Here is a 57,671-nt window from a genome sequence, read left to right as displayed (position 1 = left end):
CGTGTGTCTTTAAAGATTGTTTGTGTCTGTTCGCCGGCAATAATCGATTTTACCCCGGCAATTGTTGCATCTTGCCCAGTGATTGTTGGCAGTGGTTTATCAGAAGATCCGTAACCGACCCCTTTCAGAGAAGAAATAATCCCTAAACTGATTGGATCATATGGAGAAAGCACCGCGTCTAATGTTTTATCTGTATAGTTTGCACTCAGTAGATTATCCATCCGGGCTTGTGCAGTAGAACCATCCCAACGCAGTGTTGCAATTTGATTAAAGCTCGTTTGACCAGAAGGTACCTTTAGCTGACCGCTGTCTAGATAAGGCTGAAAAACTGACATTACCCCATTAAAATTAATTAAGGCATTGTTGTCATCTGGAGAACCGCCGAACAGCTCAATATTGTAAGGACCTTCACCATCCTTCAGACCTAGCTTATCTTCAATATAAGAAGCCTGCAGTACCCCAACACCAAAGTTATCAAAGGTTGCATAATAATCAACGTGCTCTGAATTCATCAACAGTCGGTCATAGGCAATTACCTTGATGCCTTCTTTACTTGCTTTTTCTAGTACATCCGTCAATGCTGAGCCATCAATTGAGGCAATCACCAGAGTATCAATTCCTTTGGTAATCATATTTTCAATTTGAGCGACCTGGTTTTCTACCTTGTCTTCCCCATACTGTAAATCTGTTTTATATCCTAGCTTTTCTAATTCCTTCACCATGTTGTTGCCGTCCGCAATCCAGCGCTCTGCTGATTTTGTCGGCATGGCAATCCCCACGTACCCCTTATCTCCACTGCCTCCGGAAGCCGAACCGCTGCAGGCGGTAAGCACGAAGCTTCCTGCCAATAATAATGCAGCAAATGCCATTGCTTTCTTAAAAGCTGATTTCATCTTGATCCCTCCAAATTTTATAATTGCTTTACACTCCGAAGTATAGCTGTTTCAGATACCGCTTACATTAAATGTTTTTCATGTTTTCTAGAAATTCTTTTTGTTCTTTTTTGCACAAATGTCTTTTTCTGGGAATTTTTTTGATTCTCTTGATTTTTTTTCGTTTACTGTTCTGCAACCCCTGTTAGTCATCATATTTTGGTAGAATAGAGATAACAAAGAATGTCTTGATAGAAAGAGTGAAAACGATGAAGAAAATAGTATTATTTATTTTTCCGTTACTGTTTCTTTTAACTTCCTGCACAGCAGCTGCTGATATAGAGGAAGAAAAAAATCTGGTAATCGGCTTTTCTCAATCAGGAACGGAAAGCAGATGGCGCAAAAAACATACTGATTCCATCAAAACCGAACTTGAAAAAAACAATCAGGTTTTATACCGCAACGGCTACATGAGTCAAGAGCGGCAGATTCAGGATATTCGAACTTTTATTGCCTACAAAGTAGATTTAATTGTATTTACCCCATTACAGGAAGATGGCTGGGAGCTTATATTAACGGAAGCTAAACAGGCGGACATCCCTGTAATTGTCGTTGACCGTCACATTAGCGTTTCTGACCAAAGCCTATATATCACGCATATCGGTCCAAGCTTTAAAGCTGAGGGAAATCGGGGTGGCTTATATGTCACCAATCATTTTGCGGACAGTCAGAAAGAAGAGATTAACATCCTTGAGCTATCCGGATTACCGGAAACTTCTCCGACAACTTTACGAACAGAAGGTTTTCAAGAAACCATTTCCCGTGATTCACGGATGAAGATTGTGGATACTTTATCTGGAGACTACATTCGAATGAAGGGAAAGGAACAGATGGAGCAGTATATTGAAGAACATGATATTTCTTCAATTGATGTCCTTTATAGCCACAACGATGAAATGACCCATGGTGCGTTGGAGGCTTTGGCAAAAACAGATGTTGTTCCAGGTAAAGATATCATTATTGTAACGATTGACGCACAGGAGGATATGATTCGCAAGCTGCGGGCCGGCGATGTCAACTGTGTCGTTGAATGCAACCCGAATGCCGGCTGGTTTGTGGCTAACGCCATTGAACGTTACTTTTCCGGTCATGAACTAGCTCATGAAATTTATATGCCGGAAACCGTTTTTTCTGAATCCAATCTGGATACGATTCCCACTAGAAATTATTGAAGGAGCAGCTTATGAAGAAGAAGGTTCTCAGCATCCAGCAAATATTTTCCCAGGCGAATAAGCTAATGTTTGCACTAGCAGTCATTCCGCTACTCGTTAGTGTAATCCTTTATTCCAGACAGATTTTCATTTATCAGAACACGGTCACTAACATTCAGGAGGCGAATGAAATTGCCGCCAAGGTCGACGACACTGTCTTAGAGGAGATGTGGGATGTGGTGACTGGTCAAATTCAGCTAAATGATTATAAGAAAAACAGCATCGTTGACGAGCTCCGCAAAGATATCTACCACATTCAGGAGAATACCAGCACCAAAGGCGAACGCAGTATTCTCGAGGTTAGTTTAAGAATAATTGATACACTGGAGAACTATCAGGAAGACATCCTTAATAACCTGACCAAGGAAAACTCCTATGAAAAAAACAAAGAGGTTATGGTTCAGGTGGAATCTGTCACGCAGCTGCTTTCAGATATTCTACAGGAATTTGTCCGCATTGAGATTAATCTGGCGAGTCAGAAAAACACCGAGCTAATCCAATCATTGGTTTTTCTCAGTCTAATCGAGCTGCTCATTCTTGTCGGAATCATTTATTTTGTCAGCAAAAACCGCCGCTTTTTAAATGAACGAGTCCAAGAGCCTTTAAACAACCTCATCACTATGTCTAACGAGCTGGCCAAAGGACATCTGGGCTACCGGTTGGCACTTCCTGAAACACCAGAATTCTCTACCTTAACAGAGAGCTTAAATAAGATGGCGGATGACTTAACACAACTACTCGAGGAAAATGCTCTTAAGCAATATCATCTTGCCCAAAGTGAAGTTCGAGTACTACAGGCTCAAATCACCCCTCATTTTGTTTATAACAGCTTGGATGCAATCGTCTCACTGATTGAACAGGAACGCTATGAAGAAGCCAAGGAAATGACCTTTGCTTTATCTGATTTTTTCCGGATATCCCTAAGTAAAGGCAAGGACTGGATTAGTGTGGCAACAGAAATCAGGCATATCAAGGATTATCTAGTAATTTTAAAAATCCGCTACGGTGAGATGCTTAACTTTGAAATCGATGTACCCGATCAGCTGCAGGAATACAAGATTTTAAAAATGATTTTGCAGCCTTTGATTGAAAATGCTGTTTATCATGGTATTAAGTTCATCCGTAGAGCGGGATTAATTCAGGTCGCCGCACAGGAAACAGAAGACAGCCTGATTTTTACTGTAACCGACAATGGTCTGGGTATCACATCAGAACGGCTGCTTGAAATTCAAGAGGAGCTGGCAAAGGGCATTGATTCTGATTTTAGTACGGGTTACGGATTGTATAATGTGAATAAGCGGCTGCTGCTTTATTATGGCAGACAAGCCGGCATTACCGTTGAGAGTCGCTACCGACAAGGAACAATCGTGACTGTGACTGTTCCTAAACAGCAGGAGGGGCAGGAAAATGTATAAGGTGTTTATTGTAGAAGACGAGCATTTAATTCGGGATAGCTTGCGAAAGCAGGTGTTGAGTTTTAGCGAGCATTATCCAATTACCTTTATTGGTGAAGCAGGAGATGGAGAAATGGCACTGGCTTCCATTTTGGATTTACAGCCGGATATCATTTTGACAGATATCAAAATGCCATTCATGGACGGACTAACCTTTGCCAAGGAAGCCCGCAAGCTGCTCCCTTGGACAAGAATTATCTTTATTAGCGGCTTTGATGATTTTGAATATGCCAAAGGCGCCATTCAGGTGCAAGCAGATGAGTATTTGCTGAAGCCAATAAAAAATAAAGAGTTAGAACACACGATTGCCAAAGTCGTTCGCCTTCTGGAACAGCAAAAGCAGGTGCCGGCAACAGCATCTGACTCAGATGTCCTGATTACGGAAATCAAAAAAAACCATTTTCTCAACGGCTTATTCAAAGGAGAGCTGGCAATTTCTACTGCCATTAAAGAGGCCGAGAGCTTTCAGCGATCGATTATTGGTAAAAAGTTCACGGTGCTTCTTGCAACAAATCAGTTTAACAGTGCTTTTGAAGACTATACTCATTTCAGTGAATATTTGAAATTTCTATTTAAAGAAGACGAAAACCTTTTGTTTTCCAGTGTTTCTTCACGCTTTATCAAATTTCTGGTATTTGACTCCCAAAAAGAGGATGTACTGGAGAAAAGCTATCAGGTAGCTCATACCCTTATTCACGAGCTGGAACAGAATTCTCAGGATGACATTGCAGTAGCTATTGGTCCGGTTGTGGAACGACTGAGTGAAATTCCTTCAGCCTTTGAAAAAGCTCGGGAAATGCTGGGAACCTATGGTTATTTTCGAACAGAAAAAATCATTAGCTATGAAGACGATATGAAGGAAGGCGAATTATCTCCAACCCATCCGTTTAAAATGGATTTGGCCAAGGAAATTTTCCTGTTGACAGAAACAAATATGGAAAGCTTGGTTCAAAAGCTCGCACAAGAACAAGGAAATTACGAACGAACACGAATGATTCGATTCTTTATCCTGACTGAGCTGAATGGTTTGGTGAAAAAGAAGCAGAAGTCAGCTGCGGAGGATTTTCCCTTTCAAGAGTCTCTGACCAATTTGATTGATGTTTCCTCCAACAGTGCGCAATATGAAGACTTGCTTAGAAAAATGATTACTTACTTAATTGAAGTTAAAATTCATCCGTCCATGTCAAAATACCACAGCGTGATTACACATGCGATAAACTTTATCAATGAGAATTATACCGACCCTGATATTTCTTTGAACATGGTTGCTGACGAGTTGTCGTTGAGCCCCGCTCATTTTAGTACCATCTTCTCGCAATCTTTAGGGAAAACCTTTATTGAGTATTTAACCGATAAACGAATTAGTCTTGCTAAGAACTTATTAAAAGAAACGAACCAGAAACTATCTGAAATTGCCTTCGAAATTGGCTATAATGACCCTAATTACTTTAGTTTTCTGTTTAAGAAAAAGCAAGGTATTTCGCCAAAGGAGTACCGCCAAAACCATTAGGCTACAATAAAAAACCATTGGAAAGCAACAGTGCTTTTCAATGGTTTTTTGTCAAGTTATGGTTCACTTTTGAGTAAGCTGTCATGGCATCCTCAGTCTTAATCGAACAGCTTTCGATAGTCTCCATATCCTGTTTTTTCCAGTTCAGCTACCGGAATAAATTTCAATGCTGCAGAATTGATACAGTATCTCAACCCGCCTTGATCCGCCGGACCATCTGTAAAGACATGTCCCAGATGGGAGTCAGCCTCTTTGCTTCGAACCTCAACCCGATGCATGCCGTGAGAAAAATCGGCTTTTTCCTGTACGTCCTGCTTTTGGATAGGCTGAGTAAATGCCGGCCAGCCGCAGCCAGCATCATATTTATCCTTTGAACTGAACAATGGCTCGCCGCTCACCACATCAACATAGATGCCGTCCTGATAAAAATCATCATACTCTCCTGTGAACGGACGTTCCGTTGCATTCTCCTGAGTGACAGCAAACTGCATATCCGTTAATTTTTCTTTCAGTTCTTTTTCTGACGGTTTCATAACGAATCACTCCTTCTTTATTTCTTTTATAGTATCATTCCTTTAAAAAAACCAGAAGTAAGACGTCTTATACCTTGTTTAACTGCCTATATTCCTCTCGCAGTTGTTTTCTCATTTTAAAAAGGAGTAGGATAATAATCACTTCCCACTCCCCCCTTATATTTGAATATTTGAATCTTTGTTTTTACTCTGTAGTTCTCTTACCTTTTTTTACTGCCACGGCTGCTTCAAAAACGTCAAACTATTTCCAAGGCATGTCCAGATCAACATGTGCAGCAAGTGAAAGACTTTCTGAACGTTTTTCCTGCCGATTCTCTTTACGACCTTCATAGCCGCTGCAAATAAACTGCTCCTCTTTTGTTACCGGTTCAATCTTCGGCAGCTCGTTGCCCTTTGGTACTACAAAAGTCATAAAGCTCGTTCCAGCTAAATACCGCTCTCCCGTACCTAAATCTTCACCGATTACTTTCGCAAAGACCTCCATCGAACGCTTACCGGTTCCTGAAACAAAAGCTTCGATACAAGCGGAATGACCAGCCTTCAAGGGCGCCAAAAAATCTAAATGATCTACTGAAGCTGTGACAATAGGTTCTCTGGACAAACGCATTGCAGAGATACCGGCTGTTTCATCTAGCCATGCCATCAGCTGTCCGCCGAATAATGTTTTATGATAATTCAAGTATGGAAAGGTAATAATATGAGTCTGTACAGACCTTGTTTCAGAGCACTTCATTTTCTTTCACCTCTATAATTGTTCATAATCGCCAGCCAACAGTCGGGATAAGCTGGCAATCGGTAAGCCCATAATGGTATAGTAATCGCCTTTTATTTCCTTCACAAAAAGAGCACCCTGCTCCTGTATGCCATAGGCTCCGGCTTTATCCATGTATTCTCCACTGTCCAGATACTGATTAATCTCTTCATCTGTTAACTGATAAAAGGTTACATCTGCTGGAACAAGCATTGAAACGGTTTTGCCCTCTTCCATCACAACAACTGCTGTGTATACCTGATGGGTTTGACCACTCAACTTTTTTAAGATTTCGAAAGCGTGCTCACGTGACGTTGGTTTACCAATAATTTCATTCTCTACTGCCACAATCGTATCACAGCCAATCACTTTAGCTTCTGGATGCTTTTTAAAAATACACTGAGCTTTATCCATCGCCATCTTTTGAACATAGTTCTCCGGCAGCATATTTGGCGGCACTGCTTCATTGATGGCAGCCGCTTCGACTTCAAAGTTTGGAAGCAGACGCTTTAGCAGCTGCTGTCTTCGTGGCGATTGTGAAGCTAAAATAACTTTCATTTTCCTGCCTCTTTCATTTTCTTTAGTGGGGATCTTGAATACGTTTAAACATTTTTTCCATATCAGAATTTGTAAAGTGAATCAGCACCGGACGTCCATGAGGACAATTAAACGGATTCGCGCAAGTAGCTAAATCAGCCAATAATATCCGAGCCTGCTGCTCATTCAGGTAATGATTTGCTTTAATTGAACGTTTACAGCTCATCATAATCGCTGTCGCTTCTCTAAATTTCTTCACACTGACCTGACCGGTGATTAAAAGCATGTCAATCATTTCCCGAATAATCGCTTCTTCTTCCCCAGATGGATACCAGGTTGGATGTGCTCTAATAATAAAGCTGTTTTGACCGAAGCCTTCCAGATAGATGCCCACACTTTCCAGCTTTTCTTTCTGTTCATTGATCTTTATTGCATCGCTGTTCGGATAGTCCAGAACAATCGGTACCAGCAGTTCCTGCAAATCACTGCTTACTTCACCAATCTTTTCACGGAAATATTCATACTTAATCCGCTCCTGCGCCGCATGCTGATCAACGATATACAAGCCATTTTTGCTTTGCGCAAAAAGATACGTACCGTGCATTTGTCCAAAATATTCCAATTCCGGAAAGCGCTCGGTCTTTCGTTCCTGCTCCAGCCGATCCACCGTTCGGTTTAATTCTTTTATTTGGTCTTTGTTCGAAACATCAAAATCCGGGTGTTCCCGTTGAAGCTCTTCCTCGACAACAGTCTCGACCGACTGCTCCACTTCTTCAGGAGTATCCTGCTGCACCTGATACTCAGCCATGCTTTCGACAGAGCCTTTTACGAATGTCGGTTTGGTCTTATAATTATTTGAAAGGTCTTCATTGATAGTACCCGTCGTTACCGGATCCGCTGTATTACTCAGCTGTTGCGCTGGTTCTTCAGCTTCCTGTTCACGTTCATTCTGCTGTTTTTTGTCCTCTACAAAGAAACGGCCGCTTGTCGAATCAAAGCTGAGGCTGCCTGGTTTACGCACTTCCTCCGTCTGCCTCATTTCACCTGACTGGTCTTCAGTCAAAGGAATTTCCAGCTGTTCAACCTTTTTTTGATTCTCGACTTTTGTCTTGAATTTAAGATTTGCAGCGGCATTTGGAATCAGCTGTTCCTGGCTTAACGCTTCTTCAATCGCCTGACTAATAAGCGTCATCAGCTCTTTTTCTTTACTCAAACGTACTTCCTGCTTTGTCGGATGAACATTCACATCCACTAATAGCGGATCCATAGTGATTTCCAAAACGGCAATTGGAAAACGGCCTACCATCAGCTTAGAGCCATAGCCATTAATAACTGCTTTATTTAACATAAAATTTTTGATATATCGGCCGTTGATAATCGTCGAAAGATAATTTCTACTGGCTCTAGTTACTTCCGGCAGTGAAACAAAACCGTAAAGCTCGAAATCTAAATCCTGTCCACGAATTTCCAGCATCTTTTTCGCTGTACTTATCCCGTAAATTCCGGCAATCGTCTGTTTTAAATCTCCAGTGCCGGCGGTGCTCATCATCTTATTGCCATCGTGTACCAGCCGAAAAGCTATAGCCGGATGACTCAAGGCCAGCCGATTGACAATATCGCCAATGGTTGCCAACTCAGTCTGAATGGTTTTTACATACTTCAAACGGGCCGGTGTATTGAAAAAGAGATTTTCTACGGTAATTTTTGTTCCTTTACGTAGAGCTCCTGGTTTATTTTCCGCTACTTTACCACCAGTTAATCGGGCAAAACTGCCTTCAGACTGGTCAGCTACGGCTGTTTCAATCGTCATTTCAGATACTGAAGCGATACTGGGCAGAGCCTCGCCGCGGAAGCCAAGACTTCTTATCCGGAATAAATCATCACGCGTATGAATCTTACTTGTCGCATGCCGTTTGAAGGCATTCAAAACATCATCCTGAGCGATGCCGTCGCCATTATCAATCACTTGAATTTTTTTCAACCCGGCTTCTTCAATAAAGATATCAATCTGTGTACTTCCCGCATCTATTGCATTTTCAATAAGTTCCTTCACAACTGAAGCCGGGCGCTCAACTACTTCCCCGGCAGCAATCTGGTTGGCAAGCTGCTCTGATAATTCTTTAATCTTTCCCATGGCTTGGACTCCTCTCTTTTATGGAGTGAATCAAATTCTTTTTTGCAATTCGTACAGTGTATTCAACGCATCCATCGGCGTCATCTCCAACAGGTTCAGCTTCTTCAATCGATCGATTACACTGAGTTCGTCTGTTGACACTTCCTTGAACAAGGAAAGCTGTTCGCTCTCTTCCTCAATTACAGCTGGACTTTCTGCTAGTGGAATGGCCGCAGTTTCCTGTGATTCTAAGGAGGAAAGAATAGCTGCTGCCCGTTCCAGTAAATCAAGAGGCATGCCGGCTATTTTTGCAACATGAATACCATAGCTTTTATCTGCTGGTCCTTCCATCATCTTATGGAGAAAGACTACGTCGCCATCTTTTTCAACCGCACCAACGTGAATGTTTTTTAAGCTGCTTAGTGATTCATCCAGCACAGTCAACTCATGGTAATGGGTTGAAAATAAGGTTTTTGCTTTAACTTTTTTATGAATATACTCAATAATCGCCTGTGCCAATGCCATACCATCATATGTGGCAGTTCCCCGTCCAAGCTCATCAAATAGAATCAAGCTGTTGGGCGTTGCATGTCTCAATGCCTGATTAGCTTCCATCATTTCTACCATAAAGGTACTCTGACCAGCAATCAAATCATCTGAGGCACCAATTCGAGTGAATATTTGATCAAAAATCGGCAGTTCAGCCGACTCGGCTGGAATAAAACAGCCGATTTGAGCCATAACTACGGTTAACGCCAACTGACGCATATAGGTACTTTTACCAGACATGTTGGGTCCGGTAATCAGCAGCAGCAAGTCATCCTGAGCAAAGCTGATGCTATTGGGGATATACTCCTGATGTCCCAGCACTTTTTCTACAACGGGGTGGCGGCCATCCTTAATATATAAGCTGCCGTTTCCAGACCGCAGTACTGGCCGAACGTATTGATAGCGTTCGCTGACTACCGCAAATGCCTGTAAAACATCCACTGTACTCAGTGATTTCGCCAATCGCTGCAGACGGTCGATGCTCTTCTTCACTTCTTCCCGAACTTCTAAAAACAGCTGATACTCCAAATCAACAGATTTTTCTTCTGCTTCTAAAATCAGCTTCTCCATCTCCTTCAATTCAGGCGTGATGAAGCGTTCCGCATTTGCCAATGTCTGTTTACGTTCGTATTTGCCTTCTTCCAGATTAACCAGATTGGCCTTTGTTACTTCGATATAGTAGCCGAATACCCGATTAAAGCCTACCTTCAATGTTTTGATGCCCGTTTCTTGACGTTCTTTAGCCTCAAGCTCTGCCAGCCACTGCTTGCCATGACGCATGGCATCCCGATATTCATCCAGCTTTTCATGGTAGCCATCTCGAATGACATTTCCTTCTGTAATCTGTAGAGGGGCGTCCTCTCTAATCGCCTGACCGATTAAATCAACAAGATCCTCTATCGGATTCAGCTCAACTAAAAGCTCATTCCATTCGCCCTGATTAATTCCGACAATCAGCTCCCGAATCATTGGTACTTGCTCAAGAGAGGTTTTCAGCTGAATCAAGTCCCGTCCATTGATGCTTCCAAAAGCCACCCGGCCGGCAAGACGTTCCAGGTCATAAACCTTCGTCAGCGCTGCTTGCAAATCAACACGCTCAAAATAAGCATTGAGTAAGGATTGAACCATCTCCTGCCGACGAAAAATTTGTTTTTCTTGTATTAGCGGACGATCCAGCCACTGCTTCAGAAGACGGCCGCCCATCGCCGTTTTAGTTTCATCCAGCAGCCACAGCAGTGTTCCCTGCTTCTTACCAGAACGAATAGAGCGGGTAAGCTCCAAGTTAAATTTTGAATAATAATCCATTTTTAAAAAATGATTTGGCTGGTATTCCACTGCTTGTTGAATATGATCTAGACTGCGTTTTTGCGTTACCGCAAGATAGGTCAGCAGCTTTTGCGTCACTTCGATTTCCAGCGGTTGAGATAATGTGCTGGTTAAAAAACTAAACTCTGCATTTTCCTGCGTTTCCAATTGTTCTGAAAAAACAATCGTCAGCCTTTCCTGCAGCACATGAGACAAGCTTTCTGGTATCTCGCTGCCTAAAACTACTTCTTTTGTTTGTAGAGCCGCAGCTTCATTAACAACATTTTCTTCTCCAGTCAACAGGGTGCTTTTCAGCTCTCCGGTTGTTAAGTCCACATAAGCCAGACCATATGCTCCGTCAGCTGCTACCAGGGCTGTCAGGTAGTTATTGTCTTTAGCCTCCAAGCCTTTACTGTCCATTACAGTTCCAGGAGTAACGAGCTGAACTACTTCCCGTTTAACCATGCCCTGTGTTGTTTTAGGGTCTTCCACTTGCTCACAGATAGCAACTTTGTAGCCCATTTCAACCAGTGTGTCAATATAACCTTGTGCTGCATGGTGCGGAACACCGCACATTGGTATTGGATCATCAGCATTTCTATTTCTACTTGTCAGCGTCAGCTCTAAAAGCTGTGCTGCTTTTTCTGCATCTTCATAAAACATCTCATAAAAATCGCCTAGACGGTAAAAAAGAAAGGCATCAGGATACTGCCCTTTTATTGTCAAATATTGCTCCATCATAGGGGTGTGTCTGGTTTTTTGCGGCAATTTATAGCCCTTCCTTCTCTAATTGATCATTGACGCCTCGCTGAATCATTGCCGTAATATGCTGCAAAAGGTCATTTGCTTCCTTTAACTGTTCTCTATAGGCAACAACCAGAGGATGATTATCAAATTCAGCTGTCAATTCATCCGCCCGCTTCAATGCTTCCTGCTCAGCAGCCGGTTTGCCGTAATGAGCAAACTGAACAGCATCTTTCTGGGCAGCTTTTATATTCTCTACAAGCTCTGTCAGCTTTTCGTTGTCCTTTACTCTCTGTTCAATCCGCTTATATGCTTGAATTGTCTCATTTTCCTCCAGCAGCTCCAATAGCTTCGTCAGCTCTGCATCTATGTTTTTGTCTCCAATAGGCTGCTCCATGTTTCACACCTTCACTCATTTAATTTTGTAAAAATATGTATGTTTATTTTAACACATTCTGAAATTTTGCCAAACGTCAATTCCGACAGCTAAAAACTACTTTTGGTTATTTTTCCCACCATAGACAGTTTGCAGCGCTCACATCATTCTGTTCTAGCCAAGCTTTTTGAACCGGCACTCAAAAAGCGGAGTAGCTTGACTAAGCAAGCAGTCTTCAGCCCTGCAGCTTTTTCACCGGAAACAGGAATGAGCGAGGCATCATCTCTATCCCCGCTCTTTCCAGCTTTTGCTCTCATATCTTTAACCACCAGCCGCTGTTATTCATGAAATGGACGGTCTTCACTAATCTGAATCAGCTGGATATCCTTAGCCTGACCCGTTTGATCATCAAATTCAATATAGCAAGCGGATAAAATAGTTCGTCCGCTTTCGACCACTTCAAAGCGCTTAGGCAGTGCTGTCCAAAACTTCTCAATGATTGGCTCCCGCTTCATCCCTAATATACCATCATAAGGACCAGTCATCCCAACATCTGTCAGGTACGCCGTTCCCTTTGGTAAAATACGGGCATCATTCGTCTGTACATGAGTATGTGTACCAACAACTGCGCTGACCTTCCCATCTAAGAACCAACCCATTGCCTGCTTTTCACTTGTTGTTTCTCCATGAAAATCAACAAAAATTAAGGGTGTTCGTTTTCTGGCCTCTTCAATCAATTCCTCCGCTTTGCGAAAGGGGTCATCCAAATCAGCCATAAAGGCACGAGCCTGTAGATTAATAACTGCCAGTTCAAGCTGGTTCACTTTCACATAGACAATCCCTTTTCCAGGCGTTCCTTCCGGAAAATTCGCCGGCCGAATCATCTTCTTAGCTTCGCCGATAAAGTCAAAGATATCCCGGTTATCCCATGTATGATTTCCCAGTGTTACTACATCTACACCGTCCTGCAAAAATTTTTTATATATTTTCCCGGTGATTCCCCGCCCAGCAGCAGCGTTCTCCCCATTTGCGATTGTCACCTGCGGCTGATACTTCTTTTTCAGCTTAGGTAAATAATCTGTTATGGTCTCTCTTCCAAGTGAACCTACAACATCTCCAATAAATAGTATACGCAAATATTCTTCCTCTTCTCTTTTATTCTTATTGATTCATTATAGTAGTTTTCCCAGTGAATGAAAAGCTCTGCCAACTGAAAAAAGAGAGGAGAACAACGAGTGTTGTTCTCCTCTCTTATTAATAGTGTCCTTAAAAGTCTATACAGGCTCCTCCATTAGATAGTATTGGATGAGGCTGATTAGTCTTCCATATATGCCCATTTGAAGTCATATTTTGCACCAGTAGAGTGATAGAAGATATCCTTCGCTTTTGGCGTACGTAAGTGCGCTTCTGCTTTTTGATAGATTGGTACAATACCCATGTCGTCCATGATTAATTTTTCTGCATCCAATAAATCTTTCCAGCGTGCAGCAGGATTATTAGCATTTGTTGTTGAAGCACTCTTAATTAGTTCATCGTATTTAGTGTTTGAATAACGTCCGCGGTTGTAAGAGTTTCCTGTTACAAATAAATCAAGGAAGCTGCTTGGGTCCGCATAATCCGCTCCCCATGCACCAAGTGCCACTTCAAAATCACCTTTTTCAGTACGGTCCAGACGTACAGAGAACGGTACTGGACTAACTGTTACCTTCAAGCCTTCCAGGGTTTCGCCAAGAGAGCCCTGCAGATATTCACCTAGCTTCTTACCGCCATCTGAATCATCAACTAGAAAGTCCATATCCAATGAATCAATTCCCAATTCTTTCTTCGCTTTTTCCCAGTATTCTTTTGCTTTATCTACATCGTAAACAATTGGATTTCCTGCTTCTTCAGCAAAATCTTCGTTTGTATCTGGATTATTCGTCAAACCTTTTGGAACTAGACCTTCAGCAGAAGTAGAACCATTTGCTAAAATTTGAGTTACCAGAGATTCACGATCGATTGCATAAGCAAAAGCTTTACGTAAATTGACATTGTTGTACACAGAATCTTTATCACGCTGATTCATTTCTAAATAGAAGGTAGAAGCCGCTTCAAGAATCATGTAGTCCGGATCATCCTTCATCTGCATAGCCAGCTCACCAGACAATGGCACATCGTCTGCTTGACCATCTTGATACAGGTTCAATGATGTTGGTGCTTCTTTTACAACATCGATAACTACTTTATCCAATTTCACTGTATCTTTATCCCAGTATGTGTCATTTTTTGTAAATGACCAGTTTGTATCTGTACCAGGACCGTCAAAATCAGTTAAAGTGAATGGACCATTGTAGACAGACTTATCACTTGCTGTTGTATAATCTTTGCCGTATTTCTCTACGATATCCTGACGTTGCGGCAGGAATGAAGGAAATGCCAGCAGATAATCAAAGTAAGGCGTTGCTTTTTCTAATGTGATCTCCAACTCGTAGTCACTTACAGCTTTAATTCCCAGCTCTTCTTTATCCATTTCTCCAGCTGTAATTTTTTCTGCATTTTTTACAGGTCCAAACATATATGCATATTCTGAAGCTGTTTCAGGTTCTACAGTTCTCTGCCATGCATAGACATAATCTTTCGCTGTAACTGGTTCGCCGTCGCTCCACACTGCATCTTCTCTAAGTTTGATTTTGTACGTCAAACCATCTTCGCTTAATTCTGCCATTTCTGCAGCACCAGCTGGCTGTGGATGATTATCTTTATCTAGTCGATAAATCCCTTCATACACGTTATTCAAGGCAATGAAACTCACCTCATCAGTTGCCAAAGACGGATCTGCACTTGGAATTTCCTGTCTTTCAACATATCTAAATACCTGTTCACCACTAGCTGTTCCACCTGAACCGCTATCGCTGTCAGATGTTCCTCCGCCAGTAGTTCCGCAAGCAGCTAGTGTTAATGCACATGTCGCTGCAACAAACCCTAAAGTTGTTTTTCTTTTGATCCCCATTAGAAAACCTCCTACATAAAATTAAATCTAGTATGAATATATCAAAAATACTTTCCTCCCGCAATGATATACCCTTATGAAAAATTAAGCAACCAGTAAAATTTAGATGAGCTTACGATGAAAAAAACTATATACAGTGCAAAACAGCTTAGGATGGAACAGAAGTGTTTAGTCTCGAGAACCAAATAGGTACTGCTTAACATCAGCTCGTTCCTCACTGTGTTTCTCAGTAATAAGAAGAAATTCACGGAAATACCAAGAAACACAAATGTGAGCCAATCGATGTTGACTGATTCCTACCTGATGTTTCTCAAATTTTTGTGAATTTTGGTTTATTTCTGAAGGTTTTGCTCCTGCGGTTACTCGTCGCAGTTCAATGCTGGTATGTGCTACTGCTCCCACCGTTTATTCGGATTCCACGTGAGTAGGACATGAATCACTTTAGCAAACCGCTCAAAAAAAGGTACAAAAAAAGCTGAGACAGTCACTATCTCAGCTTTACTTAACTATTTTGCGTAGTCAACTGCACGGGTTTCCCGAACGACAGTGACTTTGATATGTCCTGGATAATCCAGTTCATCTTCGATTTTCTTACGAATATCTCGAACCAGACGAACAGCTTCTAAATCGGAAATTTCTTCCGGCTTAACCATAACGCGAACTTCACGTCCGGCCTGCACGGCAAAACTAGATTCAACACCAGTGAAGCTATTAGAAATATTTTCCAGATTTTCCAATCTGCGAATATAGTTTTCCAATGACTCGCTGCGTGCCCCAGGTCTTGCTGCTGATAGAGCATCCGCTGCTGCAACTAATACAGAAATAACTGAAGTTGCTTCGATATCGCCGTGGTGAGACGCAATCGCATTTATTACGACTGAATTCTCTTTATATTTAGCAGCCAGTTCAGCGCCAATTTCCACGTGAGAACCTTCAATTTCATGGTCTAATGCTTTTCCGATGTCATGCATCAGTCCGGCACGTTTCGCTAATTGTACATCCTCACCTAGCTCTGCTGCCAGAACACCAGTCAGCTTCGCAACTTCAATTGAGTGGTTCAATACATTTTGACCATAGCTGGTACGGAAACGTAAACGTCCCAAAATCTTAATTAAATCAGGATGAAGTGTATGTGCGCCAACTTCAAAAGCAGCCTGCTCGCCATACTCGCGAATCCGTTCATCCATTTCTTTCCGGGATTTTTCAACAGTCTCTTCAATTCTGGCTGGATGAATCCGGCCATCCTGAATTAAGCGTTCAAGTGTCATCCGGGCGATTTCTCTTCTGATAGGATCAAACCCTGAAAGTACAACTGCTTCCGGCGTATCATCGATAATTAAATCAATACCAGTCAGTGTTTCCAGCGTTCGAATATTCCGACCCTCACGACCGATAATCCGACCCTTCATTTCATCGTTCGGCAGGCTCACAACAGAAACAGTTGTTTCTGAGATTGAATCGGCTGCACAACGCTGAATGGCTAATGACAGTAGATTTTTAGCTTTACGATCTGCTTCTTCTTTTGCACGCTGTTCTGATTCTTTAACCAGCACAGCCAGCTCATGACTTAACTCTTGTTCTGTTGACTCCATGATGATATTTTTTGCTTCGTCTTTAGACAAAGAAGCAATACGTTCAATTTCCTGATGTTGTTTTTCCACCAGTTGTTCTACTTCTTTTTCCCGCTCATCAATTAATTGCTGTCTAGCACCTAGCTTCATTTCTTTTTCTTCCAGTGAGTTTTCACGTTTTTCAAGAGTATCATCTTTACGATCCAATGTCTGTTCTCTTTGAAGCAGACGATTTTCCTGTGTCTTTAACTCTAACTTGCTTTCCTTCAACTCACCTTCAATTTCTGACCGATACTTCTGATTTTCTTCTTTTGCTTCAAGCAAAGCCTCTTTTTTCAAAGTCTCTGCTTCTTTACGGCCATCTTCAATAATGCCAGCGACAGTGTTTTTAGCACCATCTACTGCTTTTTCGTGACGAGATTTTGCAATAAAAAACCCAACTCCAAGACCGACAATTAATGCGACGATAGCGAGTGGAATGACTAAACCCATTGTTTCCACCTCCATACTATCTTATTATTCATTTCAACTATTCATGTAGTTTATTGACAAACTAATGTCATTATCAATATTTCTACTGTGTGCATACAAATACACACAACTTTATTCTAATGTTTGTCCCTCAGTGTGTCAACTTAAAATAACCATTATCACACCGCTCTGCCAGACAGTCTGAAAGCTGTGAACAAAAGACTGGACATTCATTTTCAATCGTCTGACTTCTATTTTTTAAAATTTCACTTACAGTTATTTTATGATTGTTCATTTCGGCTCGCTCTCGGAAGGAAGGCTTCATAAAGAGAAGCACAAAATGATTGTTATCTGAAAGCCATGCCTTCAGATAAATAATTCTCAAAAGCAAATGTGCTGCTGTAGGCTGCACCAATTCTATAGCTATCTTAAAAATCAAAAAACAGGTAAGTGCTCTAAAAAAGCAAACTTACCTGTTAATTTATGATTTATATTATTCTTCATCCAAAGGCAGTTCTTCCTGGCCTTCTTCAACAACGATAGAACCATCACCGATTCCATATGCTGCCCGAACTTTAGTAGAAAGCTCCTCAATCATTTCAGGATGTTCCGTCATGTAGACCTTCACATTTTCCCGTCCCTGACCAATTCTTTCGCCATTGTAGCTGTACCAGGCACCGCTTTTTTCTACCAAATCCTTCTCAACAGCCATATCCAGAAGCTCACCTTCCTGAGAAATACCTAGACCGTACATTACGTCCACCTCTGCTACTTTAAAAGGCGGTGCAACTTTATTCTTAACAACTTTGATTTTCGTACGGTTACCGATGATATCTGTTCCCTGCTTCAACTGCTCTGCACGGCGCACTTCTAATCTGACAGTGGCATAAAATTTCAGGGCACGTCCGCCAGGTGTTGTTTCGGGATTACCAAACATTACACCCACTTTTTCACGAATCTGATTGATGAAAATAGCGATTGTTTTTGTCTTGTTGATTGAACCAGACAATTTACGTAGTGCTTGAGACATCAGACGAGCCTGTAGCCCGACGTGACTCGCACCCATTTCTCCATCGATTTCCGCACGAGGTACTAATGCTGCTACAGAGTCAATAACCACAATATCAATCGCTCCACTGGATACCAGTGCATCTGCAATTTCCAGTCCCTGTTCACCTGTATCCGGCTGAGACAGCAGCAATTCGTCAATATTTACACCCAGCTTCTGAGCATATTGAGGATCAAGTGCGTGCTCGGCATCAATAAAAGCTGCTGTTCCACCTTGTTTCTGTACTTCAGCGATAGCATGCAGCGCTACTGTTGTTTTACCAGAACTTTCAGGACCATAGACTTCGATAATTCTTCCGCGAGGATAACCGCCGACTCCTAAAGCAACATCCAGCGCCAAAGATCCGCTCGGAATTGTTGATACCTGCTGATCAATCTTTTCCCCCAGTTTCATGATGGAGCCTTTACCAAAGTTCTTTTCTATTTTTTTCAATGCAGCATCTAGTGCTACTTTACGATCATCAGCCAATTGATAATCCTCCTTATATATTAAACATAGTTTATTTCCGATAATTCTATATTAACTTTTTTGTTCGTAAAAATCAAGAAGAAAGCGAACAAACATTCGCATTTTATTTTTTCTTTAGAATTGCTCGGCGAATTAGGTCCAGCCCTTTCATCGCCGAGCTATATCGAATGTATTGACGGTCTCTAGTGAAATGGAATTTTTCTGCTGTAGTCTTTCCTCCCCGCTCAGCAATCCCTATCCAGACAGTGCCTGGAGGATGTCTTTCCAGCGAATCAGGACCAGCAACGCCAGTAAAAGCAACTGCATAATCGGTATCTGTCAGCTTTCTCGCTTGCTCAGCCATTGCTGCTGCACAGGCTTCGCTAACCACACCATGTTCTTTTATAAGTGCTTCTGGAATCCCCAGTAAAGTTTCTTTCATTTCTTCCGAATATGTTACAAAGCCGCCTTTTAAAACCTTCGAGGCCCCTTGTACACTACCAATCATACTTTGAAAAAGCCCAGCCGTCAGGCTTTCTGCGGCAGTGATAGTCTTGCCTCGCTCAGTCAACAGCTTCACCGTAGTCGCTTCTAACGAGTTATCATCTCCATAACCATAGAAATACTCTCCTACAACTGCCATAATCCGCTGTTCCATCTCAAACAGCAGCTTTTCTCCCTGTTCTTCAGAAGCCACTTTAGCAGTTAGACGCAGTGTCACCTCATTAGGCTTCGCATAAGGAGCCACAGTGGGGTTCGTCTGACTATCAATCAAATCCTTTAAATCAGTCACTAGCTGAGATTCACCAATTCCATAGAAACGAAGAACTTTAGACACCAGCTGCTCAGCTGCTGGAAACAGCTCTTTGATTAACGGACGGACATGCTGAAAAAACATCGGCTTCAGCTCACTCGGGGGTCCCGGCAGCAGCAGATAACTAGTATCAGCCTTTGATATTAGTGTACCGATAGCCAACCCGGTGGGGTTTGGGATACTTATTCCTCCCTCAATAGTCAGCGCCTGCTGCATATTGTTTTCGGTCATCGGCCGTTTAGAAAACGTGAAAAATTCCTGAACCCTTTCAGCACCCGCTTCATCTATAATAAGATCCCGATGAAGATGCTCTGCGACTGCTTGTTTCGTCAAATCATCTTCGGTTGGTCCCAGACCGCCGCATAAAACAATCAAATCACTTCTCTTTTCTGCTTCCTGCAGCAAATCAGTCAGCCGCTGAAAGTTGTCTCCAACAACAGTATGGTAGTATACCTCAACGCCGAGACTGGCGAATTCTTCGGAAAGAAAGGTTGCATTTGTATTCACTACTTGACCGAGCAGCAGCTCTGTTCCTACGGCAATAATTTCTGATTTCATACTTTTCCTCTTCTCAATTAATCTACGTAAAATTTCTTTCATTCATTTTACCACAGACCATTTTTTACAGGAAAGCTCTGAGATTTTTATTAATTTAAGGAATGTCCAATTTGAAAATGGTTATAACTTATATCAATTTTCTGTATTGACCAGTTAAGAATAGACACTCATTTGCTGGTTTGGATAATTCTTATTTTCAATTTCGTCTACCATCGCTAATGCATAGTCGGCATAGCTGATATAGCTTTTTCCTTCTGCATTTTTTGTCAAAGTATCACCTGCGGCAAAATACTTACCTGTCCGATCTCCTTTTGCATCAAAGTTTTGAGCAGGGCTAATATAGGTCCAATTTACTCCCTTAGATTCTTTTAGCAGCTGCAGACTTTCACCCATGGCTATCGGAACCGCCTTATATTCATCAGGCAGGGTATCTTTGAGCTGCTGACTTCTATCTGCATTTAGATAGAGACTACCCGCACCCCCAACAACTAGCAGACGAGTTGGAAGACCTGCTAAGAGACCAATCAAATGTTTCATTGATATAGAAAATTCTTCAACATTTCCCCAAAATCCTAGCGCACAGACTAATACATCAAAGTCCTTAACATCTTCTCTCGTCAATGAATACACGTCTTTTTCAATCACCTGTTGATTCGCTCCAACTTTACTTTTGTCTCTGACAATTGCTGTTGTCTGAAATCCTCTTTTTTCTGCTTCCTGAATAATCAGTGAACCTGCTTTTCCATTTCCGCCAAGTACAGCTATTTTCATAACAATCCAACATCCTTTCTTTTCTGTATTAACTCTATGTAGTTTCCTCATAAAAAAACATAGTTTATAGTTAAATTTTAGTCGTCAGACTCAATTAAATCAAATCAGAAGAACTTTTTCAGGTTCTAAAAAAATTACATGCATATTTTAATAATCTTATAGATTTACACTTTGAAAAAATGGTAGAATGAAAACAGAATAGACGTTAAAATGTATTTCGTACATAAGGGAGAGAACTATATGAAAAAAGGAGTCACTTTGAGTTTATTGGGTATCTGTTGCTTCCTGCTGATGTCCTGCAGCACTCCGGACAAAAAAACGACGGCAACAAGTAGTTCGGAAACCACCAGCAGCACTACTATTGCTTCCAATGAAGCACCAGCCCAAGCCAGCATCACTGCACAAGAGGTTGTTCAAAAATTTAAAGACGCCGGACTGGCTGTGTATGAAGAACGGGATATGACACAGGAGGATTATGGTCTGGCTCCAATGAAAGCGGCTACGGGCGTTATATTTGGTGTCTACTATTCAGAATATACCGCTTCCTATTTAAATGGCCGTGTAACTGTTTACACAAACCTAGCTGATTTGCAGGAGGTCAAAAAATTCTATGATGACTTGTCTGCCGAAGATCCTAAATTCAAATCCTGGACAGCTGTAAACGAAGAAAAGCTCGTGCTGTTCCAAATGAACGGCGGTATCGACGAAGCTGCCTTCAACGAATTCCAATATGTTCTGGGCACGCTGTAAATCAAATCATTGTATTTTTTAAGCTTGCCTGTACTAAGAACATTGACTGACTATAACAACAGAGATGAGGCTTAAAGCTTTGGAAATCAAAGCTCCAGCAGCTGCTAAATCAAGGTTAACTGCTCCCAACTAGTGCTTTACAAAGTAAAATAACACTCAGCTTCTAATAAAAACAGAGAGCGGGATTTATCTACATCCCGCCCTCTGTTATTTTATTTCCTTCAATTCGATACACTTTAAGCTTCCATCGTATCATCAACCGATTGTTCCCGATACTGCTCCATTTTTTCCTGGAAGTAGGTCTCTGTCTTACCATAGGTTGTGTAAGTGATTGCATTCGCTCCAGCTTCAATAGTTTCAAGAATCTGTTCATCTGTTTTGCCGCCAGAAGCGATAATTGGAAATTCCGGATACTGTGCTCTAATCCATTTTACCAGCTTCACCGTATCTTTCCCTCCTGCTACGTTAAAAATATCCACGCCAGCTTCAATCAGCTTGCTTAAATCCCGCTTATCGTTGACCACTGTATACATGATGGGAATATCCACAGCTTCATTCACAGTCATAATTGTTTCAATATTTGTAGGACCGTTCAGCACCACGCCGTAAGCCCCGTGCTCTTCTGCGAAAGTACCTAAACGAGATGAACGGTTTCCAGAGGTTAAGCCGCCGCCGATTCCGGCAAAGATTGGTGCCTGAGCTACTTGAGAAATAGCAGATAAAATCCGAGTATTCGGTGTCCATGGATAGACTGCTAAAATTGCATCAGCGTCATTGTTCGCAATAACCGCTACATCCATCGTGTAGATAATACTTTTTATCCGCTTTCCATAAATGCTGATGCCGCTCGCTTCTCGAATTGCTTTCGGCATTTTAATAATGCTTTGTCTCAGCTCGGAGGACAACTCTGGCATATATTTGGGTGTTTTTTCCATCTAGACATATCTCCTTTTATTTAGTGTTTATATTTCTATACATACAGCCACTATCATTTTTTTAATGCACGTTGTAGTTTGTTCTTACGCAGTATAGACTATCGTTCATTAATTGAACAGAATTTAGATAGAGTCAGAGAGCCTCAAGATCTGTCAGATCTCAGGCTCTCCTTTTTTCTTGATTAAATTGAGTGGGACATAACTCATTGAGTTATATCTTACTCACGTGGAATCCGAATAAACGGCGGGAGCAGTAGCACATACCAACATTAAACTGCGACGAGTAACCGCAGGAGCACTCGCAAAGCACTTAACTGCGACGAGTAACCGCAGGAGCAAGACCTTTGGAAATAAACACTTCTGTCCCATCCTCATTCTTGCTTGCTAATTACAGCTCTGCATTAAACAGCTGCTTCAGCTGATAGACAACGTCATCGCTGTCCGCATTAATCGTTGCACTTTCATTGATGCTGGACAGTTTTTTTAGTTCATCCAGCTGGGCATTGTAGCCAATCGTATTTACTGTTACACCTAAGCCTTTGATGATAGGCGCTACTTTGTCAAAGCTATAGCCTTCATTCGTTTCGCCATCAGAAAGGACAAAGATAATCGGCCGGGCATCTGGTGTTTTCTCTAGCTGCTCCTGAATCATATTCAGGGCGACTAATGCACCGTCATATGTCGCTGTTCCGCCATCAGCTGTCAAGTTTTTAACAGCTCCGGTAAAGTAACCACGCTGCTTAGCATCCATCCGCTCAATTGGCAGCTCCACAGTGACTGTTGAACTGTATGAAACTAAGCCAATGTAAGAATCATCACCAATATATTTGCTGCTGTTTAGTAAAGATTGTCTTAATGAGTTAATCGGCGCGCCATCCATAGAGCCGGAAACATCTGCAACGAACACAGCAATAATAGGTTTTCCGCCATTTTTATTTTCTTTCCAAAGCTTTTGAATTGAGGAAACAATTGCCCCGTCGATATTATCGATTTCCAGCTGATAATCATCCAGCTGATTAAAGCCATAAGAAGAGGCTTTTTCCTGGTTTTCAGCTTCTTGAACATATTTTGTAAATTCAGCAACTACCTGTTTCTTTTCTTCAGAAGCTGTATTCATCGTATACATCGGTGAATCTTGCCGAATCCCCAGCGGCACGTACTTATACTGCTTAAATTCCGGTGTATTGATATATGTTTGATAACTAATCGACATGATATCCACTGAACCATTTTTCGCTACTTCTCTTAATTGAAGTGTATTAAATAATGTGGACGGTAAATCCTTTTGAAATGCCTGTAGAGAAGAAACAGCCTGATCGCTTAATGGATTATTCGCATCAAATTGATTCATCAGCTGAGTCAATAGACTAAGACCTGTTGAAGAGGTATATGGGTTTGTATAGCCTAACAGCATGCCATCATCCGTTACAGCCTTCACCAACGATTCAATATTAACCTCTCCATATTTCTTGACGATTTCATCGTAAGTAGCTTCCTTCATTAGCAAACCACCCGTATTTCCAATGGTTCTATCTGCCACTGTTGTCAAAGCTGTCCCATTTGATTCCAGCATCTTCCCCCACAAAAGATTCGATGGTGTATAGCCGTCCGGGACGTAGTTTTCAGAAGCGATATAATCCAGCCCAGTACCAGAAGCCATCGAACGGATAGAAACTGAAACAGTCTTTCCGTCAATCGTACTGTTCTTCTTATTAAATTCCTCAGCCAGTTCAACAAACAGACCGTCTTTCCCGCTGCCGGCTTTTTCCGGACTGACAAAAATTTCTGCATTAATCTGGTTTTTTCCTTCTACAGTCAGAGGATACGTTTTATCAATTGGCGGAAGCTCTTCCTTTTCGTTCATTGAACTTGTATCAATATCCCGCTTCAGTTCTGCCGTTGAGGCGTCGATTTTCTTCACGTAGCTTTTCAGCTCTGACTGAGCATCGGCTTTCGAAAGATTTTTGATATCTCCAGATCCGCTGTCGATTTTCCCGTCGTTCCCTGTTGTACATCCTGAAAAGAGGGCTGTCAGGATGATACTCCCCACAACAAGCCTCTTTATTCCCCTGATTTTCATAGTAAAAGCTCCTTCTTAGTTATTCGATTGTGTTGTTTAGCGACTGCAATGCCTTGGTCATACTGTCTAAATCCCCTCTAGTTGATGGAGATTTAGAATCCAGATAATTTACGGTTTCGTGTAATAATCCTCTTACTTGTTTTAGAATTTCCGAATTTGTATTCAAACGCTTGGTAATTTCCTGAGGATCGCCCTCAATGGTGATTCGGTTAACAATGCTTTTGGTATTCTGTAATATCTGCATTTTGGCCTGACGCATGGAATACTCGATTTTATCTAATATTTCAAATTCATTATCCGCCTGCAGCTCTAGTAAATCCTCGATACAGCCGTCAATTTGATCAATCATTTTCTTAGCTTCAACAATATCCTTTTGATAAACCGTGTGTGTCTCATAGAGCTTATCCAGTTTGCTTACGATATCTTTGCCGTCATAGTGCTGATCGGCTTTTTTAGCTGGCTTTCCGCCAGCTTTCGGAGCTGCTTCTTTCTTTTGCGAAAACACCACAATAATCAGACCGGCTACGGCCAGTGCAGCAACAATCAGACCGGCTGTGGCAATGGTATTGAATGTTCGAACGGTTTTTGAACCATAGCTGATAACCGCAGCATCAAAATCCAATAAAAGGACTCGAACAGCAATCCAGACCAGTGCTCCAATCGCCCCTGTTCCTATTAAAAGGAATCGTATTCTCTTCTGTGTCATTCCGTTCTACCTCATTTCGTTACATCAATTAGTGCATTGGCGAGCTCTGTGCGCATACGCAGCATTTCCTCCTGAGCATGCTTTCTATTCGCTGCTCCTTTTTCACGAATTACTTGAATATCCTTCAATGCAGCGATAGTCTGTGTATTCACTTCATTTAAAGTTTCAATATCCACAATGCTCTTTTCCGAAGATTCTGCAGCCTGCGTAGAGACATGGTGAATTTTCTCCGCATTTTTCTTAAACAGTTCATTTGTAATATCAGAAACGGCATTGTCTGCTTCAATTGCGGACAGTGTATGCTGAGCTGAAAGCGCAATGGTCATTTGCTGCTTCCACATTGGAATTGTATTTGTCATTGTCGACTGAATTTTATAAGCCATTGCTTTGTTTGCGTTCTGAATCACGCGAATTTGAGTCGCCAGCTGTTGGCTAATCATCTTTGTCATATCTAAATCATGAACCTTTTTTTCAAATTGAGTCAATTTATCGGAAAACTCAGAGAGATTGTTCAGGTCTTCCTGATTTTGCCCAGCCGCTTTATTCTGAAGCTCCGGCAAAGTTGTTCCTTTAAGCTCAATAATTTTCGCTTGTCCAGCAGCCACATAGACTGATAAATTCTGATAAAACAGCTTGTTGGCCTCAGACATTTCTTCCAATGTCAGGATATCATTCGTTATTGTTAAGTAATGACCTTCTAAATTATTTAAAATTCGGGAAACATTCGCGTTGACATCTTCAAATCGAATCATCATTGTTTCGATTTTATTTTTGCCCCGCTTAAACAGTTTTGTCAAAAATCCGTCGTTTTCATCCGGATCAAAGCTTTCCAGCTCTATGACCAGCTCATTAATGATTTTACCAACATCGCCTAATTCATGACTTTTAACCTTATCCAGCGCCTGATCTGAAAACTCAGATAAACGAGATTGTTCCTTCGCTCCATAGGTCATTACACCCATCACGTTATTAATATCAATCTGATCTTTTAATTTATCGATTGCTTCAACCTGAGCTTCGGTCAATTGAATTTCCGGCTGTTTAATCTCTATCTCAAGCAGCTGCTCAATTTTCTTCGTCTCTTCCTGTGGTGCACCAAATGTAAACTCATCCATAAACTAACACACCTTTCTTTTTTATTATTCATCCTCTTATTGATAGACATTTCTCTGATTCTTTTATTCTTTGACACCCTTCATCATGTAAAAACTTCTCTTGTGAAAAAGTTGTATAACTATTATTTTAGATTATTTATAGGCTCCTGTCACTAGCCTGTCAAAAAAATCCGTGAAACACTATAATTTGAACAGCTGTTAAATGAATGTATTTCTCTATTTTCACTTCAAATAATAAGCTTCATTATCCCCTGTTTTCCATACGACTGCCAACCGCTCTTTATGCTTTTCCCGGACACTCCTCTATTTCGTCCTGCTGCTGTTTAAATAGCCGAACTGTTACTTCATTATGAATCTATCTATTATAAACCGCACTCGCAAAAAACAACATAATCTATTTTTGTCTATAAATAAATAGACAAAATCGTAAATTAAGCTTAAAATAGCATTATAAACAAATAGAACAGGGAGAAATTACTATGGGCAAGAATCAGAAATTGAATGAAGAAATTATCATCAATGGTTTTTTTGAAGAAGAGTCAGACTACATCTGTCTTTACTGTGGAGCTGCATTTAATAAAGAGGAGATTTATCCAATCGACCAGCACTTGTACAACAGTATTTACGCCGTTAACGACCACCTTCACAAAAAGCATGGCGGACCATTAAAGGCGCTGCTGGCGCTACCCACAACTGTCTCTGGCATTTCTGTCACACAAAAGAATCTTATGAGCCTTTTGAGCATCGATCTAACTGATGACGAAATTGCCGAACAGTTGGAAATTAGTCCATCTACTATTAGAAATCATCGGTTCAAGCTAAGAGAAAAAAAACGACAGGCGCTATATCTCTTGTCGGCAATTGAATTACTGGAAAGGGTGAATAAAAAAATGACGGCAGAGGAAGTTAGCATCGCAACCTATGATGACCGCTTTATGATTAGTGAGGAGTATCGGAAAAAGACATTGGCGTCCTTCTTAGATGACAACGGCAGAGCGAATCGAATTCCAAGCAAAGAAAAAAGCAAAATCGTTCTGCTGCAGTACCTGGCAGAATCATTTGCAGAAAATAGAACCTATTCAGAAAAAGAAATCAACCAGATAATCAGCGAAGTTTTTGACGACTATGTTGCCATTCGCAGGTACCTTATTCAATACGGCTTTCTCGGTCGAACCAATGACGGAAAAAAATACTGGAAACTTTAGGTTAGCTTTGGAAATACAAAGAGAAGGGGGCGCGACATAAATTTGTCTCAGTCCCCTAAAACCGAATAAACGGTATTTCAGTATTTCCTTGCTTCGGGAATCACAACATTGTGAGAACCGTAAACAAGCTTTTAGTAATCTGATGCTTGTTAGATTCCTAGAAATAGTGCCGCAGCTGCTTTTACATCAAATGAATTCAGCAATCTCCTGAGCAGCCTCTTTATCTAAAATCAAGGTAAAGTTAGGATGCAGTTGGAAAACAGAGGATGGCACCGCTTCTGTTACACTACCAAAAAAAGCTTTTTTAATGATTGCTGCTTTTCCTTTCCCAGAAGCCATCATGATAACTTCCGGAATATTCATAATGCTTCGCGGTCCCATCGTTACATATCCTTCCGGCAGCTCTTCAGCAGCTCCTTCAACCTCGCCTAATAGAATATCTTTCATATCTGGTCTTGCGTCAATTGATACAAAACTTGTCTGATCACCAAATTTTGTGGTATTCGGCAGGTTTCCGCAAAAATGACCATCAGCACCAATTCCCAGAAAAACAATGTCAATACCGCCGATACTTTCAAGATATGCATCGTGCGTCTGATAGTTCTCCATTGTCAGCTTGTGAAGCTGTTCATCTGCAATTCCGGCTTTCTCAAAAAAGCTCTTCTTTAAGTTAGTAATTGTCACACCATCACCACCGCTCTTTTTAAATGGAATTTCATCAAAGTTGAAAAAAGTGATTTGAGGATTAATCTCATGATTACGAATGTGAGCTGAGGCAATTTCATACGCTCGAATTGGACTGCTGCCAGCTGTGACAGAAATATTCTGAAAGCTGCCGCCATAAATTGCTTCTATTAATTTCTCTGAAACTCTGCTGCTCATTCCCTCATAGTCTTTTTCTACAATAATTTTCATTATTTCTACGCCTTCTTTCTTTATTTTTCCTTTATAATAATGTCTATAGCTACTATAGAGTCAAGAGGAGGATATAAAAATGGAAGACTTGCTTTCTATTGGAAAAATGGCTGAACTTTGCGGTATATCGATTCAAAGACTACGATACTATAGCAATTTAAATTTAGTTGCTCCTGTCTATATTAATCCGGAAAACAACTACCGGTATTACACAATTGACCAGAAGCAGACTATTTTTTTAATCCAGACCCTTCAATATCTCGGTTTAACCTTGCAGGATATCGCCGAATTTATTGCAGAAAATCAGATTAGCAAACAAACGATCAAAAAAATAGCCGGCTACATCCAGAAAGAAGAAGACAAAATCGCTCGAATCAAACGAATCACAAGCATCCTATTTGAAACACAAATGACAGCTAGTCAGCCTGCTTTTTTCTCAACTTTAGAAGTCTCTTGTAAAAATGATACAGCCGTTTTTGACTATGGCAGTGAATGGGTCGCAGCAAGTATGTACTTCCGAAAAGAACTGCTAAAAAGAAATCTCTCTCTAAGCTATCTTTTTTTCTGCGGGATAAAGCAGCAGCTGAACGATGGTCAAAAATGCTACTCCTACTACATGGAGCTTCCGGGGATTGCAGTAGAATCTCTTCCTCAAGAAAACTATGCCGATTATCAGGAGCTTCATACGCACGAGGAGCATTATTCAAAACACCTAAATACCAGCCGTACAACTTATCTGCTAAAACTGCCGGGAATAGACACGAAAAGCAGCTATAGAATTCTACAGGCAAAATGGTAATCAGCCGCTTGATTCATAATTTAAAGACACCAGTGAAAAATTTTTCACTGGTGTCTTACATATTCCCTTCAAATGTAACTGCTTCTCTTATTTAATCAGCACATAGTCCAAATCAACCATCTTCGCCCAGGTAACAATCTGGTCTGTGGTCAAATTCAGCGAAACTACTGTATGGTGTCCGCCCCCAGCTTCAATCCAAGCTTTCACACCATCCTGGAAGTTGGGTTTAACCTCCCAAAGGATACGGGCAACCGGCAAGTTAGGTGCCGCTTCCGTTGGTTCAAACAATTCTACCTCATTAATCAGCAGCTTATAGTGTGTTCCGTAATCAGCCATGGAAACGACGACGCCAGAGCCAGCTTTCCCATCAAAGACCAGACGTGCCGGATCTTCTCTGTCCCCCATAGATAACGGAGAAACAACGATTTTAGGCTTGTTCATCGCTAAAGTTGGATCAACTTCCATCATATGGGATTGCAGAATCGCTTCATGTCCAGCCGCCAGTTCATAGGTATAATCCTCCATAAACCCTGTGTTTTTATTATGCGCCATTACTTTCATTAAACGGTCAATTGCTGCTGTTTTCCAGTCTCCTTCGCCGGCAAAACCGTAGCCCTCTGCCATCAAACGCTGAACTGCTAAACCAGGCAGCTGCTGCATGCCGTACAAATCTTCGAAGTTTGTACTGAACGCATTGTAGCTGCCAGCTTCCAAGAACCGGCGCAAACCAATTTCCTGACGAGCCTGTACCTTCACATGCGCTTCCCATTTATCATGGTCATATTCACCATAGTCAAAATCATACAGTTCTTTATACTCCGTAAACAGAGCTTCTACTTCTTCTTCCTTAACTGCATTGACGTACTGAACTAAGTCGCCAATACCATAATAGTCAACAGTCCAGCCAAATTGAATTTGAGCCTCAACCTTGTCTCCTTCAGTTACTGCAACATTTCGCATGTTATCGCCGAAACGGGCAACCTTGATTTTAAAGCTGTCGTTGTAAGCTGCTGCAACATCCATCCATTCAGCAATCTGCTTTTGAATCTCAGGGCGCTTCCAGTATCCGACAACTACCTTATTATTTTTCTTCAGACGAGCATTGATAAAGCCGTATTCCCGGTCGCCGTGAGCCGCCTGGTTCAAGTTCATAAAGTCCATATCAATCGTTTCCCAAGGAATACTTTCATTATACTGCGTAGCTAAATGAAGCAACGGCTTCTGCAGCAGCTTCGTTCCTCGAATCCACATTTTTGCCGGCGAGAATGTATGCATCCAAGTGATTACTCCGGCAACCTCATCCCGATAATTGACTTCCTTCATAATTTTTGTAATAACTTCCGGCTTCACTGCCAGCTCCTGTAAGACCACTGGGTAAGGTAGAGTACCGCTGCTATTTAGTTCACGGACCATTTCCTCTGCATGAGCCCGAACCTCCTGTAATGCTTCTTCTCCATATAAATGCTGAGAGCCTACGACAAACCAAAATTCTTTTTTATCCATTGCTGACATACTTCTCTCTCCTTCTGATTCGTTTTTATTTTTGTCCATAATAAGCGTCTTTGCCATGTTTTCGTAAATAATGCTTATCTAAAATCCTTTGAGGCAGTTCTTCAGAAAAATGATTCAGCTGACGGGCATATAAATTCATTTTACAGACCTCATCTAAGACTACTGCATTCATTACCGCACTATCTGCATTTTTCCCCCAAGTGAAGGGGCCGTGTCCATGAAGTAGTACTCCCGGCACTGCCATCGGATCAATTTCCCGCTTTTTAAAAGTCTCAACAATTACGCGGCCAGTCTCTTCTTCATAGCCTCGATCGATTTCCTCCTGACTTAAAAAACGGGCACAAGGAATCGTTCCATAAAAGGTATCTGCATGAGTAGTTCCCATAGCCGGTACATCTAAGCCAGCCTGTGCCCAAATAGTGGCCCATGGCGAATGCGTATGAACAATCCCGCCGATATCTTGATACGATTGATATAAAACTGCGTGGGTTGGCGTATCGGAGGAAGGATTCAATGTCCCCTCAACCACGTTTCCCTTCAAATCACAAACGACCATATCAGAGGGCTTCAGTGTTTCATAATCAACACCAGAAGGCTTAATTACAAACAAGCCCTGTTCACGGTCAACTCCGCTAACATTTCCCCATGTGTATTTAATTAGCCCCTGCTTGGGAAGTTCCAAATTCGCATAGTATACTTCTTCTTTTAATGCTTCCAACACAGTGTTGTCCTCCTGTCTTCAACTAGCCTTATTCCCTAAAACACTTGTTCATTCGTCATGACTGCCGGCTCATTGATTTAAATAAGCTGCTGCTGCCTCTTCAATCGGCAGGCCTTCTTTATAACGTTGTGCAAACTGTTCGAAACCAGCTGTATCTTCTGGATCAGGAGCAAGCTCGCTGCCTGCTTCTCCGGCAAATACCTGCTGCTCCAAATATGTGGCTAGGGACTGATTTTCCTTCGCATAGCTCAGATAATCCGCCAACAAGGCAATCCCCCAAGCTCCGCCTTCTCCAGCTGTTTCCATTAGTGAAACCGGCGTATCGATGGCCGCCGCCAGTATTTTTTGTGCAACGCCTTCTGTTTTAAAGATTCCGCCGTGTCCAAGGACCTTATCAATTTGAACCTGCTCTTCTTCTACTAAAATCTTCATACCGATATTCAACGCACCAAAAGCAGTGAACAGATGAACCCGCATGAAGTTTGCCAGATTGAAACGACTGTCAGGTGTCCGTACAAATAACGGCCGCCCTTCTGGAATATGAGTAATATTTTCCCCTGAGAAGTAGCCATAGGATAACAAACCGCCACATTCCTTATCTCCTTGCAGCGCCTGATTGAACAGCAGTTCATACAGCTTTTCTGTCGACAGCTCGAAACCACAGACCTTAATAAATTCTTCAAACAGCTTCACCCAGGCATTAATATCAGATGAGCAATTATTGGCATGGACCATAGCAACTAAGTCGCCAGCAGGTGTTGTAACCAAGTCCAGCTCTGGATGAACTTTTTTCAATTCCTTTTCCAGTACAATCATCGCAAAAACAGAGGTACCGGCGGATACATTCCCCGTTCTTTTTGCTACACTATTGGTAGCTGTCATGCCTGTTCCAGCATCGCCTTCCGGCGGGCACAGCGGCATTCCAGCGATTAAATCACCTGTTGGATCAAGCAGTTTCGCACCAGCTTCTGTTAACAGACCAGCCGGCTCACCTGCGACCAGCACCTTAGGCAAAATATCCTGCAGCTGCCAAGAGTAATTATGCTTAGCAGTTTGCTTATCGAAGGCTGTAATCATACGTTGGTCATAATTTTTTACAGCAGGATCTATTGGGAACATTCCAGAAGCATCGCCAATTCCTAAAACCTTTTCTCCTGTCAGCTGCCAATGAACATAACCAGCTAGTGTAGTAAAATAATGAATAGTTTCCACATGAGCTTCCTGATTTAAGATCGCCTGATACAAATGGGCTATACTCCAACGCTGTGGAATGTTGTAGTTAAACAGCTTTGTCAATTCCTTTTCAGCCGCTGCAGTGTTTGAATTACGCCAAGTTCGAAAAGGGACGAGTAGCTGATTCTCTTTATCAAAAGCCATATAACCATGCATCATCGCACTAAAACCCATTGCACCAATTTTGGTTAGCTTGACACCGAACTTCTGAAAAACATCTTTTTTTAGATTCTGATAGCTATCCTGCAGCCCTGACCAGATATCCTCCAAGCTGTATGTCCACAGGCCATCTGCCAGTTGATTTTCCCAAGTGTGACTGCCGGATGCAACAGGCTCCTGGTGCTCATCGATTAGCACCGCCTTAATACGGGTTGATCCCAGTTCTATTCCAAGAGACGTTTTCCCAAGAACAATCGATTGCTTTACACTCTCTGCGTTCATCTCAATCCTCCTGTATACGTTTTCATTTTCAAGCGTGTCTGAAAAACTGGTTTCCTTTTTATTATTCAGACACGCCCTAGTTAACAACTAACGACATAAAAAATCCTTCTCAAAAGAAGTATTCCATCTTTCAAGAAGAATTATAGCATTTATGTACGTACATGTAAATAATTTATTCGGTATTTGTACGTACTTTATTTTCAGATTACGACCAGTAGCCTTTAGGGCAATATTTATTTTTCAAAGATGCCCGAAACTGATAAAAACAGCCGCACGCTGTACAGGTATGGGTAGAGCGAAAACAGCACTCTTCACAAATTAACGTTCGCCGCTGCGCTATTTCCTTAGATGCAAGCTCTCTTTCCATCGCTAACTGCTCTACTATTAACTCTGCTACTGTTTGATTGTTCAGCAAAAAAGACTGTGGATTACAGTTTTTACAACTCATTCACTTAGCTCCAGCTGAATCGTTAGAATCGATTTTGGTGAAAGTGAGAGTTCCAAATGCTGATTTTGACTATTGTATTCTGTAAAATCCTGAAGAACAATTGTATCCGGATGCGCAAAATCATTATGGCTATCCATTGTCATCCCTTGAATGAAGCGGCTGGAGCATACTTCTTTAATCGGTGTTTCCAGCTCAAATTTCACCGCTGTTGTCTTAGTTAATGAGTAATTACATATAGATAGACTAACAATGCTCTTTTTTCGGGAAACAGTATACGATACGTGTTCAGGTGTCTGCCCATAGCAATCCAGCCGTTGGGCACCTTGGTGAACCTTATACAGCTCAAATACATAGTAACTTGGTGTTTTTACCAGCTTATCCCCTTCCGTCAACAGCATCGCCTGCAATACATTCACTGTCTGAGCAATATTCGCCATCTGAACTCTCTCTGCATGTTTATGAAAGATATTCAAAGTCAGCGCGGCAACCATAGCATCGCGAATCGTATTCTGCTGGTAAAGAAAACCGGGGTTGGTTCCCGCTTCCGGTGCCAGCCAGGAGCCCCATTCGTCCACAATCAAACCGATTCGGCGATCCGGATCGTATTTATCCATAATTGTTGTATGTTTGGTGATTAACTTGTCCATCTTTTTAGCACTTTCCAGCAGCGACCACCAGTGGGCTTCCGTAAATCCTAAGGCAGGTCCTTTGTCCTCCCAAGCACCAGTTAAGGCATAGTGATGCAGACTAATGCCATCCATATAAGGCCCGCTAATCCGGAGGACCTCCTCCATCCATTGGTAATCGTCAACGTTAGGACCACAGGCAATTTTATAGATTTCTTCTGCTCCATACTGGCGAACATAGGTCTGATATTGACGGTAAAGATCCGCATAATAGGACGGCCGCATATTACCGCCACAGCCCCAGGACTCATTCCCTACACCAAAAAACTTTACCTTCCACGGAGTCTCTCTGCCGTTTTTTCTCCGCAGCTCTGCCATTGGCGATTCTCCTGCCATGGTCATGTATTCAACCCATTCCTGCATTTCCTGAACTGTCCCGCTGCCTACGTTACCGTTGACATAAACCTCACAGTTTAATTGTTCTGCCAGTTCAAAAAATTCATGGGTGCCGAAGTGATTGTTCTCAGTAAGACCGCCCCAATGAGTGTTCACCATTTTTTTCCGTTCTGCTTTTGGTCCAATCCCATCCTTCCAATGATACTCATCTGCAAAACAGCCGCCTGGCCAGCGAAGAACAGGAATTTCAATAGCTTTCAGAGCCTCTATTACATCTAGCCGCATACCGTTTTTATTCGGAATCTCTGACTCTGCTCCAACATACAGGCCTTCATAAATACACCGTCCCAGATGCTCAGCAAAATGTCCGTAAATGTATTTACTAATTTCCACTCCTGATTTTTGGTTTAAAATTTTTATCATCTATTTCTCCTTTAACTATAGAAGCCCTGTTAAATAAATCAGTTATACTTCTCTTTCTCTGACTTACCTTACAGATAAAAGCTTTTTCTTGTACACTGGATCATTTAACAGGACTTCTATTGATTTTATGAAATAATTATTTATGCTGGACTACCCATTCATCAAGACTATAGCTCTCTTGTATACGGTTCTGGCTCGCCAAACACTGGAAAGCCCTCCTCATTCCAGGTAAACACTTGTGCATTTGCATGTCTGTTTGGATTATCCAATGGATCTCCAGCCTTGTTTTTTTCCGGACGGGCATGATAAATCAAGACATCTTCTGTATCATCTTCACTGCGGGTAAAAGAATTATGGCCTGGACCAAATTGACTATGTTTCTCTGACGAAACAAACACCGGTTCCGGCAGCTTATGCCAAGAATAGCCATCCAGTAAGTCCGCCGCCTCATCCGCCCACAGCAGACCCATTGCATAATTTTCATCCGTCGCACTACCCGAATACGCAATAAATACTTTGCCGTTTCTGCTAATAACAGCGGCTCCTTCATTGACGGAAAAGCCTATTTTTTCCCAATCATATTCCGGTATAGATAATAGTACCTGCTCTCCTTTAAGCGTCCAGGGATTTTCCATCTCTGAAATATATAGATTCGAATTCCCGGGAATCCGCGGGTCCTGCTGTGCCCAAACGTAGTAAAGACGCTCTCGATGAACAAAAGCTGTACCATCCAAACTAAAGCTGTCAAATTTTGTTTCCAGCTGCCCCTTCACAGTCCAGTCGGTATTCATCGGGTCCTCATGTTTATTCTCAATTACAAACATCCGATGGTGATGGGTTCGGTCTCTAATTTCAGCATCATCACTTGCCGCAAAGTAGATATACCAGCAGCCATTAAGAAAATGAATTTCCGGCGCCCAAATTAGCTGGCTCATTTTTCCTGTTGCCGGCGCCTGCCAGACAGCTAGCCGTTCACTACTTTCAAGACCCTCTAGTGTTTTAGAACGGCGAAGCTCTATTGACTGATACCCTGGCACTGAGCCGGTAAAATAATAGTAGCCGTCTGTATGCTTATAGACCCAAGGGTCCGCTCGTTCAATCACAATCGGATTTTTATACGTCGTTTTTACTGTCATAACAATCCCTCATACTTTTTTTATTTTAAATACATTCCATGAATACTTGCCGACTTCCACTGTCACAGTCTGTTCTTTATCAATCGAAACAGTCTGTTTTTTTGGCTGAATTTTATCTGGTGTTTCCCGCCGATTTTTGTCCAGCAGTTCTTCACTTTGCAGCTGGATGTGTTCCCCATTTTCTGCCAGTGAAAAATCATGATCGACGATTATTGTCTGCTTTTGGTCTGTCCGGTTAACGGCAAAAATGACCAGTTCTTTTTCATTTTCAACAACCACACTATCGACAAAGGGAACATTTTTAATTTTTTCACAATCATAGGTTGGACCTGTCGTGTTCTGAGATAGTACCCGTCCCTTGGCGTAATTTGATAAATGCGCCATGATATAGTAGGTTGGATTACACCAAGCTTTTCCTTCCCTATCAGTTAAAATTAACGGAATGGTGTTTACCAGCAGAGATTGACAGGCAATTTTTACCCGATCTGCGTGCCTCAAAATAGCAAGTCCTAAAGAACCAAACAACAAAGCATCTTCCATCGTGAAATAGCACCAGTCAATCGGACTGCCGATTTCAAAATCCTGATGCTGTTTTTCCGGCTGAGCATGAACATTCCATTCATCAAAAGCTAGGTACATCGTTTTTTCACTTCTTAAAAGACCTTTTACATAGTCACAAGCAGCAACTACCTCTTCTATTTGCCGGTCAAACCGATAGGATTTGGCCAAATAAGTGGGTGTATCATCCCGCTCATTCTTCGGCGGTTTTGTCAGATCATCCTCATCATATTTATCGATATAGTTATGCAGGGCAAGATAATCAACGTTTTCATACGCCTGCTCCAGAGCAATTCGATCCCATTCCGGATAGCTGGCAAGTCTTGGCGTTGAACTTCCCACAAGAATTGCTTCAATCGATTCATCTACCAGCTTCATTACCTTAGCCGCTTCATTGGCAATTCGCCCGTACTCGTAGGCACTTTTAGCCCCGATTTGCCAAGGACCGTCCAATTCATTTCCCAAACACCATAGCTTGATGTTAAACGGTGCTTCCTGACCGTTTTTTCTACGCATATCACTCCAGTAAGAATCCCTTGGATAGTTGCAGTATTCTACAATATTGCGGGCATCATCAATTCCTTTTGTACCTAGATTCACTGTAAAAATCGGCTCTGCCTCTGTGTGACTCAGCCAGTTAAAAAATTCATGCAGTCCAAAAGTGTTAGGCTCAATTCCCCGCCAAGCCAAGTCAATTTTTTTCGGGCGATTTGCTACAGGACCAATCGTATCCTGCCAATCATAACCAGAAGTAAAATTACCGCCTGGATAGCGGATGACTCCCAGATTCAGCTCCTTGATTAAGGCTAAAACATCCTGACGAAAGCCGTTTTCATCCGCTTGTGGATGCCCCGGCTCAAAAATCCCAGTATAGACAACGCTGCCCATATGCTCCACAAAAGAGCCAAAAAGCCGAGGACTGATTTCTCCCACTAAAAAGTCTTTACGTACCTTAATTATTGATTCGTTCATTTCATCACCTGACATTTTCTAAATAGTATAAGCGCAATTACCTTCCAGAAGCCGCCGGCAAAAATGAAAATGAATGGCGGAAACAGAAAGACCAGCACTGTAAATGAAACGGTTAAGCCGCAGCATAATAAGTTTCTTAAGAAATATAGAATCAGCTCTAATGCACTCTGTTCAAACAGCTGGAAAACCGTTTGTTTTTCCAACCAGACACACTGATACATCCAGGAAAATAGAAACATTAAATAAACAATAGAAATAACATAACCGCTGATAATTAATAGCTGACTACTTTCCGACATCAGGTTATTTACTATGGCAAAGATTCCGATTGTTAATCCACTTACTAATAAGTTCAGCGGAAGATACCTTTTGATTCCTTGAAAGAAGTAGCGAAGAATACTTCCTGTTGAGCTGTCCTCCCATTGTCTAATCACATACAATACTCCAACAGATGCAGGAATCACAGTTACTAAAGGCAGGGATAAAATTACCCATAACAGCCCTAACAGCAGGTAGTCGGAAATCATAATTAATTGTGAATAAATTCTGGTTTCTACCAGCTTCATTTTCCTTCACCTACTCTTTCATACCAGACATTGCTGTTCCTTGAACGAAGTATTTCTGTGCAAAAATGTAAATAATCAACAACGGCAGCATAGAAATGACTGTTCCTGCCATAACCGGTCCATAGAAGGAAATATTCTGACCTGTAAATAATGCTAACCCTGCAGGCAATGTCCGCATTTTAGAACTGCTGGTTAGAATCAGCGGATAAAGTAAGTCATTCCAGCTATTCATCAGTGTAAAGATTCCTAAGGACAGCAGCGTTGGTTTACTCAAAGGCAGCATGATTTTCCAGAAGATTTTAAACTCATTTAAGCCATCAATTCTAGCGGCTTCTTCCAGTGAATTTGGCAGCGTAATAAAGAAAGAACGCATCATGAAGATACCGAAAGCAGTCGTCATCCTTGGAATAATCAGTCCGGCATACGTATCCAGCAAGCCCATAAGATTAACTTCAATAAATAATGGAATCATAAATACTTGAAAAGGAATCATCATGGTCAGTAAAACAAAATAGAATAGTGCCGACTTGCCCTTAAAATTCATGCGGGCAAAAGCGTAGCCTGCCAACGAATCGAAAAACACGGAAGTAATAACCGTACCACCAGCAAAAATAACTGTATTTTTGATGTAGTCTAAAAGAGGAATGGTTGACCAGACCTTAATATAGTTATCCAGCGTATACTTATCCGCAAAAATTTTCGGAGGAAAGGAAATGATGTCCTTCTCATACTTAAACGAGGAAATAATCAGCCACAGAAACGGAAAAGCAATAATACACAGAACCAAAATCATTCCAATCGTACTAAGTATCTTTTTAGGTGTTGCTTTCTTCCGCTTTTTTACATTAGCGGGAACAAGGGTACTTTCTGTTGTCATTTTGGCTACCTCCTATTTCATTTGTTTTTCTTTACGGGACATATACAAGTTAGTGGAAATGGCGATTGCCGCAATAATCACGAACAGAACAGAGGAGAGCGCCGATGCATATCCCAGCTCATAAGGAGCGGTAAAGCCGCGGCTGTATATGTATTGAACAGCTGTTTCTGTCTTAAATTGCGGTCCGCCGGCAGTTGCAACATACACCTGATCGAAGACTTGCATAGAACCAATCAGATTGGTTAAGATACAAAAACCTAATGAAGGAACAATCTGCGGCAATGTAATGTTGAAAAATTGCTGTCTTTGAGTAGCTCCATCCATTTGTGCTGATTCATACAATGAAGGCGAAATTCCTTGGATTGCCGTCAACAGGATAGTCATTGTTACTCCGAAATTCTTCCAAACGGTCATAACTGCCACTGTGGGCATAGCTAAAGTAGGATCACGGAAAAATTGAGGAATCGGCAAGTTAAGCTGAGAAAACAGATAAGGAATTGCTCCGACATTTGGATCCAGCAGCATAGAGAAAATAATAGCAATTGATGTCAGCGAGCAAATTACAGGAATGTAGAAGGTGGAACGACAGAATTTATTGAACTTTGTATTCTTAGAAAGAACAACAGCAGCTAATAATCCGATAATAATTTGAGCGGGTGTTTCCAAAATCGTAAAATATAAAGTATGCAGCAGGGAATTAACCGCCCGCTCGTCACTAAAAATCCGCATAAAATTATCCAGACCCACTATATTTCTTGAAGTAAAGAAGATATTCAAGTCCGTAAAGCTGATAGCAAAGGTTCCCAGCAAAGGAACGACTGTGAACAGCAGCAGTACCAGAAAAGATGGTAGTAAAAATAGATAGGCTGCCCGTTTGGGCTGATTCCAATATCTGGCTAATGATTTCAACTAATACACCTCATTTTCATAAAAGATTTAAACACAGCTGGAACAGAGGGGAGCAGTCAAAAATTTAATCCGGTCTACTATTCTAATTTTCTTTTAAAATAGGCAAACACTATACCTGCCCGTTCCATCGACCATTTTTGATTGTGTTTCGTGCAGTAGTTTTCTGCCCGCACCTCTGTTCCGGCATTTATTTAAAATAGGGAACGATTCAGAACGACTAGCTTACTGGCTTAGTAAGTCATTGATTGCTTTGTCTGCATCATTCATTAGTTTTTCTGGATCTTCTCCAGCCAATAGCTTTTCAATCATCGGATTGATAATATCGTTATTGATTGCTGAAATTTTAGTAAATCCAGGTAGAAACGGCTCTGCGTAATCCATTTGCTTAGAAAGCTCAGAAACAATCTCATTGTTCTTCACTTCATCGTCTTCAGCTACAGAATTTAAGTATGCCGGGAAACCATTTTCGATACTCCATTTTTTACCAATTTCTGTTGTATTCCAATATTTCAGGAATTCATAGATTGCTTCTTTTTTCTTACTGTCCGTACTTGCTGGAATAGCATAGCCTACACCATCAAGAATAGCCGTTTGTTCACCACTCTCACTTGCTTGAGGCAATGTAGTCACACCGTAGTTGATTTCGTTTGCCTTTAGTCCGTTATTCAGCCATGGACCGTTAATTTCGATGGAAAGCTGCCCTGCATTCATCAAGTTATCCATCTCAGCACCAGAAATTGATTCCGGACCTGCCTTATCAACATGAATCATTTGCTGAATGGCCTTTAAGGTTTTTAAATTTTCTGGAGAAGCAAACTCAGATTTCGTATAGTCATCGTTAATCAGTTTGCCGCCGTTGGCAAGAATCCAATTGTAAAGAGGAGCCGTACCATCCTTGTTAAATACAAATCCTGAAACATTCTTACTGCTGTCTGTCAGCTTCGGTGCCATCTCAGTCAATTCAGTCCAGGTTTTCGGCGGTGTTTCAGTATCTAAGCCAGCCGCTTTAAATAAATCCTTGTTCCAATACATGTACATACCCTGAACCTGCATAGGAATGAAGTATTGCTTGTCTTCTACTTTTCCTAAATCTACAGCTGTTTCGGTAAAGTCCGCTTTATCTACCCCGTCATAATCCCAAAAATCATCCAAGGACTGAACAGCACCATTTTCAACATACTGAGCAAAATCAGGATAATTTAATGCAATAAAATCAGGTGCTGTTTTTGAAGAAATAGCTGGCGGCAGCTTTTCGTTCAAGTTTGCCCAAGTCATAACATCCATCTCAATTTTGATATTTTTATCATTGGTTTTATTAAAGTCATCAACAATGTTTTGTAAAATTTCACCATCCGAAGCAGTAAAGCCATTCCAGAAGGTTAACGTTACACCATCCTCTGAGCCTCCATCAGAAGAAGAACCTCCACCGCATGCTGCCAGCACTCCTGCTACTAAAACTGCCATTGATCCTAATAAAAACTTCTTGAATCTCATTTTGACATCCCCCTTAAATTTTGTTCTACTATTTTAATGAGCAACGAACCATATTCCACGACAACGGCTGCAACTGACAGTTGATTTCGGCTTCTTCCAGTGTGTAGCTATCTGACTGTACTGGTTTGATTTTTTCTACTCCTTTCGTATTGACTTCTTTGATTTTAAAGCCGCTTAACTGCGAAAATTCTATTACTTCCCTTATAGCTAAGCCATTGGTGCCTATCGCAAAATCCATAAGCTCCCGACTACGGTTAACAGCAAATACCACCAGCTCGTTGGCTTCTTCATTCAATACAGCAATTGATTCCAAATAGGGTACTGCTTCGAAATCCTTTGTTTGATAGCTTTCTGATTCAATCAAAGGCTTTAAAACAGTGCCTCGACCAAAGTTGGATACCTGCATAAAGGGATAGAAAATGGTTTGTCTCCATGCTTCGCCATCTTTTTCAGTCATAATCGGTGCAATCACATTTACCAGCTGAGCCAGGCAAGCAATCTTTACTCGATCACTGTGCTTCAGCAAGGTGATAAGCAAGCAGCCTAACAGCAAGGCATCTTCAAAATTGTAGTGGTCCTCCAATAATGGCGGTGCAACCTGCCACGGCTTAACCGTTTCATCGTGCTCATTGCTGTGATACCAGATATTCCATTCATCAAAGGATAAATTCAGCTGCTTCTTGCTGTGTTTCTTCGCCTTCACTGCATCACACATTGCCGTAACTCCTGTAATAAAAGCATCCATATCCAACGAACGAGCGAGATAATTGTCTAAATCATCCTCTTGATTACCATAATATTGATGGAGGGAAAGATAGTCGACATAATCATATGTGTGTTCCAGCACCTCCAGCTCCCAATCACCAAAGGTAGGCATATGACTGTGTGAGCTGCCGCAAACGACCAGTTCAATTGAATCATCTACCAGCTTCATCGCTTTCGCTGTTTCCGCAGCCAGCCGTCCGTACTCTTCTGCTGTCTTATGACCGATTTGCCAAGGACCGTCCATCTCATTACCCAAGCACCAGGTTTTAATATTTAACGGATCTTTCAAGCCATTTTTCTTTCTCAAGTCACTCCAATAGCTGCCTTCTTTATAATTGCAGTATTCTACTAAATTTCTTGCAGCATCAATTCCCCGTGTTCCTAGATTCACCGCCATATTGATTTCTGTCTCAGCTTTTTTCGCCCATTCGTAAAATTCATGGAGTCCAACTTCGTTAGTCTCCGTCGTCCGCCACGCTAAATCCAGGCGCTTGGGCCGCTCCGCGACAGGCCCAATACCATCTTCCCAGTTATAACCAGATAAAAAATTCCCCCCAGGATAACGAACAAGAGGTACCTTCAATTCCTTTACCAAAGCAAGGACATCCTGACGGAAGCCCTGTTCATCCGCTGACGGATGATTCGGCTGGTAAATTCCCTCATACACTGCCCGTCCCATATGCTCAATAAACGAACCATAGAGTCTTGGATCCACTTCAGAAATCGAAAAATACTTATTAATCATCAATTTCGCCTTCAAAATCTAGCCTCCTTTAATATTTAACTAAATAATAAATCAATTTGAAAACGCTGTCAATAATAATATTGTTAAATTAAATATTTTATTTAATGATTAAATTAACATTTATATTAATAATCAAGTATATAGAATAATCTTGTTTCACATAATTAACATATATGCTAATATAGTTACTAAGAAAGAATAATCAACGTGAGGTGATTCCCATGCAGTTGGAAATCAATGAAGAAGCCCTGCCGGTTTATGAAGCTTTAGCAAGTAATGTGCGAATTAAAATCATTCAGTTGCTGTCAAAAAACAAGATGAGCGTGAAGGAGCTGGCAACTGCGCTTGGACTGAGCAGTGCAATTGTAACCATGCATATCAAAAAGCTGGAAGAAGCGAATATTATCAAAACAGAAAAAATAGGGCAAAAGAAAATATCCAGCCTTCGGGTAGATAAAATCGATATTAATTTTCCCGAAAAAATCTTTAATGCCTTTGATTTCAAAGAAACCTTTATCCCTGTCGGACATTATACGAATTATCTGGTCGAGCCCACCTGTGGTTTGGCTACGATTAATGAATTTATCGGCGATGTCGATGAACCGAAATACTTTATGGATACTAGAAGAATGGATGCACGAATCCTGTGGTTTACTCAAGGCTTTGTAGAGTACCAAACACCTAATTTTTTATCGGAGCAGGAAAAGTTGGAAATGCTGGAAATTTCAATGGAAATTTCTTCTGAATTTCCATTTTCCAATGACAATTGGCCGTCAGATATTACCTTTAGCTTAAACGGCATTGAATTAGGGACCTGGACAAGTCCCGGCGACTTCGCAGATATACGTGGAAAATATACACCAGAGTGGTACCCGGATAATTTGAATCAGTATGGTCTATTGAAAACGATTCGTATTACCAAGCATTTAACAAATATGGATGGTGTTCCGTTATCCGATATTACTATTGCAGATATTCCCAACCACGAAGATACCTGGCATCTAAGGGTCGAGGTAAAAGAAAATGCCAAAAACATCGGCGGCTGTACTCTATTCGGTCGGGGCTTCGGCAACTACGATCAGGATATTAAAATTAAAGTCTATTACAGCTAAGCAGCATAGAAAAAAAGCAGAGCTCTTTTGGCTTTGCTTCAAAAAATAAACCGCAAGATACGAAAATGGCTACCAACATTTTCAGTATTTTACGGTTTATTTCTGATTGAGTAGTTACCTCTGCATGTCTAATGATTTTCGAGACAAAGCGTCAGGTTCCTACAAGCTTTTTTTGATTCTCGAAACATATAAAAATCAACCCTGTTTAGTCCATTTTAAAACAAAGAAAAGAGTCTGGGACATAAACAAAATCCCAGACTTTTGACATCCCTAAAACCGAATAAACGGTATTCCAAAAGCAGCTTTCTCGGAAATAAGCCGAATAATCTCAAAAATATGAGAAGCTATTTTCGAATTATTCTTCTTATTTCTCGGAGCTGAACACTTTTGTCACAACCTCTTTTTCAATTAAAGAGAATGTTTTTCTATCTACTTATTTTTACAGATTTTCGTTCAACAACTTGAGGAGTATACAGGATACTCTCCCCAATCATTTTTTTCTCAATCGCTGTAACCATCCAGCTTGCTGCATCTTTTCCCAGCTGTTCTTTTGGATGAGTAATCGTTGTCAGTGCTACTTCTCCTGCCGTGCTTAAGTAAGAGTCGTCTTGTCCAATCACAGAAAAATCCTCCGGCACCCGCTTACCGGCAGCCGCCAGCTGCTGTACCAGTTGATTGGCAATCTCATCATTATAGCAGACCACCCCTTGTATAGCGGTGTCCTTTTCTAAACAAGCGACTACACGTTCAACCACAGCTGCCTTTTCTCCAGTAGCATAGGTGAAAATATTACTGGATTTAAAGGTGAGGTTCTCCTCTTCAAAAGCTTCGATAAACCCTTTCATCCGAAGCTTCCCTTGTAAATCATCAATTTTTACAATCAGAGCCAGTTCTTTCAGTCCCTGTTCAAGCAGGTAGGAAGTCGCTAAAAAGCCCGCTTTCACGTCATCCAGACTGATGAAAGGCAAATCAATTTCTTCATAACAGGAATTAATCATCACCACAGGTATTCCCCTTTCTTTAAAAGAAAGGTAGTAGGATAAATTCGGGTTGTACTGATTACTCTTAGTCGGTTCAACGATAAGCCCATCAACCTGCTGAGCCAGCATATTTTCCAAACACTTACGTTCTTGTTCTGGATCATTACTGGTACTGGCCAGTAGGAGTGAATATCCCCTCGTACGAAGCTCTTCTTCAATACCACGAATAATCGAAGGAAAAATATAATCAGATAGGTAGGTGGTAATCACTCCAATTGTTTTCGTCCGTTTTACTGATTCTCCTACTTCCTTGTAACGGTCATCCACATAGGTGCCAGAACCTTTTTCTTTACGAAGAAATCCCTCATTAACTAATAAAGCAATCGCCTGTCTAATAGTATGTCTGCTCACCTGACAGATTTCCTGCAGCTTAAGCTCCGGCGGAATCACAGAACCGTCAGGATACTCGCCGCTTAATATTTTAGCACGTAGTTCGTCAGCAATCTGCTGATATTTAGATACCATATTTTTCCTCCACATAAAATTTGTACGGTCATTTTTTATAATAGGTCTTTTTCATAGAGGAAGCAAGTCAATAATGCAGATTTTCAGTTACCTAGTTTCATTTCCTTTACTCTTTGCTCTAAAAGAAATTACCCCTTCACTAAAACAAAATAACTAATCTTAAATTTCAACTAACAACTCAAAAAAATGATAAGGACAGAACTGCTACTTCGCAGTATTTACGGATGTGTTGTAGGTAAATTTCTGATAATGATTTCTCACTATAGAGTACTCAAACGGAATCCCTGTTTCAGTGAACACAACTTCTTCTGTTACTGTTACAGGTTCATGTATTTCAAGGCCTAATTCCTTTTGATCTTCTTGATTTGACGGCATAGAAAAAATTGAAACATAAGAGTTTGTTAATAAAATCCCTAGTTCCTTAACTGCAAAATCATAAATAGAGTCCTTGATCATCTCCTTTGTCAAACGGGGAAACAGTTGGATAGGAATATAATCTGTCTCGATGGATACTGGGCTATTATCGATGTATCTAACTCGCTTAAAATGATACGTAAAATCACTTTCATTCAAAAGCAAAGCTTTTCGCACCTCTTCAGGCGGTAAAATCACTTCAAATAATAAGATAGTTGACCGAATCTCTCTCCCTTGTTCTGAAAAAGACTTAGTTAACCCAATCGGTCCTTTGCGCTGATGGCTGTAATCTTCATAATTCTTTTTAAAAAGTAAATTTACAAATGTTCCAGAGCGTGCTTTTCGTAAGAGTAAGCCTTCTTCTACTAATGAATCAATTGCTTTTTTCATTGTGCTTCTGCTTACTTCAAATTCTTCACTTAAAACCCTTTCATTCGGGAGTTTTCCTGTTGCATACTGATCATTTAGAATATTTCTTTTTAACTGGTCAGCTATTTTTTCATATAAACTGAGAGAATCCATTTCGCCCTCCTTAACTGCAACTTTACTGTTTATTCTATTATAGCTAAGTATTTTTCTTTTTTCAATCAAATTGGTACGTTCCAAAAAATAATTTGGTTGACTCCAGAAAAAACATATGGTTTAATATTTTTGAAAGTGCTTTCTAAAAAAACAAAAGGAGAACTACTATGAAAAAGTTAACAGCTGTATTGGAAAAATATCTACTGCCTTTTGCTGATGTTTTTAGTAAAAACCGCTATTTAGTCGCAATTAAAGATGCCTTTTTGATTTCCCTGCCTTTTACTGTTTTCAGCTCTATTTTTACCGCAATTGCTAATATCCCATTTTTGCCAAATTTATTTGGTGAAGAAAATATTACACAATTCCAGACTTTTGTGTCCCCTACTTTTTCTTTAACAATGGGTGTTATATCTTTTATTGTTGCTGCAGGGATAGGCCATAGTCTATCCAATCATTATAAAATAAACGGAATTTACGGTGCTTTGGTGGGATTGCTGTCTTTCATCATGATCACACCTACTACCACTGTTACAGAATCCGGAGAACTAGTAGTAAGCGTCCTCCCTTTATCAGAAATTGGGGCAGTAGGCATGTTTTCCGCCATTATTATGTCAATTATTGCTACGGAAATTTATCGTTACGCTATTCAGCATAACTGGACTATCAAAATGCCCAGTAGCGTACCAAAACTTGTCTCAGATTCATTTTTTTCTTTTGTGCCAATAGCTGTCGCTTTAATCGCTGCCTTTACAGTAAGAAGTTTATTTGAACTCACTCCTTTTGAGACAGTCAATAATCTGATTTATCAGCTGCTACAAAAACCATTAACCTCTCTAGGTACCTCACTACCGGCAACCATCATTGTTGGGGTATTAGTAAATCTCTTTTGGTTTTTTGGTCTTCATGGACATGTTATTGTTGGAAGTGTGATGGTACCAATCTGGAATACCCAATCCTTTGACAATCTGACAGCTTTTCAAGCTGGAAAAGAACTTCCTCATATAGTAACTGGACAATTTACAGATTTCTTTGTACTGAACGGCGGCTATTTATCCATACCAGTACTCATTTCATTGTTGTTTTTCTTTAAAAAAAGATCCGATTGGAATGACCTCGGAAAGATTTCATTAGCTCCAGGAATTTTCGGTGTCTACGAACCGTTAATCTTCGGGCTACCAGTCATGCTGAACCCAATATTATTCATTCCGTTAGTAGCAACACCGATTATTACGACCGTTACTTCTTATTTTGCAATGAGTGTCGGGTTAGTTCCCCTCACCACTGGAGTAGCACTTCCTTATACCATGCCCTTAATTATTAGTGGTGCTATTGTGACAAACTCTATCCGCGGTGCACTTTTACAACTTTTATTACTGGTTGTTCTAACATTTATGTGGTATATCTTCTTGAAAGTATTAGATGGACAAACTAGATTAAAAAAGGAGCAAATTAATGACTAAAGAAAAAATACTTGGAGCTCTTTATGGCGCTGCTGTCGGCGATGCCTTAGGTGCCCCAACAGAACTACGAAATACACGGCAAATTATTGAACGCTTTGGGGGCTATGTAAAAGAATATCAAGAAGCTCCCAATGATACTTTTGCTAGGGAATATCCTGCTGGAACTATCACAGATGACTTTAGTATGTCCTATTACCTTATGCAGGCAATCCTTCAGCATCAAGGAATGTTCAATGAAAAAATCGCAAAAGAAGCCATCATTGCTTGGGGGAACGACGGATATTATTTTGATAAGTTTGCCGGTCCAACAACTAGAACAGCCATTGAAAAGATGCGATTAGATTTGCCAACAGATGTTGATCCATTTGGGCTAATTAACTATAGCGGGCTTGCTACAAATGGCGGAGCCATGAAAACCATTCCTCTGGCAGTTCTAGCCAAAGGAAATAAAAAAAGAGCTCTTGAGTACACCATCGCAATGTGTCAATCTACCCACTTTAACAGCAATGCTATCTCTGCCGCCGCTGCTATCTGCTGTGGTGCAACGGAGGCATTGACTAACGAAGCGACTCTCAAAACAATCATTGAAGCAGCATTATGGGGGGCACTAGAAGGGCGTAAATATGGAGAAGAACAACAGCACATCTCGGTTGGACCAGATATTGAATATAAAATTAGAAAAGCTGTTTACATAGGTAGACAGTCCAAGGATTTTGCTGACTTATTACAAAATACTGCGGATAAAGTCGGGACTAACTTTTGGGTTCAAGAATCTATACCTGCTGTTTTCAGTTTACTAGCTGGGACAAAAGGCCAAACCATGTCTGGAATTTATGCAGCTGTAAATGTTGGAGGAGATACTGATACCATCGCATCAATGTTGGGAGGTATCACAGGCGGATTAAACGGTATAGACTCTATCCCAAAAAGATATATTAGAAAAATGGAGCAAGCAAATCCCAAACTCTCCATCCAAAAAGTTATTCATGATTTTACTGCCCTCTGTTTATAATCGTTGCTCAATGTAAAATAAGTGTTTATCCCAACCTTACAACTCGCTCAAGAGAACCCAGATAAATAGTAGAGCATTAGCAGCACATAACTGGACTTAACTGCAGCAAGTATCCACAGAAGCAATCCCTTCGAAAATAAGCTGAGCTTAACACAAACTAAAAACATATTTTTTGTTAAGCTCAGCTTATGGCTCGGGACTATACATTTTCGTTCCAGTCCATATTAAATTACCCATGACAGATTTATTAAATACAAGGAGAAAATATGAATTCAACTGCTCAAAAGAAAACCATTCTTCATTTACCAAAAGTCGAACTTCATTGTCATTTAGACGGCTCAGTTTCAATAGATACCTTGAAGAAGCTGGCTAAAAAAGAGGGTCTGCCAACAGCAAACCTTGAAAAAGCTGCTGCGCCTAAAAAGTGTCTGAACTTAAAAGAATATTTAGAAAGCTTTGATATAATCCTCCCCTTGCTTCAAACAAAAGAGAGCCTGTTCACTGCCGCATATGATGTTATTAGACAGGCTGCTGCAGAAAATATCTGCTATCTTGAAATTCGCTTCGCCCCTTTACTTCATCAACAAAAAGGCTTATCCCTTAAAGAAATCATAACCGCTGTATACTCGGGAATAAATCAAGCAAAACAGGACTTTGCTGTCCACGTTAGTCTATTAATTACTGCCTTACGCCATCATACAGAAGAAGAACACAAGCAGTTAATAGATACTCTTGTTGAACTAAATCAATGCCCCATTGCTGGATTTGATTTCGCTGGTGATGAAGAGCAGCTGACGACCGTCAAGCTTAAATTATCCGCTGAACATGCCCAATCCTCCGGTTTGAATCTAACCATTCATTCTGGGGAATGCGGTTGTGCTCAAAATGTAATTGAGGCAGTTCACTTAGGTGCTTTACGTATCGGTCATGGGGTGGCAATCAAAGACAACCTTATTGCTCAACAGCTATGCCGAACCTCTGGTGTACTTTTAGAACTTTGCCCTTCGAGCAACCTACAAACAAATGCAGTGAAAAACTGGGCGGAATACCCCCTTCGTCATTTTTTAAAAGAAGATATTGCGTGCTGCATCAATACAGATAACCGTACAATATCTCAAACAACATTAACCAGAGAATATCAGCTTTTATTTGAACATTGCAAGTTAACCTATCTCGAAATGGAACAGCTGAATCTCCATGCCGTTAACCATGCTTTTACCGATGAGCAGACAAAAAGTGCCTTGCGAAAAAAGATAATATCAGCTTATGCAACAGTTACCAAATAAGAGAAAATATGATAAGGACGAAAAAGTCTCTATCTCAACATTAAAATATGATTCAGCAACATACCAGACCTAATCATCTCTTCGCCTATTATTACAAAAAGTGAGTAGAACAAACACCCATGGTGGGTTACCGCCACCAAACAGAATGAAAATAATCGACCTACACGCTATTTCCTGTCATACTAAAGAGAACAGGAGTAGCTTGTAGGTCGATTACTGATTGAGGTTCTTCTCCAAGTTGACCTTGAGGGACAAACTAGACCATTCTACTTATTTGTACCGATCATTCGGTCATAGAACCTGCGTATAATAAATAAAATCCCGAACGTTTAGTATGTCGAAACTCGAATAAACGGTGAGACAATAACACATATGGGCACTTAACTGCGACGAGTAACCGCAGGAGCACTCGCAAAGCACTTAACTGCGACGAGTAATCGCAGGAGCAACTTCTTCAGCAATAAGCCGAATTTAAACAAAAATTGGGAAAGCACCAGGTAGGAATCAGCCAACATCGAATGGTTTACTTCGTGTTTCCTGTCATTTTCGTAAATTCCTTCTCATTGCTTTGAATCACTGTGATTACTTACTATGTAAGTAGAGCTGCTGAAAAGTACCTACTTGGTGTTTGACGTTAACCGTTCTAGCGCAAACTCTATAGTTACCGTTACGAATAAACTCTTGATACATATACATTCTGATATTGATTGGTTCTCAATGGGTCTGGCTAAACCGGCTGTCTAGCAAATGCAAAAAAAGTTCGTCTATTTATTAAAAATCTTCGGACCTTTGCGCATGTTTTTAAGATCATTTTTAGGATTAGCCATCTTCTTAGAGCGGCCGCCTGCCTGTTTCTTTTTAATTAGCTCTAACATTTTTTCTTTTGAATTCATTTTCTACACCGCCTTTAACAGTATCATTATACACTCAAAACCGCATTGAAAGATACAATTAATTTTCTGAAACTGTAAGAAAAACGTTTAATCGGCTAGATTGGGAAATAGCTGAGCTTTCTATCATTCTATCAACCCTAAAGAACAGTCGAACTTTACAGGAACTCATTTCAGCTAATTTCAACACGCTTTTTAAAAGAAATTTTTTATCCCTCAACAGAGGTTTGTTGAGGAAATTCTCCTCCTTCATTATAAAGGATACGGCCAATTCTTTGAGCAGCCCACTTCACATAAGCTTCATTGGAAATAGCATCACCTTCTACTTCTTCAATAACATTTAACTTTTTCAACACCTTATCATATTCTATCGTTTCATAGGTTAATTCATTTGGACCAAACAAATATACCACTTTTTCATCATCTTCATACTCTTTTGTCATTAACATATAGATTGCCATTCCCCTTTTATCTCTCCATTCAAAATGCTTTATATGCTAGGATTAAACAGACTTGTCAATTCAAAGCCAGTGTTCATTTCAGAATAAATAGAACAAACAACAAACCGCTCTTTCCCTGCAAATTCCACTAGCTTATATCGGCCAAAGGCAGCTGGAATATGATGATGCCCATGAATCACGCCAATGATATTATACTGCTCAAACAGCTGTTCAATTGCCGGCTCTGAGCAAATATAGTCCTTATTATACGACTTGCTTCTAGGAAAAAGCCTACTTAGCTCGTTAAATAAAGGGGCATGAGAAACAATCACTGTCGGTATACTCTGATCCTTAGCAAGCAGCGGCTTTAAAGCCTTCAAAATAAAGCGCTGCAGCTCCTTTTTACGCCTAACCAGTGCTACCGGAATCGTCAATCCTATGTAGCGAATTCCGCCATGAACCACACTATCATTATTTAACACCTTCATTTTAGGGAACCTTTTTTCAAGCTCACCTTTCACAGCTTCATAATAGTCATGATCCCCTGTCGGCAGCAGCGGCCATGCATCATCAGGATTTTCCCGAATTAATTTAAACCATTCATAGTTAAGGAAAGGACGCCACTTCTCCCACTCTTCAGCCTTTGTATCAGGATTCTCTGGTAAAACAGCGACCAATTCATGATTTCCTATAACATAGAGTCCACGGATTTTCTCGTTGGTCACTTTAGAATTCTGAACATCGCCAGCTAGTATATTAAAATGTTGATTACTGAAAGGAAATTTACCATCCAGTATATGAATATCCGAAACAACATTTACCAAGTTGGTACTCTCTGTTGGCAGGACATTTTCAAAATACTGTTTTAGCTCTTGCGGATCAACACTATGTGCAACATAATTTTTTCGAACCTCAGACAGTTCGCTGCCAAATTGTGAGCGCAAAAGCGGCCGATTATTCGTAAGCATGGGCTGAGTGGTATTGATGATTGAATGATTAATCGTTTGTTTGATTTCCTGAGGAAGCAGCTCCAAAGCCGGCATAATATCTGATTCAAAGGTTAGCTGTTTATACATCTCTTTATCCTCAGAAGAAGCATCCGGCATCGTTGATTCTAACAACTGCAGATTTTTTCCATCGGTTGTGATTGGCAAAGACTGAGTAAGCTGAACAACAAAATTAAGATATTCAGAAACATAGCCCGCTATACCTGTTTTGGCATTTTCACTAAACAAAAACTTCCCAGCCAGATTTGCGGATAGAGGTCCCGTCTCATCATGCTGCAGCATCCGGCCTAAAATTTGAATTTCAAGCAGCGGATTTTGCAGAATAGCATTGTACGCCTGCTGTACCTCGATAGAATCCTTCGCCACTCGTTTTTCTGTGACTTGAAAAATACTCAACACTAAATACTGTTCGATATTTGTTCTATGCAGCTCCAGATAATGGCGCACCTCCTCCGGATGAAGCAGGTACTGAATCGCTGCACGTTGAATATAGCTTCGGGCCGTATCATAAGGAATGGCAGAATAGACAATATCTCCTCTAGAGGAAACACTCATTGACTGTTCTCTCACATTATACGTCAATTGAAAGTAGTCATTTCTAAACAAGGTCTTGTTCACCGGCCGCCGTTTATTTTCCGGATAAAGCGCCAAACGAGCCCCCAGCTCCGGCGGCAACACAGCCTTTGATGCTAAAGGCACATCAGAAGGCTGCTTTTGTACAGCTAGCGAATCATTACTTTTATCTGATTTCACCAAATCACCTCACCTCTACAAAATAATTGCTGTTTCTCTTATTGTTCACTTCATCTGTGATTAATTATCAGGTTTATTATATCATGCCTAAAATAAAATCATTCCACAAAAAAACGCTTCGCAATATGAATAGGAAACGTTTGTGCTGCTTATATGTAAATGTAGACCAGCAGACTTTTACATGTCCAGCCTATAGGCATGCTCCTGCAATCCAGAAGATCAATCCTATAGGCAAAAAAATTGTCACTCATCTGCCGAAGCTTTATCCGACTGTAGCTGCTGTAAACAATACTCCATCACGAAAATCAATAGCAGCGCCAGTAGACTGCCAATGATTGCACCGGACAAACGCATCGGGATCAGTCCTAACGGTGTAAAATTCGTACCGATTGTCATTAACAGCAGAACCTGCGGATTGGTGAAGAAGTTCGCTACCATATAATTCACAGGCATAAAGAACTCAGTCAAAATATTCAAAGCAACCAGTATCAGGGCTTTGAATACCAGCGGCAGCCCTAAAGAGACTAAGAAAAAACCTAACATAATCCCAACAACACCGCCTACTACCCGGCCAACCGTTCGATCTTTAATTTTGTTCATATGCTCCCCCGCCAACACAGCTGCAGCTGAAATCAATATCCAATAACCGTTGCTTTCTCTCAATAAATAGGCAATGTAAGCCGCAATAAACAGAATCATTGAATAGTGCAGAGCCTTCAACAGCGTATTAGGGTGTTCATACATCGTCAGATAATATTTATCCATCATAGACAAGCGCTGAAAATGATCTTTAGGAATTCGATACGGCAGCTTTTCCAGCAATGAAATCAAACAACCAGACAACAAAGAACCGCCGATTCCATATAATAAATAGGTACTATGATGAAAAATCTCACCAAAAGAATCCGCCTGAAAATTAAAACCCGTCGCATAAAGCATAATGACAAAAAAATAATCCGGTTTTGGAATGCGGAAGACCTTCGAAGTAATAAACGCAGCAAAAGATAAGGTGCTAATAATAAAAGGGGCACTCCAAGGAAACATAGCAGTGCCTGCACCTAATATAAATGCAGCCAGTAGAGCCAGACCATGAATAGAAATAGCCTTCATGTTATACGCAAATGAACGATGCTGAAACGCCAAATAAGAAAAAGCTCCCATCGTTCCCACTGAGCTTATCCGCAAATCCTTCGTCAGGATGCCTATCACTAAAGGAACTGCCATCGCCAAACCAGAGCCCAGCGGACGCAAGATATTATTTTTATCCTTCATACATATCCTCCTTTTCTATTTATATACTACAAGAACTATCTTTACTTTTATTAATAAAAAATGAATGTTAATGACTATTGAAGCCCATTTTCCGAAAAAATCAGCTTTTTTTATTTAATTAAGCAGCAGCTAAAAAAATGCAATGACTATCATAACACCCTTAATAATTATACGGAGAAAAACTTGGATTTACAAATGTGTTTGAAAGCTGAAGAAAGAGGCACCTAATTTTAGGAGGACATATGTTATAATCTACTCATTACTTTTTACGAGGTGTTCAATTTGGGGATTGCTATTCTTTTATTTGCTGTTGTAGTTTATCCATTATTTGTTTGTCTTGCACTTGGTTTTACATTTTTATTGAATAAGGTCATGAAGATACGGTTGAAAACCCTCATTTTTATGATAATTATCGCTTTTATAATTGGTATCTGGTCAGGTAACCAATTTATGCATTGGCTTTTTGGTGACTATAATTTATTTTAGATTCCGACTAGTAACCTCGAGCTCCTTTCATTTTTATCCAAATCAGTCTAGCTATGAAATTATGCTGTAATTAAATTATGAACTGTAACTATAAAATTTTGTTTGTTAAAAAAAACGTAATCGAGTCTTTAAAATAGTTTTTTGCAATAAAATATAACAGAATGAAACAATGTTGGTTTTCAATGAGATTGACGAACAACAAGCTAAACTCATGGAGATATAATCATCGATACAACGTTATATGCAACTAATTAGTGTGCCTTCCATTTTTAAAGAAGTGTACTTCTGTAAAGTCTTCTCTATTTTCAAAAAAAACAAGGGACACCAATTTCTTGGTACCACTTTTAAAAGAATGGTCAAAAAAGCACTTTCTCGATATGCTAGGAAAGTGCTTTGAACGTTTATATAACAGCAAATTAACGTTTTGAGATTTGACTTGCTGTTCTTTCTTTTTTTTAAGACCTTATTAATAGATATTCTCTTTCATCTAATCTCAAATTATTAATTTTACAGCAATAGCATCCATTTTTAACAAAGGCAGTCTTTATGAGATTTCATAAGATTTTATTCTACTGCTCTTTAAAATCTTCTCCAAAACAATTAAGCAATTTTATGCAATTACATTATATAAAATAGCAAACTCATTTATAAAAGATATAGTTTCGTTAAAATACTATCACTTATTGAACATGAACTTAATTGCTATCCCTCTACAGATGTTTGATCTGGAAATTCTCCTCCTTCTTTATAGAGAATCCGACCAATTCTCTGAGCCGCCCATTTTACATAAGCCTCATTAGAAATATTTTCATCATTAACATCTTCAATTACATTCAATTTTTTCGATTTCTTATCATACTCTATTTTTCCAAAAGTTAATTCGTTTGGTCCAAATAAATAGATTACCTTTTCATCATCTTCATAATCTTTTGTCATCAACATGTAAACTCCCATTAGTTTCCCTCGCATTCTCTTAGTTTATGGTTCCCATACACGCCCTGATATTACAGTACTATCATGAGCTTTTCTATAATTCGTTTTAAACAAGCTCTCAAATCTGGATTCAAAATACTCATGTTCTAACAAAACAAGGTCGTTCTGAGTGAATTCTCCTTTAATTAATCTTTCCCAAGCATCAGCCATATCTGGATTAGCATCAAAAACACCTATTTTGTGATCTAAGGTATGTTCATTGAAAAAAACATGACCCTTTATTCTCTGTATTTTTTCTTTAGGTAAATTGGTATTATCAGCTATTTTTTGAATATCATCATTTAATTTTCTAATATCATTATATCTATCTTCAGCTTTTTCCCATCTTAAGTATTCATCAAATGGATCAGGAATGCCTTTAAACCCACCTGTTTCTTTTGGAGAAATAATTTTCTTACTAGCACTAATCTTAGCTACGTCGTTAAAATACCCAGCATTCGTTAAAATACGTAAATCATCTGCGGTTAAATTTGCACCTTTTAATAACTTATCACCTGCCCTAAGACTTTGAACACTATCCGCAAGTTTTGTCATTGGCAATAGAAATAACATTGTCCATAAGCCTGCTTCTAATCGATTAGCTTTGTCCCCTGTAACAGGGTCTTTCCCTGTAAACAAGCGGTAAATATCGTAAATATTGCTTATCTCTCCTCCCATATGAAGAGTAGATATCCCCAATGCTTTAGTTCCTTCTAATGAAGTCGCATACATTAAGTTTTCAGAGGCTAATTTATTATATTTACCATCAACATAAACTTTATAAATAAACACCCCATGCTTCGCTGCTTCTGAATTTTCCAAAACAATTTCCATTCGTTGTTCTGGACAAGAATCATTGTATGCCTTTAGCTTTTTGTACCATTCTTTATTGGTACAGTCAGAAAACGTATAGGTACCCGTTACAGTATTAAATTGTCTTGATTTCCCTAGATCACTCATTGTTGTCGTAAGTTGTGAACCGATAGAAGCAATTTCCGAAAAATCATTGGCGTGCGTTTCTTCAAATGTCTGATACTTTTCTAAAATATCTACTTTCTTCTGCTCTTGATTGATTTGGTAGTCTTTGAACATAACGCCATACCCACCAACAATTTCAAGCGCAATATTTCCAGCAATCTTCAGTAGAAGGTCTTGCTTTTCTTGTTGAATCCGATTAATTTTATTTTGTAATTCAATTAGTTCATCTGTATCTAGTACTTTTGAGGTTTCCCCTACTTCTGCTTCAAAACTACTTAAAAATAGGGTATACGCTTCCTAAAAATCACAATGATAATTATACAATGCTTTTGAAACAACGGCACTGACCCCCAAGAATGAGAATATAAAAAAGAGGCACCTCCGTTGAATTTATTTTATATAATAAATTTAGCGGAGGTGCTTTTGATGAAGAAAAAAATGGCGTATTCTCTTGAAGTCAAAGAGAAAGTAATTGAATTGAAAATTGAAGGAAAGACAACAAAAGAGATACTAGAGCTGACAGGGGTTAA

The 57,671-nt window shown here is 40.5% G+C and carries 49 protein-coding genes (1 of these 49 running past the window's edge); 10 read left to right on the top strand and 39 right to left on the bottom strand.

Translation table 11 applies throughout. The annotated features are described in order from the left end of the window. Positions 1–893: the 5' portion of a multiple monosaccharide ABC transporter substrate-binding protein gene (gene chvE / locus AC1Z3K_RS07970; protein ID WP_461732415.1), read on the bottom strand. 202 nt of this gene lie to the left of the window's left edge; 893 of the gene's 1,095 nt are visible here — the first part of the coding sequence; it begins with the start codon at positions 891–893; the stop codon falls past the left edge of the window. Between the two features lie 248 nt (positions 894–1,141). Here chvE and AC1Z3K_RS07965 point away from each other — a divergent pair, with 248 nt between their 5' ends. Genes AC1Z3K_RS07965 through AC1Z3K_RS07955 form a run of 3 tightly spaced genes read left to right on the top strand, consistent with a single transcriptional unit; the run spans position 1,142 to position 5,107 of the window. Next, positions 1,142–2,104, top strand: coding sequence for an ABC transporter substrate-binding protein (locus AC1Z3K_RS07965; RefSeq protein WP_461732414.1), 963 nt, complete (start codon positions 1,142–1,144; stop codon positions 2,102–2,104). Between the two features lie 11 nt (positions 2,105–2,115). Beyond that, positions 2,116–3,558: a sensor histidine kinase gene (locus AC1Z3K_RS07960; RefSeq protein WP_461732413.1), complete on the top strand. Its 1,443-nt coding sequence runs from the start codon at positions 2,116–2,118 to the stop codon at positions 3,556–3,558. Beyond that, complete coding sequence (locus AC1Z3K_RS07955) at positions 3,551–5,107, top strand: response regulator transcription factor (RefSeq protein ID WP_461732412.1); 1,557 nt, start codon at positions 3,551–3,553, stop codon at positions 5,105–5,107. Before AC1Z3K_RS07960 ends, AC1Z3K_RS07955 begins: the two co-directional genes overlap by 8 nt. Positions 5,108–5,205: 98 nt before the next feature. Here the strand turns inward: AC1Z3K_RS07955 and msrB are convergent, their stop codons facing one another. The 13 genes from msrB to AC1Z3K_RS07890 form a co-directional block, all read right to left on the bottom strand. Further along, positions 5,206–5,640, bottom strand: coding sequence for a peptide-methionine (R)-S-oxide reductase MsrB (gene msrB / locus AC1Z3K_RS07950; protein WP_461732411.1), 435 nt, complete (start codon positions 5,638–5,640; stop codon positions 5,206–5,208). Between the two features lie 241 nt (positions 5,641–5,881). Next, positions 5,882–6,373, bottom strand: a complete 492-nt coding sequence (locus AC1Z3K_RS07945; RefSeq protein WP_426084566.1) for an acyl-CoA thioesterase — start codon at positions 6,371–6,373, stop codon at positions 5,882–5,884. Positions 6,374–6,385: 12 nt separating this feature from the next. Continuing rightward, entirely contained in the window at positions 6,386–6,949 is a 564-nt protein-coding gene (locus AC1Z3K_RS07940; RefSeq protein WP_426084567.1) for a Maf family protein, read from the bottom strand. A gap of 22 nt (positions 6,950–6,971) precedes the next feature. Beyond that, on the bottom strand, positions 6,972–9,062 hold the full coding sequence (gene mutL / locus AC1Z3K_RS07935) for a DNA mismatch repair endonuclease MutL (RefSeq protein WP_461732410.1): 2,091 nt from the start codon (positions 9,060–9,062) through the stop codon (positions 6,972–6,974). A 30-nt stretch (positions 9,063–9,092) separates the two neighbouring features. Further along, positions 9,093–11,663, bottom strand: coding sequence for a DNA mismatch repair protein MutS (gene mutS, locus AC1Z3K_RS07930; protein ID WP_426084569.1), 2,571 nt, complete (start codon positions 11,661–11,663; stop codon positions 9,093–9,095). Between the two features lies 1 nt (position 11,664). Next, positions 11,665–12,036: a YlbF family regulator gene (locus AC1Z3K_RS07925; protein ID WP_426084570.1), complete on the bottom strand. Its 372-nt coding sequence runs from the start codon at positions 12,034–12,036 to the stop codon at positions 11,665–11,667. Positions 12,037–12,179: 143 nt separating this feature from the next. Beyond that, on the bottom strand, positions 12,180–12,332 hold the full coding sequence (locus tag AC1Z3K_RS07920; protein ID WP_461732409.1) for a hypothetical protein: 153 nt from the start codon (positions 12,330–12,332) through the stop codon (positions 12,180–12,182). A gap of 21 nt (positions 12,333–12,353) precedes the next feature. Then, positions 12,354–13,151, bottom strand: coding sequence for a TIGR00282 family metallophosphoesterase (locus AC1Z3K_RS07915; RefSeq protein ID WP_426084572.1), 798 nt, complete (start codon positions 13,149–13,151; stop codon positions 12,354–12,356). A 179-nt stretch (positions 13,152–13,330) separates the two neighbouring features. Continuing rightward, positions 13,331–15,004, bottom strand: a complete 1,674-nt coding sequence (locus AC1Z3K_RS07910; RefSeq protein WP_426084573.1) for a peptide ABC transporter substrate-binding protein — start codon at positions 15,002–15,004, stop codon at positions 13,331–13,333. Positions 15,005–15,510: 506 nt separating this feature from the next. Continuing rightward, the gene (rny, locus tag AC1Z3K_RS07905; protein WP_426084574.1) at positions 15,511–17,067 is read right to left on the bottom strand and encodes a ribonuclease Y; all 1,557 of its coding nucleotides are present in this window, start codon (positions 17,065–17,067) and stop codon (positions 15,511–15,513) included. Between the two features lie 472 nt (positions 17,068–17,539). Next, complete coding sequence (gene recA / locus AC1Z3K_RS07900) at positions 17,540–18,583, bottom strand: recombinase RecA (protein ID WP_426084575.1); 1,044 nt, start codon at positions 18,581–18,583, stop codon at positions 17,540–17,542. 103 nt (positions 18,584–18,686) lie between these two features. Next, positions 18,687–19,934: a competence/damage-inducible protein A gene (locus tag AC1Z3K_RS07895; RefSeq protein WP_461732408.1), complete on the bottom strand. Its 1,248-nt coding sequence runs from the start codon at positions 19,932–19,934 to the stop codon at positions 18,687–18,689. Positions 19,935–20,087: 153 nt separating this feature from the next. Beyond that, entirely contained in the window at positions 20,088–20,705 is a 618-nt protein-coding gene (locus AC1Z3K_RS07890) for an NAD(P)-dependent oxidoreductase (protein ID WP_461732407.1), read from the bottom strand. 240 nt (positions 20,706–20,945) lie between these two features. Between AC1Z3K_RS07890 and AC1Z3K_RS07885 the strand changes: the two genes are divergently transcribed. Continuing rightward, positions 20,946–21,455, top strand: coding sequence for a hypothetical protein (locus AC1Z3K_RS07885; protein WP_426084578.1), 510 nt, complete (start codon positions 20,946–20,948; stop codon positions 21,453–21,455). Between the two features lie 236 nt (positions 21,456–21,691). On the opposite strand, the gene AC1Z3K_RS07880 is transcribed toward AC1Z3K_RS07885, so the two are convergent. From AC1Z3K_RS07880 to AC1Z3K_RS07865, 4 genes are all read right to left on the bottom strand, one after another. After that, on the bottom strand, positions 21,692–22,390 hold the full coding sequence (locus tag AC1Z3K_RS07880; RefSeq protein WP_426084579.1) for a hydrolase: 699 nt from the start codon (positions 22,388–22,390) through the stop codon (positions 21,692–21,694). 388 nt (positions 22,391–22,778) lie between these two features. Then, positions 22,779–24,470: a VWA domain-containing protein gene (locus tag AC1Z3K_RS07875; protein ID WP_461732406.1), complete on the bottom strand. Its 1,692-nt coding sequence runs from the start codon at positions 24,468–24,470 to the stop codon at positions 22,779–22,781. 19 nt (positions 24,471–24,489) lie between these two features. Beyond that, the gene (locus AC1Z3K_RS07870; protein ID WP_461732405.1) at positions 24,490–25,176 is read right to left on the bottom strand and encodes a hypothetical protein; all 687 of its coding nucleotides are present in this window, start codon (positions 25,174–25,176) and stop codon (positions 24,490–24,492) included. 11 nt (positions 25,177–25,187) lie between these two features. Next, positions 25,188–26,291, bottom strand: a complete 1,104-nt coding sequence (locus AC1Z3K_RS07865) for a toxic anion resistance protein (RefSeq protein WP_461732404.1) — start codon at positions 26,289–26,291, stop codon at positions 25,188–25,190. 479 nt (positions 26,292–26,770) lie between these two features. Here AC1Z3K_RS07865 and AC1Z3K_RS07860 point away from each other — a divergent pair, with 479 nt between their 5' ends. Beyond that, positions 26,771–27,496, top strand: coding sequence for a DUF2087 domain-containing protein (locus AC1Z3K_RS07860; protein ID WP_461732403.1), 726 nt, complete (start codon positions 26,771–26,773; stop codon positions 27,494–27,496). Between the two features lie 186 nt (positions 27,497–27,682). Here AC1Z3K_RS07860 and AC1Z3K_RS07855 read toward each other — a convergent pair whose 3' ends face one another. Continuing rightward, positions 27,683–28,411 (bottom strand): glucosamine-6-phosphate deaminase, encoded by a 729-nt coding sequence (locus AC1Z3K_RS07855; protein ID WP_426084584.1) that lies wholly within the window; start codon positions 28,409–28,411, stop codon positions 27,683–27,685. Positions 28,412–28,490: 79 nt separating this feature from the next. On the opposite strand from AC1Z3K_RS07855, the gene AC1Z3K_RS07850 reads away from it, so the two are divergent. Then, positions 28,491–29,210: a MerR family transcriptional regulator gene (locus tag AC1Z3K_RS07850; RefSeq protein ID WP_461732402.1), complete on the top strand. Its 720-nt coding sequence runs from the start codon at positions 28,491–28,493 to the stop codon at positions 29,208–29,210. An 87-nt stretch (positions 29,211–29,297) separates the two neighbouring features. Here AC1Z3K_RS07850 and araA read toward each other — a convergent pair whose 3' ends face one another. The 12 genes from araA to arfA form a co-directional block, all read right to left on the bottom strand. Next, positions 29,298–30,722: an L-arabinose isomerase gene (araA, locus tag AC1Z3K_RS07845; protein WP_461732401.1), complete on the bottom strand. Its 1,425-nt coding sequence runs from the start codon at positions 30,720–30,722 to the stop codon at positions 29,298–29,300. A 25-nt stretch (positions 30,723–30,747) separates the two neighbouring features. Then, on the bottom strand, positions 30,748–31,443 hold the full coding sequence (locus AC1Z3K_RS07840; protein ID WP_461732400.1) for an L-ribulose-5-phosphate 4-epimerase: 696 nt from the start codon (positions 31,441–31,443) through the stop codon (positions 30,748–30,750). 69 nt (positions 31,444–31,512) lie between these two features. Next, positions 31,513–33,117, bottom strand: a complete 1,605-nt coding sequence (locus AC1Z3K_RS07835; RefSeq protein ID WP_461732399.1) for a xylulokinase — start codon at positions 33,115–33,117, stop codon at positions 31,513–31,515. A gap of 205 nt (positions 33,118–33,322) precedes the next feature. Next, a complete protein-coding gene (locus AC1Z3K_RS07830) occupies positions 33,323–33,565 on the bottom strand; it encodes a DUF6171 family protein (RefSeq protein ID WP_426083681.1) in 243 nt (80 codons plus the stop codon). Then, positions 33,562–35,010, bottom strand: coding sequence for an alpha-N-arabinofuranosidase (locus AC1Z3K_RS07825; protein ID WP_426083679.1), 1,449 nt, complete (start codon positions 35,008–35,010; stop codon positions 33,562–33,564). Before AC1Z3K_RS07825 ends, AC1Z3K_RS07830 begins: the two co-directional genes overlap by 4 nt. Before the next feature lie 167 nt (positions 35,011–35,177). After that, entirely contained in the window at positions 35,178–36,146 is a 969-nt protein-coding gene (locus AC1Z3K_RS07820; protein ID WP_426083677.1) for a glycoside hydrolase family 43 protein, read from the bottom strand. A gap of 9 nt (positions 36,147–36,155) precedes the next feature. Continuing rightward, positions 36,156–37,676 carry an alpha-N-arabinofuranosidase gene (locus AC1Z3K_RS07815; RefSeq protein WP_461732398.1) on the bottom strand — a complete coding sequence of 507 codons (1,521 nt, stop codon included), beginning with the start codon at positions 37,674–37,676 and terminating at the stop codon, positions 36,156–36,158. After that, on the bottom strand, positions 37,673–38,242 hold the full coding sequence (locus AC1Z3K_RS07810; RefSeq protein WP_461732397.1) for a DUF624 domain-containing protein: 570 nt from the start codon (positions 38,240–38,242) through the stop codon (positions 37,673–37,675). The genes AC1Z3K_RS07815 and AC1Z3K_RS07810 overlap by 4 nt, the downstream gene beginning before the upstream one ends. A 10-nt stretch (positions 38,243–38,252) precedes the next feature. Next, positions 38,253–39,119, bottom strand: a complete 867-nt coding sequence (locus AC1Z3K_RS07805) for a carbohydrate ABC transporter permease (RefSeq protein ID WP_426083671.1) — start codon at positions 39,117–39,119, stop codon at positions 38,253–38,255. A gap of 12 nt (positions 39,120–39,131) precedes the next feature. Then, positions 39,132–40,028 carry a carbohydrate ABC transporter permease gene (locus tag AC1Z3K_RS07800; RefSeq protein WP_426083669.1) on the bottom strand — a complete coding sequence of 299 codons (897 nt, stop codon included), beginning with the start codon at positions 40,026–40,028 and terminating at the stop codon, positions 39,132–39,134. 222 nt (positions 40,029–40,250) lie between these two features. Then, positions 40,251–41,522 carry an ABC transporter substrate-binding protein gene (locus tag AC1Z3K_RS07795; protein ID WP_461732396.1) on the bottom strand — a complete coding sequence of 424 codons (1,272 nt, stop codon included), beginning with the start codon at positions 41,520–41,522 and terminating at the stop codon, positions 40,251–40,253. 28 nt (positions 41,523–41,550) lie between these two features. Beyond that, on the bottom strand, positions 41,551–43,032 hold the full coding sequence (gene arfA / locus AC1Z3K_RS07790; RefSeq protein ID WP_461732508.1) for an arabinosylfuranosidase ArfA: 1,482 nt from the start codon (positions 43,030–43,032) through the stop codon (positions 41,551–41,553). 221 nt (positions 43,033–43,253) lie between these two features. Between arfA and AC1Z3K_RS07785 the strand changes: the two genes are divergently transcribed. Beyond that, a complete protein-coding gene (locus tag AC1Z3K_RS07785; RefSeq protein WP_426083665.1) occupies positions 43,254–44,144 on the top strand; it encodes an ArsR/SmtB family transcription factor in 891 nt (296 codons plus the stop codon). 425 nt (positions 44,145–44,569) lie between these two features. On the opposite strand, the gene AC1Z3K_RS07780 is transcribed toward AC1Z3K_RS07785, so the two are convergent. Both AC1Z3K_RS07780 and AC1Z3K_RS07775 read right to left on the bottom strand, forming a co-directional pair. Next, the gene (locus AC1Z3K_RS07780; RefSeq protein WP_426083663.1) at positions 44,570–45,649 is read right to left on the bottom strand and encodes a GntR family transcriptional regulator; all 1,080 of its coding nucleotides are present in this window, start codon (positions 45,647–45,649) and stop codon (positions 44,570–44,572) included. A 204-nt stretch (positions 45,650–45,853) separates the two neighbouring features. After that, positions 45,854–46,585, bottom strand: a complete 732-nt coding sequence (locus AC1Z3K_RS07775; RefSeq protein ID WP_426083661.1) for a GntR family transcriptional regulator — start codon at positions 46,583–46,585, stop codon at positions 45,854–45,856. Positions 46,586–46,752: 167 nt separating this feature from the next. Here AC1Z3K_RS07775 and AC1Z3K_RS07770 point away from each other — a divergent pair, with 167 nt between their 5' ends. From AC1Z3K_RS07770 to add, 3 genes are all read left to right on the top strand, one after another. Continuing rightward, on the top strand, positions 46,753–48,045 hold the full coding sequence (locus AC1Z3K_RS07770; RefSeq protein WP_426083659.1) for a PTS sugar transporter subunit IIC: 1,293 nt from the start codon (positions 46,753–46,755) through the stop codon (positions 48,043–48,045). After that, positions 48,038–49,057, top strand: coding sequence for an ADP-ribosylglycohydrolase family protein (locus AC1Z3K_RS07765; protein WP_461732395.1), 1,020 nt, complete (start codon positions 48,038–48,040; stop codon positions 49,055–49,057). The genes AC1Z3K_RS07770 and AC1Z3K_RS07765 overlap by 8 nt, the downstream gene beginning before the upstream one ends. 266 nt (positions 49,058–49,323) lie before the next feature. Continuing rightward, positions 49,324–50,343: an adenosine deaminase gene (gene add / locus AC1Z3K_RS07760; protein ID WP_426083655.1), complete on the top strand. Its 1,020-nt coding sequence runs from the start codon at positions 49,324–49,326 to the stop codon at positions 50,341–50,343. 764 nt (positions 50,344–51,107) lie between these two features. Here the strand turns inward: add and AC1Z3K_RS07755 are convergent. The 6 genes from AC1Z3K_RS07755 to AC1Z3K_RS07730 all read right to left on the bottom strand — a co-directional run bounded on the left by AC1Z3K_RS07755 (position 51,108) and on the right by AC1Z3K_RS07730 (position 57,255). After that, positions 51,108–51,236, bottom strand: a complete 129-nt coding sequence (locus AC1Z3K_RS07755; protein ID WP_426083653.1) for a hypothetical protein — start codon at positions 51,234–51,236, stop codon at positions 51,108–51,110. Positions 51,237–51,442: 206 nt separating this feature from the next. After that, a complete protein-coding gene (locus AC1Z3K_RS07750; RefSeq protein WP_461732394.1) occupies positions 51,443–51,694 on the bottom strand; it encodes a hypothetical protein in 252 nt (83 codons plus the stop codon). Between the two features lie 29 nt (positions 51,695–51,723). Then, positions 51,724–53,433, bottom strand: a complete 1,710-nt coding sequence (locus tag AC1Z3K_RS07745; protein ID WP_461732393.1) for a metallophosphoesterase family protein — start codon at positions 53,431–53,433, stop codon at positions 51,724–51,726. A 243-nt stretch (positions 53,434–53,676) separates the two neighbouring features. Continuing rightward, complete coding sequence (locus tag AC1Z3K_RS07740) at positions 53,677–54,705, bottom strand: FUSC family protein (protein ID WP_461732392.1); 1,029 nt, start codon at positions 54,703–54,705, stop codon at positions 53,677–53,679. Positions 54,706–55,893: 1,188 nt separating this feature from the next. Beyond that, complete coding sequence (locus AC1Z3K_RS07735; RefSeq protein ID WP_461732391.1) at positions 55,894–56,127, bottom strand: hypothetical protein; 234 nt, start codon at positions 56,125–56,127, stop codon at positions 55,894–55,896. 42 nt (positions 56,128–56,169) lie between these two features. After that, positions 56,170–57,255, bottom strand: a complete 1,086-nt coding sequence (locus AC1Z3K_RS07730) for a pre-toxin TG domain-containing protein (protein ID WP_461732390.1) — start codon at positions 57,253–57,255, stop codon at positions 56,170–56,172. Positions 57,256–57,671 lie beyond the last annotated feature (416 nt).

The sequence above is a fragment of the Enterococcus sp. LJL128 genome (genome assembly GCF_056924295.1).
Note: the sequence above shows the minus strand (reverse complement) of the source record. Positions and strands in the feature narration are given on the sequence as shown.

Bases quoted from the DNA above. Each gene is read 5' to 3' on its own strand.
- AC1Z3K_RS07965 (WP_461732414.1), top strand. From the start codon at position 1,142: ATGAAGAAAATAGTATTATTTATTTTTCCGTTACTGTTTCTTTTAACT.
- AC1Z3K_RS07960 (WP_461732413.1), top strand. From the start codon at position 2,116: ATGAAGAAGAAGGTTCTCAGCATCCAGCAAATATTTTCCCAGGCGAAT.
- AC1Z3K_RS07955 (WP_461732412.1), top strand. From the start codon at position 3,551: ATGTATAAGGTGTTTATTGTAGAAGACGAGCATTTAATTCGGGATAGC.
- msrB (WP_461732411.1), bottom strand. From the start codon at position 5,640: ATGAAACCGTCAGAAAAAGAACTGAAAGAAAAATTAACGGATATGCAG.
- AC1Z3K_RS07945 (WP_426084566.1), bottom strand. From the start codon at position 6,373: ATGAAGTGCTCTGAAACAAGGTCTGTACAGACTCATATTATTACCTTT.
- AC1Z3K_RS07940 (WP_426084567.1), bottom strand. From the start codon at position 6,949: ATGAAAGTTATTTTAGCTTCACAATCGCCACGAAGACAGCAGCTGCTA.
- mutL (WP_461732410.1), bottom strand. From the start codon at position 9,062: ATGGGAAAGATTAAAGAATTATCAGAGCAGCTTGCCAACCAGATTGCT.
- AC1Z3K_RS07925 (WP_426084570.1), bottom strand. From the start codon at position 12,036: ATGGAGCAGCCTATTGGAGACAAAAACATAGATGCAGAGCTGACGAAG.
- AC1Z3K_RS07920 (WP_461732409.1), bottom strand. From the start codon at position 12,332: ATGAGAGCAAAAGCTGGAAAGAGCGGGGATAGAGATGATGCCTCGCTC.
- AC1Z3K_RS07910 (WP_426084573.1), bottom strand. From the start codon at position 15,004: ATGGGGATCAAAAGAAAAACAACTTTAGGGTTTGTTGCAGCGACATGT.
- rny (WP_426084574.1), bottom strand. From the start codon at position 17,067: ATGGGTTTAGTCATTCCACTCGCTATCGTCGCATTAATTGTCGGTCTT.
- AC1Z3K_RS07895 (WP_461732408.1), bottom strand. From the start codon at position 19,934: ATGAAATCAGAAATTATTGCCGTAGGAACAGAGCTGCTGCTCGGTCAA.
- AC1Z3K_RS07890 (WP_461732407.1), bottom strand. From the start codon at position 20,705: ATGAAAATAGCTGTACTTGGCGGAAATGGAAAAGCAGGTTCACTGATT.
- AC1Z3K_RS07885 (WP_426084578.1), top strand. From the start codon at position 20,946: ATGAAAAAAGGAGTCACTTTGAGTTTATTGGGTATCTGTTGCTTCCTG.
- AC1Z3K_RS07880 (WP_426084579.1), bottom strand. From the start codon at position 22,390: ATGGAAAAAACACCCAAATATATGCCAGAGTTGTCCTCCGAGCTGAGA.
- AC1Z3K_RS07875 (WP_461732406.1), bottom strand. From the start codon at position 24,470: ATGAAAATCAGGGGAATAAAGAGGCTTGTTGTGGGGAGTATCATCCTG.
- AC1Z3K_RS07870 (WP_461732405.1), bottom strand. From the start codon at position 25,176: ATGACACAGAAGAGAATACGATTCCTTTTAATAGGAACAGGGGCGATT.
- AC1Z3K_RS07865 (WP_461732404.1), bottom strand. From the start codon at position 26,291: ATGGATGAGTTTACATTTGGTGCACCACAGGAAGAGACGAAGAAAATT.
- AC1Z3K_RS07860 (WP_461732403.1), top strand. From the start codon at position 26,771: ATGGGCAAGAATCAGAAATTGAATGAAGAAATTATCATCAATGGTTTT.
- AC1Z3K_RS07855 (WP_426084584.1), bottom strand. From the start codon at position 28,411: ATGAAAATTATTGTAGAAAAAGACTATGAGGGAATGAGCAGCAGAGTT.
- AC1Z3K_RS07850 (WP_461732402.1), top strand. From the start codon at position 28,491: ATGGAAGACTTGCTTTCTATTGGAAAAATGGCTGAACTTTGCGGTATA.
- araA (WP_461732401.1), bottom strand. From the start codon at position 30,722: ATGTCAGCAATGGATAAAAAAGAATTTTGGTTTGTCGTAGGCTCTCAG.
- AC1Z3K_RS07835 (WP_461732399.1), bottom strand. From the start codon at position 33,117: ATGAACGCAGAGAGTGTAAAGCAATCGATTGTTCTTGGGAAAACGTCT.
- AC1Z3K_RS07830 (WP_426083681.1), bottom strand. From the start codon at position 33,565: ATGAGTTGTAAAAACTGTAATCCACAGTCTTTTTTGCTGAACAATCAA.
- AC1Z3K_RS07825 (WP_426083679.1), bottom strand. From the start codon at position 35,010: ATGATAAAAATTTTAAACCAAAAATCAGGAGTGGAAATTAGTAAATAC.
- AC1Z3K_RS07820 (WP_426083677.1), bottom strand. From the start codon at position 36,146: ATGACAGTAAAAACGACGTATAAAAATCCGATTGTGATTGAACGAGCG.
- AC1Z3K_RS07815 (WP_461732398.1), bottom strand. From the start codon at position 37,676: ATGAACGAATCAATAATTAAGGTACGTAAAGACTTTTTAGTGGGAGAA.
- AC1Z3K_RS07810 (WP_461732397.1), bottom strand. From the start codon at position 38,242: ATGAAGCTGGTAGAAACCAGAATTTATTCACAATTAATTATGATTTCC.
- AC1Z3K_RS07805 (WP_426083671.1), bottom strand. From the start codon at position 39,119: ATGACAACAGAAAGTACCCTTGTTCCCGCTAATGTAAAAAAGCGGAAG.
- AC1Z3K_RS07795 (WP_461732396.1), bottom strand. From the start codon at position 41,522: ATGAGATTCAAGAAGTTTTTATTAGGATCAATGGCAGTTTTAGTAGCA.
- arfA (WP_461732508.1), bottom strand. From the start codon at position 43,032: ATGATTAATAAGTATTTTTCGATTTCTGAAGTGGATCCAAGACTCTAT.
- AC1Z3K_RS07785 (WP_426083665.1), top strand. From the start codon at position 43,254: ATGCAGTTGGAAATCAATGAAGAAGCCCTGCCGGTTTATGAAGCTTTA.
- AC1Z3K_RS07780 (WP_426083663.1), bottom strand. From the start codon at position 45,649: ATGGTATCTAAATATCAGCAGATTGCTGACGAACTACGTGCTAAAATA.
- AC1Z3K_RS07775 (WP_426083661.1), bottom strand. From the start codon at position 46,585: ATGGATTCTCTCAGTTTATATGAAAAAATAGCTGACCAGTTAAAAAGA.
- AC1Z3K_RS07770 (WP_426083659.1), top strand. From the start codon at position 46,753: ATGAAAAAGTTAACAGCTGTATTGGAAAAATATCTACTGCCTTTTGCT.
- AC1Z3K_RS07765 (WP_461732395.1), top strand. From the start codon at position 48,038: ATGACTAAAGAAAAAATACTTGGAGCTCTTTATGGCGCTGCTGTCGGC.
- add (WP_426083655.1), top strand. From the start codon at position 49,324: ATGAATTCAACTGCTCAAAAGAAAACCATTCTTCATTTACCAAAAGTC.
- AC1Z3K_RS07755 (WP_426083653.1), bottom strand. From the start codon at position 51,236: ATGAATTCAAAAGAAAAAATGTTAGAGCTAATTAAAAAGAAACAGGCA.
- AC1Z3K_RS07750 (WP_461732394.1), bottom strand. From the start codon at position 51,694: ATGGCAATCTATATGTTAATGACAAAAGAGTATGAAGATGATGAAAAA.
- AC1Z3K_RS07740 (WP_461732392.1), bottom strand. From the start codon at position 54,705: ATGAAGGATAAAAATAATATCTTGCGTCCGCTGGGCTCTGGTTTGGCG.
- AC1Z3K_RS07735 (WP_461732391.1), bottom strand. From the start codon at position 56,127: ATGACAAAAGATTATGAAGATGATGAAAAGGTAATCTATTTATTTGGA.
- AC1Z3K_RS07730 (WP_461732390.1), bottom strand. From the start codon at position 57,255: ATGTTCAAAGACTACCAAATCAATCAAGAGCAGAAGAAAGTAGATATT.